Below are 57,133 nucleotides of genomic sequence, written 5' to 3'. Positions count from 1 at the left end.
CCCGCCGTCCCCGCCCGTCGCCCGCGCGTGCGTCAGCAGGGAGTCCAGCGCATCCAGCCTGGGCGCCTCGTACGAGCCCTGGTCCTCCTCCCGGAGCAGGCCGATCATCCGGCGCATCTCGGCCAGGCCCTGGACGCTGTTCTCCCGGATCACCGCCATCGCCGCGAGCAACGGGTCGTCCGACGGACGCTGCTGGCGACGCGCCAACGACTGGGCGCCGGTGGCGTGGATCGCGATCGCGGACAGGTGGTTGGCCACCACGTCGTGCAACTCGCGTGCCATCCGCGAGCGTTCCGCGACGACCGCCTCGCGCCGGTCCAACTCGGCGAGCAGCGCGGTCTGTTCGGCCCGCAGGCGCTCGGTGTCGGCGCGGTCCCGGTGCTCGCGCAGGATGTCGGCGGTCCACACCGGGGCGATGAAGACCAGCCCGGCGAATCCCGCCACCAGCAGCGCCTGCCCCACCGAGCCGTACCAGAGCACCAGGCTGGACAGCACCACCGTCACCCCGGCACCGCTCAGGTGCAGCACGGTGGCCATCCGGCGGCTGCCGTAGAGCGTGGCCGCGTAGAGCAGATCGGTGTACATGACCACCGTGGCCATGTTCGACCCGGCGAGGACGTTCGCGGTGAAGAGCAGTGCGCCGAGGCCCACCGTCCACCACGGGCGGGTGCGCCGCAGCAGTTCGAGACCGGACATCGCCGCCAGCGGCACCAGGTTCACCCCGGGCGGGACGCCGGTGTGGTCGTACGCGTCGAACGCCGTCAGCACCACGCCGGCCAGCAGCCCGGCGGCGGCGATGAGCGAGTCCTCCTGACGCGGCTCCAGCGTGATCTTTCGCACCCCACCATCACACCATCCGCCGCCGCACCCGCCGAGGGCCGGACGGCGGAGAGGACGTACATCGAAGGATGCAGCCGCGGATCGGCAGGCGCGACGATGCGCGCCCACCGCCCGTTCCCGGACGATCGAGGGCATGGTTTCCCTGATCGTCGCCGGCGAGATCGGTTTCTGGATGGTCCTCGCGGCCGCGCTGGCCGCACGCTACCTGCTCAGGTGGCGGCGGGTGAGCGCGGCCCTGCTGGTGGCCCTGCCGCTGATCGACCTGCTGCTGCTCGCCGCCACCGTGCAGGACCTGCGGCACGGCACGGTGGCCGACTGGACGCACGGCCTGGCCGCGTCGTACGTAGGCTTCTCCGTCGGCTACGGGCACTACCTGGTGACCCGGGCGGACGGCCACTTCGCCCACCGCTTCGCGGGCGGTCCGCCCCCGGCGAAACCGCCGCGGTACGGAAGCGCCCGCGCCGTCCACGAGTGGAGGATCTTCGCCCGCACCCTGCTCTCCGCCGTCGTCACGGTCGCCCTGATCGCCGGGATGACCGCCCTGGTCGGCGATGCCGCCAGGACCGCCGCCCTCACCCGGTGGTACCGCACCATGGCATGGGTCACCGGCATCAACCTGGTCATCGCCGCCAGCTACACGGTCTTCCCCAAGCGCCCCCGCTAGCGGTTCTCCCCCGGCACCCACAGCACGTCCCCGCGCTCCTTGTTCGCCGCCCGCGCCAGGATGAACAGCAGGTCCGACAGCCGGTTCAGGTACTTCGCCGTGAGCGGGTTCACCGACTCACCGTGCACCTCGATCGCCGCCCAGGTAGCCCGCTCGGCCCGCCGGACCACCGTGCACGCCAGGTGCAGGTAGGCCGCGCCCGGTGTCCCCCCGGGCAGGATGAAGCTGCGCAGCTTCTCCAACTGCTCCAGATAGTGGTCGCAGTCGGCCTCCAGCCGGTCGATGTAGCTCTGCTGCACGCGCAGCGGCGGGTACTTGGGGTTCTCGATGACCGGCGTGGCGAGGTCCGCCCCCACGTCGAAGAGGTCGTTCTGCACCCGGGTCAGCACGGCGACCACGTCCTCGGGCAGCGCGCCGGCCGCGATGGCGACACCGAGCGCCGCATTGGCCTCGTTCGCGTCGGCGTACGCGATCAGCCGCGGGTCCGTCTTGGTGGTGCGGCTCATGTCCCCGAGCGCGGTGGTCCCGTCGTCGCCGGTACGGGTGTAGATACGCGTGAGATTGACCATGTCCGCAGCCTAGTCACGCCTCGCACGGCCCACCCGTGATTGCGGTACCGATCACAGAATCCTTGGCCGACCCCTCGGGCAGGACCACGGCTCCAGGGCCACAGCAGTCATCGAAACCCGGACGAACCGCCCGAGCTGGCGATCAAAAGTCACGCGACGTTGACCCGCCCCCGACCCTCCGGGCGGGTGGTGCCCCCGACCCGAGGGTCCGCCGCTACGCGACGTTGACCCGCCCCCACCCTCCGGGCGGGTGGTGCCCCCGACCCGAGGGTCCGCCGCTACGCGACGTTGACCCTCTGCCCGGGCGGGGCGGCTTCCAGCCAGGCGAGGAAGCCGGTGAGGGCGTCCTCGCTCATGGCGAGTTCGAGGGGGGCGCCGCTGTGGAGGCAGCGGAGCACCACCGAGCCGGAGAGCAGGGCGAGTTCCTCCTGGCCCTCGGGGTAGCGGCGGCCGAGCACCTCGATCTCGGTACGGGGGAGGATCTTGCGCGGACGGGGCGCGTAGGAGAAGACCCGGAACCACTCGATGCAGTCGCCGCTGTACCGCCCGATACCAAAAACCCACCCCTTGCCGTCTGCCCCGGACTTCGGGGTGGAGGCTGGGATGGGCTTGCCGGTCTCGTCGAGGTCTGGCTGCGTGGAGGCGTCTGCCGGCATTTTGAGGCGGTAGCTGCAGTCGAACGTCCCGCCCACGCGCTGGATCACGCGGCGGCGCACCGCGAAGGCCACCAGCCCCAGGATCCCAAGGCCCACGACCGCCGCACACACCACAAGGGCGAGGACCATGCTCACCGACCTCCTCGCTGACCTGCGTTCCCCGTATCGGTCGTATCAAGCGACCGCACTGACCTACCAACTGATACGACAGTCCCGGGGTCACGCTCTCGCGTCCCCGGGACCGTCGGTCAAACTACGCTCAGGCGGCCTTCAGGCCGCGAGCCGCGAAGAGGCGGACCTCGGCGCGGCGCTCGGCGTGCTCGTCCAGCTCGAGCTTCGCCTGCTCGAGCGCCCGCTCGGCACGGGCGACGTCGATCTCGTCCGCCAGCTCGGCGATCTCCGCGAGCAGCGACAGCTTGTTGTTGGCGAACGAGATGAAACCGCCGTGCACCGCGGCGATGACGGTGCCGCCATCGGTGGTGCGGATGGTGACCGGGCCGGTCTCCAGCACGCTCAGCACCGGGGTGTGTCCCGGCATGATGCCGGTGTCACCGGAGGCCGTACGGGCGACAACGATGGTGGCCGCACCGGACCACACCTTGCGGTCGGCTGCGACCAGCTCGACGTGCAGCTCAGCCAACGTGGGCTCCTAGGCTCTCGCCGAGAAGTCGGAGCAGGCCCCGATTACTCGGCAGTTTCGGTAAGAATAACGGGCCCGCGCCCCCGGGATGAAACCAAGGACACGGAGATGACCGGGATCACAGCCGCTTGCGCCGTGAGGGGTGGCCCCCAGGAGACGGGGACCACCCCTCACGGTCACTCAGCCATCATCCGGCCGGGCGATTACTTCTTCGCCAGCTCGGCAGCGTTGCGCTCGAGGTCCTCGATGCCACCGCACATGAAGAAGGCCTGCTCCGGAACGGAGTCGTACTTGCCGTCCGCGATCGCGTTGAAGGCCTCGATGGTCTCCGACAGCGGGACGGTCGAACCCTCGACACCGGTGAACTGCTTCGCCACGTAGGTGTTCTGCGAGAGGAAGCGCTCGATGCGGCGGGCACGCTGCACCGTGATCTTGTCTTCCTCGGACAGCTCGTCGATACCGAGGATCGCGATGATGTCCTGGAGGTCCTTGTACTTCTGCAGGATCCCCTTGACGCGGACGGCCGTGTCGTAGTGGTTCTGCGCGATGTACCGCGGGTCCAGGATGCGGGACGTCGAGTCCAGCGGGTCGACGGCCGGGTAGATGCCCTTCTCCGAGATCGGGCGCGACAGAACGGTGGTCGCGTCCAGGTGGGCGAAGGTGGTGGCCGGGGCCGGGTCGGTCAGGTCGTCCGCGGGGACGTAGATCGCCTGCATCGAGGTGATCGAGTGACCGCGGGTCGAGGTGATGCGCTCCTGCAGGAGGCCCATCTCGTCGGCCAGGTTCGGCTGGTAACCCACCGCGGAGGGCATACGGCCGAGCAGGGTCGACACCTCGGAACCGGCCTGGGTGAACCGGAAGATGTTGTCGATGAAGAGCAGCACGTCCTGCTTCTGCACATCGCGGAAGTACTCCGCCATGGTCAGCGCGGACAGCGCCACGCGCAGACGGGTGCCCGGCGGCTCGTCCATCTGGCCGAAGACCAGGGCGGTCTTGTCCAGAACGCCGGAGCCGACCATCTCGTCGATCAGGTCGTTGCCCTCACGGGTACGCTCACCGACACCGGCGAAGACCGACACACCACCGAAGTTCTCGGCGACGCGGTAGATCATCTCCTGGATCAGAACGGTCTTGCCGACACCGGCACCACCGAACAGACCGATCTTGCCACCCTGGACGTACGGGGTCAGCAGGTCGATGACCTTGATACCGGTCTCGAACATCTCCGTCTTGGACTCGAGCTCGGAGAAGTTCGGGGCCTTGCGGTGGATCGGCCAGCGGGTGGTGACCTGGGCGTTGAACTCGTCCGCGTCGACGTTCAGCACGTCGCCGAGGGCGTTGAACACCTTGCCCTTGGTGACGTCACCGACCGGGACGGAGATCGCCGCACCGGTGTCGACGACCTGGGCGCCACGGACCAGACCGTCGGTCGGCTGCATCGAGATGCCGCGGACCACGCCGTCGCCGAGGTGCTGGGCGACCTCGAGGGTCAGCTTCTTCTTGCCCGTGCCGTCGGGGTTGTCCACCTCGACGTGCAGGGCGTTGAACATCTCCGGAATCGCGTCGACGGGGAACTCCACGTCGACGACCGGGCCGATGACCCGGGCGACGCGGCCCGTGGCCAGTCCGGCGCCCGTCGGCTCAACAGTGGTGGTCATACTCATTCGCTCCCGCGGCTCGCGTCAGCGAGCGCGTTGGCGCCACCGACGATCTCGCTGATTTCCTGGGTGATCTCGGCCTGGCGGGCCGAGTTGGCAAGCCGCGTCAGCGACTTGATGAGCTCGCCGGCATTGTCGGTCGCGCTCTTCATCGCGCGCCGGCGAGCGGCGTGCTCCGAAGCGGCCGACTGCAGCAGAGCGTTGTAGATCCGGCTCTCGACGTAGCGCGGCAGCAGGGCGTCCAGGACGCCCTCGGCCGACGGCTCGAAGTCGTACAGCGGGAAGATCTGGTGCTTGGCCTCCGACTCGTCGCTGAGCTGGACCTCGTCCAGCTTCAGCGGCAGCAGCCGGGCGTCCACCGCGTTCTGCGTCAGCATGGACACGAACTTGGTGGAGACCAGGTGCAGCTCGTCCACGCCGCCGGTCTCGGCCGTGAAGGCCTCGATCAGCTCGCTCGCCACGGTCTTGGCGTCCGCGTACGTCGGCTTGTCGGAGAAGCCCGTCCACGAGTTCGCGACCTCGAGGTTGCGGAACGCGTAGTACGAGACACCCTTGCGGCCGACGATGTACGTCACCACGTCCTTGCCCTCGGCCTTCAGCCGCTCGGTCAGAGCGGCCGCCTGCTTGATGGCGTTGGTCGAGTAACCGCCCGCCAGACCACGGTCGGCCGTGACCAGCAGGACCGCGGCGCGCGAGGCGCCCGGCTTCTCGGTGGTGAGCGGGTGCTTGGCGTTGGACCGGGTGGCCACCGCCGTCACCGCCCGGGTGAGCTCATCGGCGTACGGAGTGGAGGCGGCCACCGCGCGCTGCGCCTTGACGATGCGCGCTGCGGAGATCATCTCCATCGCCTTGGTGATCTTCTTCGTCGCGGTGACAGAGCGGATCCGGCGCTTGTAGACCCGAAGCTGTGCTCCCATGGGTCGCTTAAGTCCTTTCCCTCGCTACCGGACTCAGGCCTGCTCGGAGAGCAGCTTGCCGTCAGCCGTGGTGAAGCCCAGCTTGAAGGCGTTGATCGCCTCGGTCAGGGCGTCGATGGTGCCGTCCTCGAGCTTCTGGGTCTCGACGATCGCGGCCAGCAGGTCCTTCTTCTCGATGCGCAGGTGGTCCAGGAACTCGCGCTCGAAACGACGGATGTCGGCGACCGGGACGTCGTCCAGCTTGCCGGTGGTGCCGGCCCAGATGGAGACGACCTGCTCCTCGACCGGGAACGGCTGGTACTGGCCCTGCTTCAGCAGCTCGACCATGCGCGCACCGCGCTCCAGCTGGGCCTTGGAGGCCGCGTCCAGGTCGGAACCGAAGGCGGCGAACGCCTCGAGCTCGCGGTACTGGGCCAGGTCCAGGCGCAGACGGCCGGCGACCGACTTCATGGCCTTGATCTGGGCGGAGCCACCGACGCGGGAGACCGAGATGCCGACGTTCACGGCCGGACGGATGTCCGCGTTGAACAGGTCGGACTCCAGGAAGCACTGGCCGTCGGTGATGGAGATGACGTTGGTCGGGATGTACGCCGAGACGTCGTTGGCCTTGGTCTCGATGATCGGCAGACCGGTCATCGAGCCGGCGCCCAGCTCGTCGGAGAGCTTGGCGCAGCGCTCCAGGAGGCGGGAGTGCAGGTAGAAGACGTCACCCGGGTAGGCCTCACGGCCCGGCGGACGACGCAGCAGCAGGGAGACGGAGCGGTAGGCCTCGGCCTGCTTCGACAGGTCGTCGAAGATGATCAGGACGTGCTTGCCGTCGTACATCCAGTGCTGGCCGATGGCCGAACCGGTGTACGGGGCGAGGTACTTGAAGCCGGCCGGGTCGGAGGCGGGAGCAGCCACGATGGTGGTGTACTCCAGCGCGCCGGCCTCCTCCAGGGCGCCGCGGACGGACGCGATGGTGGAGCCCTTCTGGCCGATGGCGACGTAGATGCAGCGGACCTGCTTCTTCGGGTCGCCGGAGCGCCAGTTGTCCTTCTGGTTGATGATCGTGTCGATCGCCACCGCGGTCTTGCCGGTCTGGCGGTCGCCGATGATCAGCTGACGCTGGCCGCGGCCGATCGGGGTCATCGCGTCGATGGCCTTGATACCGGTCTGCATCGGCTCGTGGACCGACTTGCGGACCATGACGCCGGGGGCCTGCAGCTCCAGGGCGCGGCGGCCCTCGGAGGCGATCTCGCCCAGGCCGTCGATCGGGTTGCCCAGCGGGTCGACGACGCGGCCGAGGTAGCCCTCGCCGACCGGGACGGAGAGGACCTCGCCGGTGCGGCGGACCGTCTGGCCCTCCTCGATGCCGCCGAACTCGCCGAGGATGACGACACCGATCTCACGGCTGTCGAGGTTCAGCGCGAGACCGAGGGTGCCGTCCTCGAACTTCAGCAGCTCGTTGGCCATGACCGAGGGCAGACCCTCGACATGGGCGATACCGTCTGCCGCGTCAGTGACCGTGCCGACCTCTTCACGCGAGGCGGCGTCCGGCTGGTACGACTGGACAAAGTCGGCCAGCGCGTCCCGGATCTCCTCCGGACGGATCGTAAGCTCCGCCATCAGGCTTCCCTGCTCTCCTAGTTTGCGATCCTCGGCCCGCCATTGAGGGCCGCAAGTACTCGACTCTCGGCCGGGTCGTATGAACCGGCCGTACGATTTACCGGCTCTTGTTGAGCCGGCGCCCGACCGAGGGTCGGATGGTGCTGGTGCTCAGCCCTCGAGGGCCTGGCGAGCGCCTTCGAGGCGGCTCGACACGGTGCCGTCGATGATCTCGTCACCGATCTGCACCCGGACACCGCCGACGACCTCGGGGTCGATGTCGATGTTCAGGTGCACCTGGCGGCCGTACAGCCCGCCCAGCGCAGCGGCGAGCCGCTCCTTCTGGCGGTCCGACAGCGGGACGGCCGCGGTGACCAGGGCCACCACACGGTCGCGCCGGGCGGCGGCGAGCTTGGAGTAGGACTCCAGGCCCTGTTCCAGGCTACGGCCACGCGGGTTGGTGACCAGGGACGTGACCAGGCGGACGGTGCCCGGGTTGGCACGGCCGCCCAGCAGCTTCTTGATCAGTGCCGTCTTCTCGGCGACACCGGCCTTGGGCTCGGTGAGCGCGGACCGCAGCTCGTGCGAACCGGCGACCACGCGGCCGAAGCGGAACAGCTCGTCCTCGACGTCGTCCAGCGAGCCGGCCTTCTCCGCCGCGATGATCTCGGCGTAGGCGGCGAGTTCCTCGGCGGCGTCGACCAGGTCACGGGAACCGGACCAACGGGACCGGACCAGTCCGGAGACCAGGTCCACCGTCTCGCCGGAGACCTGGCCGGACAGCAGCGAGGAGACCAGCTGGGCCTTGTCCTGGCCCGACCGCGAAGGGTCGGTCAGCACGCGGCGCAGCGAGACCTCGCGGTCCAGCAGAGCGGTCACAGCGGCGAGCTCCTCGGCGAGCTTGGCCGAGTCCACCGAGGTGTTGTCGGTCAGGCTCTCCAGGTTCTCGCGACCGGCCGCCAGGGCCTCGCGGCTGGCGCCGATCACTTGGCCGCGCCCTGGGCAACGGCGGCCTTGGCCTCCAGCTCGTCCAGGAAGCGGTCGATCACGCCGCTCTGGCGGGCGTGGTCCTCCAGGGACTCGCCCACGATGCGGGTCGCCAGCTGGGTGGCGAGCGAACCGACGTCCTGGCGCAGGGCGGCAGTCGCCTGCTTCTTGTCAGCCTCGATCTGGGCGTGGCCGGCGGTGACGATCGCGTCGCGCTGGCGCTGGCCCTCCTCGCGCATCTCGGCGATCAGGACGGCGCCCTGCTCGCGAGCGTGCTCGGTGATGCGGGCGGCCTCGTGACGCGCCTCGGCGAGCTCAGCGCGGTACTGCTCAAGCAGGGCCTGAGCCTCGGCCTGGGCGGTCTGCGCACGCTCCATGCCGCCCTCGATGGCGTCCCGACGCTCCGACAGCACCTTCTCAATGCTGGGGAGGAGCTTCTTGCCGAGGATGCCGAAGACGATGAAGAAGCAGAGCAGGCCGATGATGATCTCGACCGTGTCCGGAAGAAGCGGGTTCATCTGCGCCTCTTCCGCGAGCTGAGTCGCGATGCTCATATCTGGACCTTCCCTCTGAAGGGTCTAAGCGGGCTTACTGCGGGCCCTTGCCGAAGACGAACGGCATGACGATGCCGATCAGGGCGAGCGCCTCGGTGAGGGCGAAGCCGATGAACATGTTGGAGCGGATCAGACCGGCAGCCTCGGGCTGGCGGGCCATGGCCTGCACACCGTTGCCGAAGATCAGACCAACGCCGATGCCGGGGCCGATCGCGGCGAGGCCGTAACCGATGGAGGCAACGGAACCGTAGACGCCAAAGGAGGCGGCGAGAGCGCTCATTTTCAGCTGTCCCTTTCAGGGGGGTGGAACCCGGTGGTGATTGGCCACCGGACGACTAGGGGTGGAGCGGGTGGTTCAGCGGGCTCAGTGCGCTTCCTCAAGCGCACCGGCGATGTAGCTGCTGGCCAGCATCACGAAGATGTAGGCCTGCAGGAACTGGACCAGGAGCTCGAAGGCGGTGAGGCCGACGGCGACCACGAAGGAGACGCTGCCGTACAGCGCACCGATGCTCGGGCTGAGCAGGTACCAGGAGGCGACGGAGAACATCACGATCAGCAGGTGGCCGGCGAACATGTTCGCGAAGGCTCGGACCGCGAGCGTGAAGGGGCGCACGAAGATGTTGGAGAAGAACTCGATCGGCACCAGGATGAACATGACCCAGCCGGGGATGCCCGATGGCCAGCAGAGGTTCTTCAGACCGCCGACGAAGCCGTGCTTCTTGAAGGTCAGGGTCATGTAGGTGATCCAGACGATGGCCGCCAGGCCCGCCGGGAACGCGATCGCCGCCGTCACAGGGAACTGTGCGAACGGGATGATCGACATGATGTTCATGAACCAGACGAAGAAGAACATCGAGACCAGCATCGGGACGTACTTCTCGCCCTTCTTGCCGATCGTCTCCAGCACGATGCTGCGCTTGACGAAGTCGTAGGCGATCTCACCGACGAGCTGCATCTTGCCGGGAACGAGCTTCGGCTTGGCGAAGGCGGTCCAGAAGAAGCCGACCACCAGCAGGGCGGCGACCATCGAGAGCAGCATCGGCTTGTTGAAGTCGACGCCGCCGATCGAGAAGATCGGCTTGAACTGAAACTCGTTCAGGCCAGGGGCGGGGAAGCCGCAACCGGAGAACAGGTGGCATCCGGCCTCAGAGGCGAGCTGTACGTCAGCACCCACCACAGACTCCTTCGTCATGACGCATGGTTACGGCAACCTCGGTGTGTCGGCGTGGCCTCGGGCCACGGAGCGGCACTGGAACTAGTTGGGTTTCTCGCCGGCCCGGCGCTGCGGTTGACGCTGCGGGGCCTTCGAAGACTTCACGAGTCCGGGGGGCGATCCGTCCGACTACCGGAGGGACCTGGCCGCATCCCGCACTCCGCTGCTGCGACGGACGATAGCAGTCCGTCAGTACCGCATAAACACCGCCCCCCTCGCTCGGGGGACAGTCTGGTCCTGTCACGGTTGACGCCCCGACGGCGCATCCTGCTTCTCGTCGGAGTCGGTCTGCACGTAGTAGATCTTGGCCTTCATCGCGGCGCGCACCTGGAAGCCCGTCCAGGTCAGGGCGCAGCCGAGCAGGCTGAGGCCGAAGGCCTTCGTGTCGAAGAGGGTGGTGTCCTTGAACACCGCCAGCACGATGCCCACCAGCAGGATCTGCGTCATGTAGACGAGCAGCCCACCGGCCTGCAGCATCTGCGGATTGTTCCTGGTCAGCCGATCCAGGGCGATCTGTCCCGAGGCGAAGAAGGCCAGTACCAGGACGGTTGCGAAGAGTGCACCGATCAGCCCCTTGGACCCCACCAGTGCGGTGGAGATCGCAAGGGCGACAACTCCGGCGACCGCAGTGGGGATTGCGGCGCCACGGAGAGGAATCCGGGCGTCGTGGGACGGCATGTCGGCAGCTCCGGCGGCATGTCGGCGAAATGGGGACGGGCACAGAGTACGCGGTGATGACACCGCACCGAGAACGTCCGCCGGAGTCCGGCCACTCGACAGCGGGACCGTCGAGGCAGACCGACCAGGGACAGGAGTCCTGCAGCTGTCAGATCTTTCGGCGTGTTCTCGGTACTCGTGAACGGTATCACAAACTATTTGATTAGAGCTTTACCATGAAGGTGTGGCCCCTGTCACACCGACGGCTCAACGATACCGTCCATCGAGTGAACGGAAGTTGACGGCCAATCAGCTGTTCCGGTCACCTCGACCACCGGCCGCGGTGGCCCCGGTGCCGATCCGGCCGAGCAGCTCCTTGTCCTCGGCGGACAGCTCCGCCATCGCCGGCAGCTCGGCCGCGGCCTCGGCCCCGCGGCCGACGGCCTTGCGGTACCGCGGCGGCACGAACGCCTGTACGGCGCGCGGGGCGTGCGGCCGGAAGCGCGGCATCAGCAGCACCACGATGCCGACCAGGCAGAGCCCGGCGATGCTCAGCACCAGCGCCCGGCCGGCGCCCGGCATCGAGGAGAAGGCCACGGTGCCGAAGGCGATCAGCGCGGCCCAGAAATACATGATCAGCACGGCCCGGCTGTGCGAGTGGCCGACCTCCAGCAGGCGGTGGTGCAGGTGCTGCTTGTCGGCCGCGAACGGCGACTTGCCGGCCCAGGTGCGGCGCACCACGGCGAGCAGCAGGTCGGCCAGCGGCAGCGCGATCACGGTCAGCGGCAGCAGCAGCGGAATGTAGATCGGCACCAGTTCGTGCACGGTGGTGGTCTGCGAACCGGTCTGGTCGGTGATCAGATCGGGGTCGACACGACCGGTGATCGAAATAGCCGCCACGGCGAGCATCAGTCCGAGCATCATCGAGCCCGAGTCGCCCATGAAGATCCGCGCCGGGTGCAGGTTGTGCGGCAGGAAGCCCAGGCACATCCCGATCAGCACCGCGCTGAAGAGCACGGCGGGGGCGGCGTCGTTGATGCCGTACCCGTACCAGAGCCGGTAGGAGTACAGGAAGAACGCGGTCGCGGCGATGCAGACCATGCCGGCCGCCAGGCCGTCCAGGCCGTCGATGAAGTTCACCGCGTTCACCATGACGACGACCAGGGTCACCGAAATGATCATCCCCATGGTCGGGGTGACCGATACCGTGCCGAAGCCGGGGACCGGAATCGAGATCACGGTCACGCCCTGCCAGACCATGACACCGCCGGCGATCATCTGACCGCCGAGCTTCACCAGGGCGTCCACGCCCCACTTGTCGTCCAGCACGCCCAGGATCCACATGATCCCGGCACCGGAGAGCAGCGCCCGCACGTCGGCGGTCTGGATGAACAGGTGGCCCAGGTTGGTCAGCTGCGAGGCCACCAGCAGCCCGGCGCACAGACCGCCGAACATCGCGATCCCGCCGAGCCGGGGCGTCGGTTCCCGGTGTACGTCGCGTTCGCGGACCGCCGGCATCGCACCCGCGACGATGGCGAACTTCCGTACCGGACCGGTCAGCAGGTAGGTGACGGCCGCGGTGACGAACAGCACCAGCAGATACTCACGCACCACTGGCCTCCAGCGCGACGGTCCGACGGTCGAGTACCGAAGGTACTCCCGTGCTTGTCAGGGGTTCGAGGTGCGACGCCACGGTGCACACCTTATTGAGTCGGACGAGCAGGTGCGCACCGCGGTTCGCCTCACCCCCGTTTTCTCCGCCGCCGACGCGACCCCGGCCCCGCTCAGCGCACCCCGAAGGCCGCCGCCAGCTCCCGCACCCGGGCGCCGATCACGGGGTCGGGGCCGTCGGTCAGCAGCCGCCCGATCAGTGCCCCGACCTCGGCGAACTCGCTCCGCCCCAGGCCCTGGGCGGCCAGCGCGCCGGTACCGAGCCTGATGCCCGACCCCTCGGCCGCGGGTGCCGGGTCGTACGGCAGCGCGCACTTGCCGAGCATCAGCCCGGCCGCCGCGCAGCGCTGCTCGGCCTCCCGGCCGCTCAGCCCGAGCGGGCTGACGTCGGCGGTCACCAGGTGGGTGTCGGTGCCGCCGGTCTGCGGCCGGGCCCCCGCGGCCGCCAGCACCTCGCCCAGGGCGCGGGCACCGTCCACCGCCCGGTGCAGGTACTCGGCGAACGCCGCCGTTGCGGCCTCGGCGAAGGCCACCGCCTTGCCCGCCACCTCGTTCATCGCCGCCCCGCCCTGACTGAACGGGAACACCGCCCGGTCCACCCGCTCGGCCAACTCGGCCGAGCAGAGCAGCAGCCCACCGCGCGGGCCGCGCAGCAGCTTGTGCGTGGCGGCCACGGTCACATCCGCGTACGGCACCGGCGAGGGGGCCACTCCCCCGGCGATCAGTCCGGTGATCTGGGCGACGGAGGCGATCAGATAGGCGTCCACTTCGTCTGCGATCTTCCGGAATCCGGCCCAGTCCAGATGTCGGGGATAGGAAATTCCGCCCGCGACGATGGCTTTCGGCCGGTGCAGTCTCGCCAGTTCGCGCACCTGGTCGAGATCGATCAACTGGTCGTCCTCGCGCACCCCGTAACCGATGAAGTCGAACCAGCGGCCGGAGAAGTTCGCCCGCGAGCCGCAGCTGAGATGCCCGCCGTGCTGCAGGGACATCGCCAGCACCACGTCACCGGGCCGCAGCAGTGCCGCGTAGGCCGCGAGCATCGCCGAAGTGGCCGACCGGGGCTGGACGTTGGCGTGCTCGGCGGCGAACAGCTGCCTGGCCCGGTCGATCGCCAGCAGCTCGGCGGCGTCCGCCAGCGCACAGCCCGCGTGGTGCCGCCGCCCCGGGTAGCCCTCGGCGTACTTGTCGATCAGCGGTCCGCCCAGCGCCGCCAGCACCGCCGGGCTGGTGACGTTCTCCCCCGCCAGCAGCTGCAGGCTCTCGGCCCGGCGGACCGCCTCGGCGGCCAGCAGATCGGCCAGCTGGGGGTCGGCCTGCCGCAGGGCCGCTGCGGCCTCCCAGTGCACCTGTGCGGCATCGGTGACGGTCATGGCGGCACTCCCGGGCAGCGGCGGGCGGATCCCCTCCAGCGTAGGACCGGGCCCCGCTTCCGGCCCGCCGACGCGAGCCAGCAGACACCTTTCGGGCCTGTCCGGCGGATTCCCGCGCCGGCCCCGCGCCCCGAAGGCGTCAGCGCGCCGCCTGGTCGACCTGGCTGTCCAGGGCGGCGCGCAGCCAGTCGTCGGTGGCACCGAGGGTCGGCTCCGCCGACGTGGACAGTTCGGCGCCGAGCTGCCAGTAGCCGTCCATGACGGAGTCCGCCGACTGGGCCAGCAGGCCGCTGAGCCGGCTGCGGAAGGCCGGGGTGTCCCGCGTCCGGTGGAAGCGGGCGTGGGCGGCGACGAAGCAGTCGAGCGCCGCGCCCTCGTACGGCCGCGCCCGCGCCCGCAGGTCCGGAGCGGCCAGCCCGTACGCCTCGGCCAGGCCGTCGTAGAGCACGGCCGGGTCCTTGCCCTGGCAGTGGGATTCCGGTCGGCAGTGGCCCAGGCGGGCTTCGGAGGTGAGGGCGTGCAGCCGGGCGAAGGCCAGCACCTGGGCCGGGGTCGGATCCGCGGGCGGTTGCGGAACCGCCGCTTCGACGATCGAGGAGAACAACCGGGCCGGCAGCCGCGCGGGCAGCACCTGGCGCCAGAACCGCACCATCGGGGCCGTGCTGGGCGGGGTGGCCACGGCACCGATCAGGCGCAGCCGGTCGACGCGCTCCTCGGCGGTGCAGTCCCGGAGCAGCTGGAGGGCGGCCTCCCGCCAGCGCAGGGCGGCCAGCTGCGAGCCGAGCTCCTTCAGCTGCCCCGCGATGACGTCCTCCAGCGCGCCCTCCCGGTCCAGGACCCGGCCCACCTCCGGGACCGGCAGGTCGAGGGTGCGCAGCGAGCGGATCAGGCGGAGCCTCCCGAGCGCCTCGGGGGCGTACCGGCGGTGCCCCCCGGTGCTGCGGCCGGCCTCGGGCAGCAGTCCGCGGTCCGAGTAGAAGCGGACGGTCTTCACGGTGACGCCCGCGCGCTCGGCCAGTTCTCCGATGCTCAACGTGCTTTCAGGACTCAAGGCTTGAACCTCCCTCAGGGGGAGTTCCTACCGTACCGGGGAGCGCGGGCGGCCTCCGGGGCTGACCGTGCGGACCGAGACGTGCAAGGAGACGATCATGACTGCGTTCGTGCTGGTGCCGGGCAGCTACACCGGCGGCTGGATCTGGCAGGAGGTGGCCGCCCGGCTGCGGGAGTCGGGGGCCGAGGTGCACCCGGTGACACTCACCGGCATGGGCGAGGGCCGCGATCTCGCGGGTCCCGACACGGATCTGGACACCCACATCGAGGACCTGGTGCGACTGATCGACCAGGTGGACGCTCCGGAACTGGTCATCGTCGGCCACGACTACGGCATCCACCCCGTGCTGGGCGCCGCCGACCGGCGCCCCGAGCGGATCTCCCGGATCGTCTACCTGGACGCGGGCCTGGTCCTGGACGGTGAGTCGGTCCTCGACCTGCTGCCCGACCCGGCGGTCCGGGACCGGCTGCTGCGGCAGGCCGAGGACAGCGGACTGATCTCCCCGCCGTCGCTCGACGACTGGCCGTCCCTGGGCAGCACCGCCGGCGTCCCGGCGGACTCACTGGCCCGGCTGGTCGAGCTTGCCGCACCGCAGCCGCTGGGCACGTTCAGCCGGCCGCTGCGGCTGTCGGGGGCGGCCTCCGGGATTCCGACGTCCGGCATCCTGTGCACCGCCAACGGGCTGAGCATCGCCATGGTCGAGACCGTGGCACGCATGGGAGAGCCGCGCTTCAAGCCGCTCCTCGACCCCGGGGTGGGCATCTTCGAACTCGCGACCGGGCACTGGCCGATGCTGTCCTGCCCCGACGAGCTGGCCGAGGTACTGCTCCGGGCCGCCGCGGGCGAAGGGCACCGGCTGTCCGCACCGGAGCAGCCCGCACTCCACCGGCCCTTCGTGCTGGACGTACCGGAGCGTGGGCGCGAGCGGGTGGGGCACGTCGACCTGTACCTGCCCGACGCCGACGGCCCCAGGCCGGCCGTGGTGTTCGTCCACGGCGGCCCCGTTCCCCCCGGCATGCGGCCCAGGCCGCGGGAGTGGCCGGCCTTCGTGGGCTACGGCCGGTACGCGGCGAGTCTGGGAGCGGTCGGCGTGACGATGGAGCACCGGTTGCACGACACCCGCTCCTACGAGCAGTCCGCCGAGGACGTCGCGGCGGCGGTCGAACTCGTCCGAGCCGATCCGCGCGTCGACGGGGAACGGGTCGCCCTGTGGTTCTTCTCCGGCGGCGCACTGCTGTCCGCGGACTGGCTCGCGACGCCGCCGCCGTGGCTGCGGTGCGTGGCGGCGACCTACGCCATGCTCGCGCCGATGCCGGCCTGGGGGCTCGGGGAGTCCCGGTTCCGTCCGGCGGCCGCGCTGCGTTCCGCGGGCCGGCTGCCGATCGTGCTGACCCGGGTGGAGCTGGACATCCCGGAGATCGCGGCGTCGGGCGAGGAGTTCCTGGCCGCCGCCGAGGACTGCGGGGCCGATGTCGAGGTGATCGACGTGCCGCTCGGCCACCACGGGTTCGAGACGCTCGACCACACCGACGAGGCACGCGCCGCCGTGGAGCACGCGATGCGGTCGGTGCTGGGGCACCTGCGGGGATGAGTCCTGCCGCTCCCGAGCCGGTCGGGGGACTGCTCGGGGGCGGGAGTACCGCCCTTCGCCGGGGCACTGCTTCGGGGGGCGGGACGTGGTTTCGTCGAAGCGCCGGTACGGGCCACGGGGCGGTGGCGCCCCCGGCCCGGGGGGTGATCGGCCGGGCCGGGGGCGCCTCGCCGTCGCCGAGCGCCCCCGCGATTCAGGCCGCGTGGCCGGGAACGCCGGTGAGGGCGGTGACCACGGGTTCGACGGCGTCGAATATCTCCTCGCCGCAGTTGCGGAACATCCCGATCGGTGCGCCGTAGGGATCGTGCACCTCGTCCGCCTCCGGCGAGGCGGCGAGCAGCCACCCCCGCAGCGCGGCCGCCGAGCGGACCAGCGCCCGGGCCCGCTGGGTGACGTCCGCGCCCTGCCGCGGGTCCGGCAGCGTGCTCGGGTCGATCCGCCGCACCAGCCGGGTGAACTCCTTCAGCGTGAAGGTCCGCAGCCCGGCGGTGTGGCCCATCGAGATGACCTGCGCCCGGTGGTCCAGGGTTGCGGTGAGCACCAGGTCGGCCTCGACCACGTGCTCGTCCAGTAGTTCACGGCCGACGAAACCCGCGCTGTCCGCGCCGTACTCGTCCAGCACCGTCGCCGCGTGGGCCTCCATCGGCGCGCCCTCGTGCCCCCAGGTGCCGGCGCTCTCGACCAGGATCCGGTCGGCGGCGGACCCGCGCAGCCGGACGTCCAGCTCGTGCCGGGTCAGCCGCTCGGCGATCGGCGACCGGCAGATGTTGCCGGTGCAGACGAACAGGATCCGGAAGGTCTCCAGCGGCCGGGGCGAGACGGTGAGGTACCCGGGGTACTCGGGTATGCCGGAGGCCGGACCGGCGCCGTGCAGCGAGGCCGCTGTCAACTGCCGGCCTCCAGGTCCGGGACGACCTCCCTCAGCTGCTCGACGCTGACCGCGCCCGCCCGCAGCAGGACCGGGACCTTGCCCGTGACGTCCACGATGGTGGAGGGGGTGGCGTGCTCGGCCGTACCGCCGTCCAGGTAGACCGCGACCGACTCGCCGAGCTGGGCGAAGGCGTCGTCGCAGGTCGCGGGCGCCGGGCTGCCGCTCTTGTTGGCGCTGGAGACGGCCAGCGGACCGGTGTTGTTGAGCAGCTCGATGGCGACCGGGTGCAGCGGCATCCGGACCGCGACGGTGCCCCGGGTCTCGCCGAGGTCCCAGCGCAGCGAGGGCTGGTGCTTGGCGACCAGGGTCAGACCGCCCGGCCAGAACGCGTCGACCAGCTCCCAGGCCTGCTCGGAGAAGTCGGTGACCAGGCCGTGCAGGGTGGTCGGCGAGCCGACCAGCACCGGCGAGGGCATGTTGCGGCCTCGCCCCTTGGCGGCCAGCAGCCCGCCGACGGCCTCCGGGCTGAAGGCGTCGGCACCGATGCCGTACAGGGTGTCCGTGGGCAGCACCACCAGCTCGCCGCGGCGGATCGCCGAGGCGGCCTCGCGCAGGCCCGTGGCCCGGTCACCGGCATCGGCACAGTCGTATCGGCGGCTCATCGGTACGGTCCCCTTCCAGGATGGCTCAGGTCGGTCCGGACGGCGTGTATCACGGCGACGCCCTCCGGGCCGTCGTGCTCTGCTCGGTCGTTCACCACGACGCGCCCGGGCGGTCGTGCTCTGCTCGGTCGTTCACCACGACGCGCCCGGGCGGTCGTGCTCTGCTCGACGGCTCACAACGACGCCCTCCGGGCGGTTGTGAAGCGCGGCCGGTTGTTCAGGTCCCGGTGGTCGGCGGCGTCCGTCCAGCCGGCATCCTCGTTGAAGATCCACGGCACCTGGCCGCCCTGGGTGTCGGCGTGCTCGATGACGACCGCGCCGCCCGGCCGCAGCAGGCGGGCCGCGACCCGCTCGATGCCACGGATGGTGTCCAGCCCGTCCTCACCGGAGAACAGGGCCAGCTCCGGGTCGTGGTCGCGGGCCTCGGGGGCGACGTACTCCCACTCGGTGAGCGGGATGTACGGCGGGTTGCTGATCACCAGGTCGAAGCGGCCGTCCCAGGAGCGGTCGTCCTCGAAGGCGCGGGTCGCGTCCCCGGCGTGCAGGGTGACGCGGGCCCGGTCGGAACTGGCGGCGATGTTCCGGCGGGTGTACTCCAGCGCCTTCTCGTCCATCTCGAAGGCGTGCACGATGGAGCGCGGCAGCTCCTGCGCGAGCGCCAGCGCGATGGCGCCGGAGCCGGTGCACAGGTCGACCACCAGGGGCTCGGCAACGTCCATGTCGCGCACGGCGTTTATGGCCCACTCGACGACCGTCTCGGTCTCCGGCCGGGGTACGAACACCCCGGGGCCCACCTCCAGCTCCAGGTAGCGGAAGAACGCCCGCCCCGTGATGTGCTGCAGCGGCTCGCGCGCCTCCCGGCGCGCGATCGCCTCCCAGTACCGGGCGTCGAAGTCGGCGTCCTTGACCGTGTGCAGCTGGCTGCGCTTGACGTTGTGGATGTACGCCGCGAGCTCCTCCGCGTCGAAGCGCGGCGACGGCACGCCGGCCGCGGCCAACCGCTGGGTGGCCTGGGCCACCTCGGCGAGCAGCAGGTTCATCCGACCGACCCCTTAGGTACTCAGTTCTCCTGGGCGGCGGCCAGCTTGGCTGCCGCGTCGGCGTCCACGCAGGACTGGATCACCGCATTGAGGTCGCCGTCCAGGACCTGGTCCAGGTTGTACGACTTGAAGCCCGTGCGGTGGTCGGAGATGCGGTTCTCCGGGAAGTTGTACGTACGGATCCGCTCCGAGCGGTCCACCGTGCGGACCTGGCTGCGGCGGGCGTCGGAGGCCTCCCGCTCGGCCTCCTCCTGCGCGGCGGCCAGCAGGCGCGACCGCAGGATGCGCATCGCCTGCTCCTTGTTCTGCAGCTGGCTCTTCTCGTTCTGGCAGGAGGCCACGATACCGGTCGGCAGGTGGGTGATCCGGACCGCCGAGTCGGTGGTGTTGACGGACTGGCCGCCAGGACCGGAGGAGCGGTAGACGTCGATCCGCAGGTCGTTGGCGTGGATCTCGACCTCGACCTCCTCGGCCTCGGGGGTGACCAGCACGCCCGCCGCCGAGGTGTGGATCCGGCCCTGCGACTCGGTGGCCGGCACCCGCTGCACCCGGTGCACGCCGCCCTCGTACTTCAGCCGGGCCCAGACGCCGTTGCCGGGCTCGGTGCCGCCCTTCGTCTTCACCGCGACCGAGACGTCCTTGTAGCCGCCGAGGTCCGACTCGTTGGCGTCGATGATCTCGGTCTTCCAGCCGACCCGCTCGGCGTACCGCAGGTACATCCGCAGCAGGTCGCCGGCGAACAGCGCGGACTCCTCGCCGCCCTCGCCCGCCTTGACCTCCAGGATGACGTCCTTGTCGTCGTTGGGGTCGCGGGGGACGAGCAGCAGCCGCAGTTCCTCGGTCAGCTCCTCGCGGCGGGCCTCGGAGTCCTTCACCTCGGCGAAGAAGTCCGGGTCCTCCGCCGCGAATTCGCGGGCGGCCTCGATGTCGTCGCCGGCCTGCTTCCAGGACAGGTAGGTCCGGGTGATCGGGGTCAGCTCGGCGTAGCGCTTGGCCAGCTTGCGGGCGTTCGCCTGGTCGGCGTGGACGGACGGGTCGGCCAGCCTCTTCTCGAGGTCGGCGTGCTCGACGAGGAGCTCTTCGACTGCCTCGAACATGGGATGGGCCTACTTCCGTGAGAGACGCGCCGCCGGGGGGTGACGCGCGGGTGACGGCTGCGGGGGAGAGACACGAACGGCGCCGGTCCCGGTGCCCCCGCCGAGTACGGGGGCACCGGAGACCGGCGCCGAGTGAGCGCTAGGCCTTCGCGCTGTGCTGCTTGCCGAAGCGGGCCTCGAAGCGGGCCACGCGGCCACCGGTGTCGAGGATCTTCTGCTTGCCGGTGTAGAACGGGTGGCACTGCGAGCAGACCTCGGCGCGGATCTCGCCACTGGTCTCGGTGGACCGGGTGGTGAACTCGTTGCCACAGGTGCAGGTCACCTTGGTGACCACGTACTCGGGGTGAACGTTGGGCTTCAAGGGGTTCTCCTAGTGTTCGGGAGGGCACCGGGTCGGCAGCAGGGAGCTGCTCGTGAACCGGGACCGACGGACCAGTCTGCCAGGACCGACCGCTTCTTCCCAAACCGGGTTGCGCTTCCGGTTATTCCGGGCCTCGGCCCGCCTTCGCACTGGGGCTCGCATCGGCCGGGTTGGCGGGCTGGGTGGTCACTATCGAGTGTGGCACCGACTGGTCCGCCCTGAGCGCCGTCCAGAGCCGGTCTGCCTGCGGCTGCTGCGGTACCACCCGGTTCGGGTCACTGGGAGCGGTGCCCACGGGCAGGGTGACCATGGTCAGCTCGTTCGGGCCGATCTTCTTGAGCGTGCCGGCCATGCCCACCAGCGCGTTGACCGAGGCCAGGTCGGAATCGGTGGTGAGGCTCCTGGTGAGGCCGTCGGCCACCGACCAGAGCCGGGTCGGGTCGGAGGTCAGCCCGATGCCGCCGATCTGCTTCATGATCGACTTCACCATCTGCTTCTGCAGCTCGATCCGGCCGAGGTCGCTGCCGTCGCCGACGCCGTGCCGGGTGCGGACGAAGGCGAGCGCCTGGGTCCCGCCCAGGTGGTGGTCGCCGGCCGGCAGGTCGAGGCCGCTGTCCTTGTCCTTGATGCTCACCGTGGTGGTCACGTCCACCCCGCCGATCGCGTCTATGAAATTCGCGAAACCCGAGAAGTCGATCTCCACGAAATGGTCCATCCGCATCCCGGTGAGCTGCTCGGTGGTCTTCACCGCACACGCCGGACCACCGGTCTCGAACGCGGAGTTGTACATCACGCTCCGCGCGGCGGGAACGGTTTTCCCGCCGGCGGTGAGGCATTCGGGACGGGGCACCAGCGTGTCGCGGGGAATGCTCACCACACTGGCCGCGGTGTGGTCCTGGTTGACGTGCACCACCATCGCGGTGTCCGAGCGCGCGGTGCCGTCGGCGTTCCCGCCGGCCAGGTTGCCGTTGCTGCCGCTGCGCGAGTCCGAGCCCAGGACCAGCACGTTGAACGAGCCGTCGGTGGCCGCGGGCGGCCGGGCGGTGCCGAGCTGGGCGTTGATGTCCACGCCCTTGATGTTGCGGTTCAGCTTCCAGTACGCGTATCCGGCGGCCGCGCCGCCGAGGACGAGCAGACCGGCCAGGGTGAACACGGCGATCCGCAGCCATCGGCCGCTATTCCTGCGATGGTCGACCATATTGCCCCCGCTCCTCCACCTGCACGTCATTTCGACCTGCGCACCTTTTCGAGCATAAGCGAAGCAGAGGATTGTAAGGCAATTTCTTAAATTTCCCTTGGAAACGCGTAAGCCCCGGACCGCGCGAAGCGGTCCGGGGCTTACGGTCGGACGGATCGTCAGTCGCCGGAGCCCGGCGTGGTCTTGGCGATCTGCATCAGGAATTCGGCGTTGCTCTTGGTCTGCTTCATCTTGTCCAGCAGCAGCTCGATCGCCTGCTGCGAGTCCAGCGCGTGCAGCACCCGGCGGAGCTTCCAGGTGATGGCCAGCTCCTCGTTGCCCAGCAGGATCTCCTCCTTGCGGGTGGAGGACGCGTCGACGTCGACGGCCGGGAAGATGCGCTTGTCCGAGAGCTTGCGGTCGAGCTTGAGCTCCATGTTGCCGGTGCCCTTGAACTCCTCGAAGACCACCTCGTCGGCCCGGGAGCCGGTCTCCACCAGGGCGGTGGCGAGGATGGTCAGCGAGCCGCCGTTCTCGATGTTGCGCGCGGCACCGAAGAACTTCTTCGGCGGGTACAGCGCGGTCGAGTCGACACCACCGGACAGGATGCGGCCGGAGGCCGGAGCCGCCAGGTTGTAGGCGCGGCCCAGGCGGGTGATCGAGTCCAGCAGGATCACCACGTCGTGGCCCAGCTCCACCAGGCGCTTGGCACGCTCGATGGCGAGCTCGGCGACGGTGGTGTGGTCCTCGGCCGGGCGGTCGAAGGTCGAGGAGATGACCTCGCCCTTCACCGACCGCTGCATGTCGGTGACCTCCTCCGGACGCTCGTCGACCAGGACGACCATCAGGTGGCACTCGGGGTTGTTGTGGGTGATCGCGTTGGCGATCGCCTGCATGATCATCGTCTTGCCGGTCTTCGGCGGGGCGACGATCAGACCGCGCTGGCCCTTACCGATCGGCGACACCAGGTCGATGATGCGGGTGGTCAGGACGCCCGGGTCGGTCTCCAGCCGCAGGCGCTCCTGCGGGTACAGCGGGGTCAGCTTGCCGAACTCGGGGCGGTTGCGGCCGCTGTCCGGGTCCATGCCGTTGACGGAGTCCAGCCGCACCATGGCGTTGAACTTCTCCCGGCGCTCGCCGTCACGCGGCTGGCGCACGGCGCCGGTGATGGCGTCACCCTTGCGCAGACCGTGCTTGCGGACCTGGGCCAGCGAGACGTAGACGTCGTTCTGGCCCGGCAGGTAGCCGGAGGTCCGGACGAAGGCGTAGTTGTCGAGGATGTCCAGGATGCCCGCGACCGGGATCAGGACGTCGTCGTCGCCGATCTGCGGTTCGACGGCGCCGCCCTCGAAGCCCTCGCGGCGGCCGCGGCCACGGCGGTCGCGGTAGCGGCCCCGGCGGCCGCGGCGGCCGTCGCCGTACTCGTCCTCCTCGAAGCCGCCGACGGCCGGCTGGGCGGCCGGCTGACGGCCCTGGCCGCCTTCCTGCACGGCCTGCTGCTGGCCCTGCTGGCCGCCCTCGCGGCGGTCCCGGCGGCTGCGGCGCTCGCGGCGCGACTCCCGCCCGTCGCCGTCCTGCGCGGCCTGGGCCTCGCCGCCCTCCACGCGCTCGCCCTCGCGCCGCTCGCGGCGGTCGCGGCGCTCGCGGCGGCCCTCGGAGCGACCCTCGCCCTCGAAGCCGCGCCCCTCGGCGGGCTTGCCCTCGGCGCGGGTCTCGGTGCGGGTCTCGGCCTTGGCCTCGGCGACCACGGCGGTGGTCGGCTCGGCGGCGGCCTCGGCGACCGGGGCGCCGGCGGCCGCGGTGGCCCGGCGACGGGGGCGCTCGGCGCGTGCGGGCGCGGCGGTGGTCTCGGCGGCGGCCTGGACCGGGATCTCGATCTGCGCGACCGGCTCGGCGGTCGCGGCAGCGGCGGCCCTGGTACGGCGCGCGGGCTTAGCCTCCTCGGCGGCCGGAGCAGCGGCGGCGGGCGCCGCCTTGGCGGTCCGCTTGGCCGGCGCGGCCGCGGCACCGGCGAGCAGCGGGTCCCCGCCGCTCTTCTCCTTGATGGCCTCGATCAGCTGGCTCTTGCGCATGCGTCCGGTACCGCTGATTCCGAGGGTCGAGGCGAGCTTCTGCAGCTCGGCCAGGACCAGGCCGTCCAGGCCCGCGGCGGCGGTACGGCGGCGTCGCGCCGGGGCCGCGGGGGCGGCGGCGGCCGCGTCCGACGCGTCAGCGTCCGGGCGCGCGCCCATCAGATCGGTGGTGTCGCTCACTAAGGGTCCTTCCCTGGAGCGGACGTCGGCCTGTCTGGCTCGGCGACCGGTTGTGCTGTCCTGACCAACGCTCGACTGCGTCGGTCCGAGGCGGTGATCCCCCGAATGGCGGAGCCAGTCCGGGGAGCTGCGATGTGCGGTGCACTGTGGTGCGAAGTGGGCTGCGGATCGGTCTCCCGCCGACCTCGCTGCCTGCGATACCCGGGCCCCCGTCGCGCGGCGGTACCACGGGCCCCGCTCGGCCGTGCCACTAGGGACGAGGCCGAAAAAGCGGGTCAGGTGCCGTCACGGCTTCGGGATGCGGCCGCAATCGCGCAGGCAGGCTGCGTACGCGCTTTGGCGGGCTCCCGGAGAATCGTGGTCCCGTACTTCCGGTTCCTGCTACTGCGGACTGCTCCACAGTGCCGGGGCGGGCTCGGGACGCGGCGCACCGCGCCCCGGAGGGCATCTGGTGCAGCAATGAGGTTAACACTACCGACCCCCTGACACATTCCCCAGCCCTGATCTCGTCAATCGTGTCTGTCCCACGAATCGTGTCCCTCTCACGAATCGCGCCCCATGTCCATTGAATTGCCGCATTCACGCTGTTCAACGTGCCACCCGTGGGAAACGCGTCACAGGTCCAGCGGCAGTACCGCGGCACCGACGCGGTCCAGCTTGAGCCGGTGGACGGCGAACGCCGTGCCCCCGAACTCCGCCAGCCTGTCGGCGCCGGCCTCGTCGGAGAGGGCGAGTACGGTCGGCCCGGCGCCGGAGATGACGGCCGGGACGCCCTCGGCGCGCAGGGCGGCGACCAGGGCGGCGCTGTCCGGCATCGCAGAGGCGCGGTAGTCCTGGTGCAGCCGGTCCTCGGTGGCGGCGAGCAGCAGTTCGGGCTGCCGGGTGAGGGCCTCGACCAGTAGCGCGGAGCGCCCGGCGTTGGCCGCCGCGTCGGCGAGCGGGACGGTCTTGGGCAGCAGGCCGCGGGCCGTCTCGGTGAGCACCTCGGTGGACGGCACGAAGACGACCGGGACGACCTGCTCGGACGGGTCGAGGCGGATCGCGCTGGCCCGCTCCTCGTCCGTCCAGGCGATGGTGAACCCGCCGCGCAGACAGGCCGCGACGTTGTCGGGATGCCCCTCCAGCTCGGTGGCGAGGGCCAGCAGTGCCGCGTCGTCCAGGGCGGACGGGCCGCCGATGGTGACGGCGCGGGCCGCGACGATGCCGGCGCAGATCGCGGCGGAGGAGGAGCCCAGGCCGCGGCCGTGCGGTATCCGGTTGGCGCAGACCACTTCGAGGCCGCGCGGCTGGCCGCCGAGCCGGTCGAAGGCCGCCCGCATCGAGCGGACCAGCAGGTGGTTCTCGTCCCGGGGCAGCGTCTCGGCGCCCTCACCGGCGATGTCCACGCTCAGACCGGATTCGGCGACCCGGACCACGACGTCGTCATAGAGCCCCAGGGCGAGTCCGAAGGCGTCGAATCCGGGGCCGAGATTGGCACTGGAGGCCGGGACTCGGACCCGGACGGCGGCAGCACGGAACGCAGGACCAGCCATGTGTTCGGACTCTCCTGGGGGAAACTCGGGCGTTGCCACGCGGGGCGCGAGGCGCCTCATGCGGCGGACGGTGGGCGGCCCGGTCGCGTCGGGCCGACTTGGTGGGGGGTACCCGGGCGGGGCCCGTGCGGCGAGCCCCGGCGAGGCGGGCGGTCACGTCAGGGCGCGACCCGCCGGGTCCAGACTATCGAAGAGAGGTTCCACAGCGGTACACCCAACAGGCCCCGATCTGCCGTGTTGCCTGTTCTGGCCGGAAAGTGCACGGAAAAGGGGACGAAAAGGGTCGGCCAATTGACACAAAAGGCGCCAGGGCGAGACGTCGAGTGGGCCGGTCCCACAAGGGCCGGCCCACTGCTGACATAATGTCAACCCCGCTGCGGGGTCAAGCCGGTCAGTCCAGCAGTCCGAGGCGGCGGGCCGCCGCCTCCGGGTCGACCGGGACGACCTGCGGCTGCGGCGCACCGGCCACAGCCCAGTCGGGGTCCTTCAGGCCGTTGCCGGTGACGGTGCAGACGATCCGCTGCCCCCGGTCCACCAGCCCGGCCTCCGCCTTGGCCAGCAGGCCGGCCACGCCGGCGGCCGAGGCGGGCTCCACGAAGACACCCTCCTGGGAGGCCAACAACCGGTACGCCGAGAGGATCTGACGATCCGTCACCTTGTCGATGAGGCCGCCGGACTCGTCCCGGGCGGCCAGCGCGTAGTCCCAGGATGCCGGGTTGCCGATCCGGATCGCGGTGGCGATGGTCTGCGGGTGCAGCACCGGGGCGCCGTCCACGATCGGGGCCGAACCGGCGGCCTGGAAGCCCCACATCCGCGGCTTGCGGGAGGCCATCCCGTCCTCGGCGTACTCCCGGTAGCCCTTCCAGTACGCGGTGATGTTGCCCGCGTTGCCGACCGGCAGGACGTGGATGTCGGGGGCGTCGCCCAGCATGTCCACGATCTCGAAGGCGGCGGTCTTCTGACCCTCGATCCGGACCGGGTTGACCGAGTTGACCAGCGCCACCGGGTACTTCTCGGACAGTTCGCGCGCCAGCGTCAGGCAGTCGTCGAAGTTGCCGTCGACCTGGAGGATCCTGGCGCCGTGCACCAGGGCTTGGCCCATCTTGCCGAACGCGATCTTGCCCTGCGGCACCAGCACCGCCGAGACCATCTTCGCCCGCACCGCGTACGCCGCGGCGGAGGCCGAGGTGTTGCCGGTGGAGGCGCAGATGACGGCCTGTGCGCCGTCCTCCTTGGCCTTGGAGATGGCCATGGTCATACCGCGGTCCTTGAAGGACCCGGTCGGGTTGGCGCCCTCGACCTTGAGGTAGACCTCGCAGCCGGTGCGCTCGGAGAGCACCTGGGCGGGGACCAGCGGCGTGCCGCCCTCCAGCAGGGTGACCACGGGGGTGGTGTCGCTCACCGGCAGGCGGTCGCGGTACTCCTCGATCAGGCCGCGCCACTGGTGGGTGTGGGATGCGGTCCGCCCGCTCGGGCGGTCGGCGGTCGCTGCGTTCATCTCTGCCTTACTCCCCTTCGACCCGCATGATGCTGGCCACGTCACGCACGCTGTCCAGCGCGCGCAGCTTGTCGACCGTCGCCGACAGCGCGGCGTCGGTGGCGCGGTGGGTCACCACGACGAGCGAGGCGTCGCCGTCGCGGCCCTGCTGGCGCACGGTGTCGATGGAGACGCCGTGCTCGGCGAAGACCGAAGCCACCTGGGCGAGCACACCCGCGCGGTCGTCGACGTCCAGGCTGACGTGGTAGCGGGTGACGACCTCGCCCATCGGCTTGGCCGGCAGCCTGGTGTAGACCGAGTCGCCCGGGCCGGTGGCGCCGTTCAGCTTGTTGCGGCAGACCGCCACCAGGTCGCCGAGCACCGCCGAGGCGGTCGGCGAGCCGCCGGCGCCGGGGCCGTAGAACATCAGCCGGCCGGCCGCCTCCGCCTCGACGAACACCGCGTTGTACGCCTCGCGCACCGAGGCCAGCGGGTGGCTCAGCGGGATCATCGCCGGGTGGACCCGGGCGGTGACGGAGGCGCCGTCGGCGGCGCGCTCGCAGATCGCCAGGAGCTTGACCACGCAGCCCATCGCCTTGGCCGAGGCGATGTCGGCGGCGGTGACCTCGGTGATCCCCTCGCGGTAGACCTCGGCGGCGGTCACCCGGGTGTGGAAGGCGATCCCGGCCAGGATGGCGGCCTTGGCGGCGGCGTCGAAGCCCTCCACGTCGGCGGTGGGGTCGGCCTCGGCGTAACCGAGCGCGGTGGCCTCCTCCAGCGCCTCGGAGTACCCGGCACCGGTGGAGTCCATCTTGTCGAGGATGAAGTTGGTGGTGCCGTTCACGATGCCCAGCACCCGGTCGACCTTGTCGCCGGCCAGTGACTCGCGCAGCGGGCGGATCAGCGGGATCGCGCCGGCCACGGCGGCCTCGTAGTACAGGTCCACACCGGCCTCGGCGGCGGCCCGGTGCAGTTCGGCACCGTCCTTGGCGAGCAGCGCCTTGTTGGCGCTGACCACCGAGGCGCCCTGCTCGAAGGCCGACAGGATCAGGTGCTTGGAGGGCTCGATGCCGCCGACCACCTCGATGACGACGTCGATGTCGCCCCGGCCCACCAGGGCCTCGGCATCGGTGGTGATCAGGTGCTCAGGCACTCCGGGCCGGACCCGACCGGCGCGGCGGACGGCGATACCGGCGAGCTCGACCGGTGCGCCGATCCGCGCGGCGAGGTCGTCGGCCGTCGTCGTCATGATGCGCGCCACCTCGGAGCCCACCACACCACAGCCCAGCAACGCCACCTTCAGCGGGCGCGTACGCATCATCCGACTCCGCTCTGCATTCTCGGTCTCCGCCGGGCCTTTCCCGATGGCCCGACGGTATTCGTCCATACCAGTCTCGGGGACTTTCCGCACCGATCTACGGCGAGTCCATGATCTGAGACAAGAATTTCGTCAGCCGATATCGAGACGCAGGAGATCCTCCTCCGTCTCCCGGCGGACGATCACCCGGGCCGAACCGTCCGCGACGGCCACCACGGGAGGCTTGAGTGCGTGGTTGTAGTTGCTGGCCATCGAGCGGCAGTACGCCCCGGTGGCCGGCACCGCGAGCAGGTCGCCGGGCGCCAGGTCGGCGGGCAGGAAGGCGTCCCGCACCACGATGTCACCCGACTCGCAGTGCTTGCCCACCACCCTGACCAGCATCGGCTCGGCCTCGCTGGCACGCGAGACCAGCGCGACCGAGTACTCGGCGTCGTACAGCGCGGTGCGGATGTTGTCCGACATCCCGCCGTCCACGCTGACGTAGGTGCGCAGGCCCTCCAGCGGCTTGACCGTGCCCACCTCGTACAGCGTGAACGCGGTCGGGCCGGCGATCGCGCGGCCCGGCTCCACGCTCAGCCGGGGCACCTCCAGTCCGACCGCCCGGCACTCCCGGCGGACGATGGCGGCCAGCGCGGCGGCGATCTCGGCCGGCTCGCGCGGGTCGTCCTCGCTGGTGTACGCGATGCCCAGGCCGCCGCCGAGGTCGATCTCCGGCAGCTCGATCCCGTGCTCGTCGCGGACCTCGGCCAGCAGGCCGACCACCCGGCGGGCGGCCACCTCGAAGCCGGCCGTGTCGAAGATCTGCGAGCCGATGTGCGAGTGGATGCCGCGCAGCTCCAGGCTCGGCTGCGCCAGCACCCGGCGAACGCCCTCGGCCGCCGCGCCCCCGGCGAGCGAGAGGCCGAACTTCTGGTCCTCGTGCGCGGTGGCGATGAACTCGTGGGTGTGCGCCTCCACGCCTACGGTGACCCGGATCAGCACCGGCTGCCTGGTCCCGTGGCGCTCGGCGACGGCGGCCAGTCGCTCGACCTCCTGGTACGAGTCGAGCACCACGTGCCCGACCCCCGCCTTGACGGCCTGCTCCAGCTCGCCCACCGACTTGTTGTTGCCGTGCAGCGCGATCCGCTCCCCCGGCATCCCGCCGGCCAGCGCCACGGCCAGCTCGCCGCCGCTGCACACGTCGAGGTTCAGCCCCTCCTCGTACAGCCAGCGGACCACCGCCTTGGAGAGGAACGCCTTGCCCGCGTAGTACACGTCCGCGCCGTCCCCGAACGCCTCCCGCCAGGCGCGGGCGCGGGCGCGGAAGTCCGCCTCGTCCATGACGTACGCCGGGGTGCCGAACTCGGCCGCCAGCGAACGGACGTCGAGCCCGCCGACGGTGACCACGCCCCGGCCGTCGCGGGCGACGGTACGGGACCAGACCTTGGGATCGAGGGCGTTCAGGTCACTCGGCGGTGCCTGGTAGTGGCCCTCGGGCAGCACGTCGCCGTGGCGCGGCCCGGCGGGGTGGGCGGAGCGGCTCATCTGGCTTCTCTCCCTGGCACTTGCGGCTGGTACTTGCAGAAGGGGGCGGTGGCGGCCCGGCCGGACCGCCACCGCCCCCCGGCAGCGCGGGGACCTCGGCTACATCCGCTCGGGCGCGGAAACGCCCAGCAGGGCCAGGCCGTTGGCCACCACCGTGCGCGTGGCGTCGGCCAGCCAGAGGCGGGCGCGCGTGAGGTCGGTGACCTCCTCGTCGCCCTTGGGCAGGATCTGGCAGTGGTCGTAGAACCGGTGGTACTTCCGGGCCACGTCCTCCTCCAGGTAGCGCGCGACGTGGTGCGGCTCGCGCAGCTCGCCGGCCTTGGCCAGGACGCGCGGGAAGTCGGCGAGGGCGCCCAGCAGTTCGGACTCCCACTCGGTGCTCAGAAGCTCCGGCTTGAAGTCCTCGGCCGAGCCCTTGGTGATGCCCATGCTCTCGGCCTTGCGCCGCACGCCGCACATCCGGGTGTGCGCGTACTGGATGTAGAAGACCGGGTTCTCGCTGGTCTGGCTGGTCAGCAGGTTGATGTCGAGGGTGATGGTGGAGTCGGTGGAGGAGCGCGCCAGCGTGTAGCGGGCGGCGTCCACGCCGATCCAGTCGACCACGTCGTCGATCGTGATGATGTTGCCGGCCCGCTTGGACATCCGGACTTCTTCGCCGTCGCGAAGCATCTTCACGAACTGGCCGATCTTCACCTCGATGTTGCGGTTCATGTCGTCGCCCGCGCAGGCCGCGATGGCCTTGAGGCGGTTGACGTAACCGTGGTGGTCGGCACCGAGCATGTAGACCGAGACCTCGCTGCCCCGGTCCCGCTTGCTCAGGTAGTAGGCGGCGTCGGCGGCGAAGTAGGTGGTGTCGCCGTCGGCCTTGATCAGGACGCGGTCCTTGTCGTCGCCGAAGTCCGTGGTGCGCAGCCAGATCGCGTCGTCCTGGTCGAAGACGTGGCCCTGCTCGCGCAGCCGCTCGATCGACTTGCCGACCGCGCCGGAGTCGTGCAGCGACTTCTCCGAGAACCAGACGTCGAAGTGGGTGCCGAACTCCTCCATCGAACGCTTGATCTCGGCGACCATGAGCGCCAGACCCTGCTCGCGGAAGACTGATCGCTGCTCGTCCTCGGGCAGGTCGAGCAGGCCGGGCACGCTGTCGGTGATCGCCTTGGCGATGTCGCCGATGTACTCGCCGACGTAGCCGTCGGCCGGGACGGGCCGGCCGTTGGCGGCGGCGTGCAGCGAGGCGGCGAACTTGGAGATCTGCACGCCCGCGTCGTTGAGGTAGTACTCGGTGGTGACGTCGGCGCCGGTGGCCCGGAGGATGCGCGCGAGGGAGTCGCCGACGGCCGCCCAGCGGACGCCGCCGATGTGGATCGGGCCGGTCGGGTTGGCGGAGACGAACTCCAGGTTGATCTTCAGGCCCTTGAGCGCCTCGTTGCGGCCGTAGGCCTCGCCCGCCGCGACGATGGTGCGGGCCAGCTCGCCGGCGGAGGCGGCGTCCAGGGTGATGTTCAGGAAGCCCGGGCCGGCGATGTCGACCTTCGCGATGCCGGTGACCTCTCGCAGTCGGGCGGCCACCAGTTCGGCCACGGCTCGCGGCGGCTTGCCGGCCGGCTTCGCGAGCTGGAGGGCCACGTTGGTGGCGTAGTCGCCGTGGTCCCTGTTCTTGGGCCGCTCGACCGTCACGTGCTCGGGCACGGTGACGGTCAGCTCGCCGGCCTCGACGGCGGCGCTCACTGCGGCCTGGACTGCCTGGGAAAGCTCTGCGGGGGTCACGACGCCAAGCCTAGGCGAGAGGGGCGGCGCGCCCGCACCCGGTTTGCCGGTTGGGACACCCGTGCCGCGCCCGTCGGGCGCCCGTCCTTCGCTCAGGGGAGGTCTGTTCGCTGAGGGCAGAATCCGGCGGAGCCCTCGCCGAAGCCGTACGCGAAGCGGCGCCGGCCGCCCGACCCGCCGGTGTCACGCAGCGCCATCAGCCGTCGCACCAGCGCCACCAGGTCCGCCGGGTCGAACGGCTTGCCGAGGTAGCCGTCCACCCCCACCGACTCCCCCCTGGCCAGATCGGCCGGGGTGCAGGCGCTGACGATCGCGATCGGCAACCGGCTGGTCGCGGTGGACGCCCGCAGCCTGGCCGCCGTACGCAGGCCGTCCAGCCGGGGCATGACCACATCCAGCGTCACCACGTCCGGCCGCACCCGGCGGACCACCTCCAGGCATTCGGCCCCGTCGGCGGCGGTCACCACCTGAAAGCCCTCGAGCTCCAGATTGACTCTGATCAGCTGGCGGATCGCCTCGCTGTCATCCACCACGAGGACCCGCCCGGACGTCCCGGACACCACCTCACCGAGGGTATCCGCGCCCGCACCCGCCCGTCCGCGCTTTCCCCGACTTGCACCACCCCTCCGTCGCCCGCACGCCACCCGCCCACGGGCCGTTCGCCACCCCCCTCGCCACCTCGAACCGAAACCCGTGCACGGAGCACTCCTTGAGCCTGGTAATGTTCTCCACGTCGCAGCGTGCAGGACGCGACACCGAGCAGGCCCCCGTAGCTCAGGGGATAGAGCACCGCCCTCCGGAGGCGGGTGCGTAGGTTCGAATCCTACCGGGGGCACTTCGCGAGAAGTGCGGCAAGGCCCAGGTGGCGGAGTTACTCCGCAGACCTGGGCCTTCGTCTTTTTCCCCGTCCGAACCGCCGGGCGCCGAAGGCGAGTTGGAGCCGCTCCGGGGGGTTTCCCGTTGACCGTGCGGACGGGAAACGGTCAACCCGTGTGAGCGCGCAGCGCCGCGGCCAGACCTGGAGCACCGGGCATCGGCGAGATCCGCCGCCGGGAACCAGGAAGGAAGCTCCCATGCGCTCTCCCGTCCGCAGGACCGTCACCGCACTCGCCGTCACCGCCGCCCTGGCCGGCCTCGGGCTCACCGACGCCGTCGCGGCGCCCGCCCACCCGGCCGTCCCGGCCGCCGTGCGGGCCCCCGCCGGGCCGGCCGACACCGAGCCCGCACCGAGCTGCAACGACAACAACAACACCGTCCCGTGCTGGGAGTACGAGACCTGGTACTGGACGTACGAGAACTGCAACAACGCCGGCCCCGGCCGGGTGAACTCCAGTGGCGGCCGCTACGACCACTGGGTCTGCGTGCTGACCCGCAACGGCGTCGGGGTCGGGCTCTGGCTGCACAAGGTCCGCGACTGAGCGCGGCGACAGGGCGGCGGCTCCACCGGGAAGTCCACCCCGGAGTGGAGCCGCTCCACCCGGCCCCGGTGAGACCTTCGAGGCAACCCGCGCACGCAGGTGCGGGCAGCTCCTGGAAGGGGTTCGGCCATGGTGGACTGGGTGCGCACGGCCTTCGACAGCACGATGTGGGTCTGGCTGGCCGCGGAGGGGGTGCTGCAGATCCGGCAGCTGCTGCGGAGCGGGCGGACCAGGCAGCACGAGTGGCGGAGCCTGCTGGTGTTCGCCGGGCTGTCCGTCGCGGGTTTCGGACTCGCCGTACCGATCGGACGGGCGCTGCCCGCACTGTCGTACCCGGTGGGCCCGGCCACCTCGGCGGTGCTACTGGTCCTCACCTGGGCCGGGATGGGGCTGCGGCTGTGGTCGATCCACACGCTCGGCCGGTACTTCCGGGGCACCGTGCACATCCAGGAGGGCCACCGGGTGGTCGACCGGGGGCCGTACCGCCGGCTGCGGCACCCCGCCTACACCGGCGCCCTGCTGGCCGCGGCGGCGCTCGCGGTCTCCTTCGGGAACGTGGCGTCCTGGCTGCTGGTGACGGTCTGCCTCGGCCTGGCCGTCGGGTACCGGATCCGGGTGGAGGAGCGGGTGCTGACCACCGCGCTGGGCGAGGCCTACGCCTCGTACGCGGCCCGGACGAAGCGGCTGATCCCCGGCGTCTGGTGACACCGGGGACCGGCGGGGCCGGGGGCCGTCAGGTGCTGTCGGCGGCGGCCTGGTTGTAGAGGTCTCCCACGGCCTTCTCGAAGGTGGCGCTGTAGGAGGTGTCGTCGGTGTCGCCGCCCTGCTGGTAGCCCCCGATGACGCCGATCACCTTGTCGGTGTCGGTGTCGATCCACGGGCCGCCGCTGGTGCCGCCCGGGAACGACGGGCAGTCGATCCGGCGCTGGTGGTCGCTCTGCTTGGTGGTGTCGTTGGTGCAGAGGATGGGCTCCTCGGTGTTGGCGGGGTAGCCGTAGAGGCGGACCCGGGCGCCGAAGTCCACGTTGAGGGCGAGGTTGTTCGCCCCGACCACGTCCTCGATGGAGCGGCCGTTGTTCTGGGCGACCTGGAGGATGGCGAAGTCCTCGTCCTGGTTGCCGTTCTGGGTCCAGCCGGTGGTCTGGTAGAGCTTGGTGACCTGCCAGGTGCCGAACGGGCTCTGGCCGTTGCGGTAGCCCGGGGCGAAGTAGAGGTTGTCGGTGTTGGACGCGCAGTGCGCGGCGGTGAGCAGCAGGTTCTTGCTGCCGCTGTGCACCACGCTGGCGGTGCAGAAGTGGTTGCCGCTGGGCGCCGAGCCGCTGTAGAGCGCCCCCACCCGGGAGGACTCGTCGCTGACCGGGGCGACGCCGGTCGTCCCCGGGGCGGGGCGCAGGGACGGCAGGTCGGACGGGTCCCTGCTGGGCGACGGCCCCGCGGCGGCGGACTCGCCGGGTGCGACCTGCACGCTCGGCGTACCGGCCGCGGAGGCGGGGGCGGAGGGTGCGGTGTGACCGGCGGCGACGTGGCTCGAGGCGGCCGCGAGGTGGTGGCCGAAAGCGGTGGTCTCGGTGGTGATGGTGGTGGCACCCGCTATGGCAGCGGCCGTACCGAGAATGAGGAGGGTGGTCAGCGCCCAGGGGCGACGATTCATGCGCCGGCCTGTCCTTCGATGACGGCTCATCAGGTTGGTCACTCCTGCCCAGCATACGGTTCGCCACACGCTCGGATCTAAGTGCGTACCTTCGACTATGCGGTGATCAACTGGAAATCGCGTGATCCTATGCTGGGAAAGCCGTGAGAATCGGGGGCCCGGCGCCGCTCGCCACGAAGGCCCGGCGGCCTGACCGGGCTCCGTTCGAAAAGATTTTTGACGTTACATCAGACGGGTGCCGGGGCGGCCGGTCGCATCGCGCCCCGGCGGTCCTCCTCCGGGGCGCGGGAGCCGCGCGAGCGCCCCCGCGAAGGTGTCGGGGCCGGTCGCGCGGGTCCTCACGCCCGTGGGTCAGAGCGCGCTGAGCTCGGCGACCAGGTCGTCCAGGCCGAGCGAGCCCTGGGAGAGCGCCGCCATGTGCCACGCCTTGAGGTCGAACTCCTCGCCCCGCGCCTCGGCCCTGGCCTTCGCCTCGGCGCGGCCCCGCAGCCAGGCGCGCTCGCCGAGCTTGTAGCCGATCGCCTGCCCGGGCATGCCGAGGTAGCGGACCAGCTCGCTGTCCAGGAAGTCGGTGGAGAGCCCGCAGTAGCGGCCGAAGAACTCCCGGGCGTCGTCCGGCAGCATCCGCTCGCCCGGCTTGTACGGCGAGTCGGCCGGGAAGTCCAGGTCCGCGTGCATGCCGATGTCCACGATCACCCGCAGCGCGCGCATCATCTGCGCGTTCAGGTAACCGAGGCGGTGGCCGGGGTCGGTGAGGTAGCCGAGCTCGTCCATCAGGCGCTCGGCGTACAGCGCCCAGCCCTCCAGGTTGGCGCTGACGCCGCCCAGGGTGACCTGGTAGGTGGAGAGCCGGTCGGCGACGTACGTCCACTGCGCGAGTTGGAGGTGGTGGCCGGGGACGCCCTCGTGGTACCAGGTGGAGACCAGGTCCCAGACCGGGAAGCTGTCCTTGCCCAGGGTGGGCAGCCAGGTGCGGCCCGGGCGGGAGAAGTCCAACGAGGGCGCGGTGTAGTACGGCGCGGCGGCGCTGCCGGGCGGGGCGATCTTCGACTCGACCTTGAGCAGCGGGTCGGCCAGGTCGAAGTGCTTGCCCTGCAGGTCGTTGATCGCCTGGTCCATCAGGCCCTGGAGGTAGGCGCGGGCCTCCTCCTCGCCCTTGATCGCCGGGCCGTCGGTCTCCAGCCACTTCATGGCCTGCATCGGGGTGGCGCCCGGCAGCACCTTCTCGGCCTCCGCGCGCATCTGCGCGTCCAGGTCGTGGAACTGGCCCCAGGCCCAGGTGTACGCCTCGTCCAGGTCGAGGTCGGCGCCCGTCCAGAACCGCACCCACCGGCGGTAGCGCTCACGGCCGACGGTGTCCGGGGTCTCGGCGGCGGCCGGACCGTAGACGTCGCGCAGCCAGTCGCGGAGCTCGGCGATGGCCTCGGTCGCCGCCACGGCGGTGGCGCTCAGGGCCTCGCGCTGCGCTTCGGGGGCGCCCTGGACGAAGGAGCCGAACCAACCGCCGGCCACGTCGCCCTCCGCCCACTCGGCGATCTGCCCGATCACCGTGGTGACCTGGCGCGGGCCGGACAGCAGACCGCGCTCGATGCCCTCGGCGAGCAGTTCGCGGTACTGCCGGACGGCCAGCGGCACCCGGGCCAACCGGCGGCCGATGATCTCCCACTGCTCGTCGGTGTCGGTGGCCATCAGGGTGAAGGCCTCGCGCACGTTGTGCAGCGGCGAGCCGAGGTTGCGCACCGCGCGGAAGTTCTCGCCCGCGTCGTGGACGGCGAGCTCGGCGGTGAGCCGCTCGCGCAGCAGCCGGGCGCAGCGCCGCTCGGCCTCGTCCAGCTCGGCGGCGGCGCCCTCGGCCTCGTCCAGCTGCGCGAGGGTGCGGCGGGCGAGGTCCGCCAGTTCCTCCTGGCCGGCCGGGGAGAGGTCGGGCAGCCGGTCGTCCTCGGGGTTGAGCCCGAGGTACACCGCGGTCACCGGATCGAGGTCGGCGAGCGCGTGCACATAGGCGTCGGCGATACGGCGAGGGGTGGTGCCGTCCGCGGGAGAGTTGATCAGTTCTTCAACCATTCAGCCATCTTTTCGCAGCTGGGCCGGTTTTCAAGAGTCTTTCGGAGGATGATTGACCGCTGGGGTGGAGGATGTCCGACCGCTGAAGCCTTGGGGGCAGCATCGCCTGTCGGATGGTCAGACCGGCGGCCGCGCGGAGGAAGGCGACCGCGCACCCGAGCCGAACGGCGGGTGGGCCACTACGCTGGCGCGCATGGCAACCAGCTCAGCGATCACCCCCGACCCCGCGCCCGAGGCCGCCTCCCCGGCCTTCGGCACCGCGACGTCCGCGGCGGGCGAGCCCAGGGCGCGGCGCTCCGGCTACCGGAGGCTGCCGGTGCAACAGCGGCGCGAGCAACTGATCGCGGTGGCCCTGGAGTTGTTCGGCAACCGGCCGCCGGAGGAGGTCAGCCTGGACGACGTGGCGGAGGCCGCAGGGGCGTCCAGGCCGCTGGTCTACCGCTACTTCGCGGGCGGCAAGCAGCAGTTGTACGAGGCCGCGCTGCGCACCGCGGCCGAGGAGCTGACCAGCAGGCTCTCGGTGCCCGCCGAGGGCACCCCCACCGAACGGCTGGCCGCCGTGCTGAACCGGTACTTCGGCTTCGTCGCCGAGCACCACACCGGCTATGCCGCACTACTGCGCGGCGGTTCGGTGGTGGAGACGGCGCGCACCTCGGCGACCGTGGACGAGGTACGACGCGCAGCGCTCCGGCAGACGCTGCGCTACCTCGGCGTCCGGGAGGCCGGCCCCCGGCTGACGCTGCTGGTGCGGGCGTGGATCTCGGTGGTGGAGGCGTCCGCGCTGAGCTGGCTCGACGAGGGGCGGCAGATCCCCCAGGAGTCGCTCTGCGCCTGGCTGGTGGACGAGTTCGTGGCGATGGCCGTGGCGGCGGCGGGACACGACGGGCAGACCGCCCGGGCACTGGCGGCCCTGCTGGCACTGGAGCCGGCGGACGGCTCCGCGGCGGCCCTGGTGGCGCAGCTGGCGCCGTTGGCGCAGTCGGCGCGGCCGGCCGGAGCGGGCCCTCGGGCGGAGGGGTAGCCGAGGCGGTCGGTTGCGGCTCCCGACCCCCGTGTCGCGCAAAGGTCGGCGTCCAGCGGGCCCACACGGATCGGCCGATTCCTATCGATCCATCCAGTCGGCCGGGTCACCGAATCGGCTGCCTTGACGCTGGACAGGGCGCATCCAGGCCGCGCACGGCCCCGTCGCAAGGGCGTCCCGCAGCCCTGGCCCCTGCCTCAGTCGCGTTCGAAGCGGGCGAGGTCGCGGGCGGCCGCCTCGGCGAGCGGGCCGCCGGGGCCGGCGGCGGTGAGGACGTCGCGGAGCAGGCCGACGGCCTCATCCGGCCGGCCGGCGGCGGCCAGCCAGAGGGCCAGGTCGTGCCGGGTGCGCAGGGTGCGGGGGTCCTCCGGACCGCACTCGCGGGCGAACTCCTCGACCAGCGGGCGCAGTTCGCGGACGGCGGCCGCAGGATCGCCGTCCGCGCCGAGCGCCCAGGCGGCATCGGCCCGCGCCTTGAGCTCCCGCCACCGGCCGGGCCGGATCGCGTCCAGCCTGCGCCGGACCTCGGCGGCGTCCGCCGGACGGCGGTCGGGGTCCTTGGCGAGCAGGTCGAGGATCAGGCGGTCCAACTCCGCCGGCAGCAGGGGCACCTGACCGCGCGGGGAGTCCGGCTCGCGTTCGAGGTGGCAGTACATCAGCCCGTAGGTGTCCTCGGCCTGGAACGTCTTCCTGCCGGTGCAGAGTTCGTACATCACGCAGCCGACGGCGTACAGGTCCGAGCGACCACCGCTGTCCTCGCCGCGCCAGCGTTCGGGGGCCAGGTAGTGCGGGCTGCCGACGACCGAGCCGGTACTGGTGAGACCGGTGGTGCGGCTCTCCAGGCGGGCAATGCCGAAGTCCAGTACCCGCACCTCCCCGGCGGCGGTGATCATGATGTTCTCCGGCTTCACGTCCCGGTGGACGACCCCGGCCCGGTGGGCGGCGTCCAGGGCGTCGCAGAGCTGGCCGACCCAGCCGAGCGCGGTCTCCAGCTCGGTCGGGCCCGCCCCGATGACGCCCGCGAGCGAGCGGCCGGTGATCAGCTCCATCACCATGTAGGGCTCGGGCCGCGCCTTGGGGAAGTCGTACAGGGCCACGATGTTGCGGTGGTTGAGCCTGGCCGCCGCGATCGCCTCGGCCCTGAAGCGTGCCAGATCGTGCGGCGAAGCCGTGTACCGGTCCGTGAGGAGCTTGACCGCGACCTCGCGCTCCAGCTGCTGGTCGTACGCCCGGAAGACCACCCCGAAGCCGCCCCGGCCGAGTTCGCCGATCAGCTGGTACCGGCCGTCCAGCACGTCCCCGGCCTTCATCGCGCCCCCACCCCGACACCCAAGTGTCGCCGAATCGAACGAAGTTCAGATCAGAGTTCGGATCGACGTTCAGACTAACGGCGACACCCGGGCCGCAAGGCGGGCGCGATCGAATCGTTCGACCCCGGTCCTCCCAGGAGTCCGGCGGAGAGCCGCCCAGGGCTACTTCCGGCTCTCCAGCAGGTCCTTGAACTTCTCCAGGTCGGTCCGGACCGCCTCCTCGATCGCATGGACCTGGGCGAACCCCTTCGGGCCGCCGAAGGCCGTCCGCACGGCCTCCGCGTCGTACTCCAGCCGGACCTGGAGCTGGGTGTGCTCCTCGTCCAGCGGGTTCACGGCGAAGGCGCACTTCAGCTCCGGCTTGTCCACCGTCCAGTCCATGACCTTCTGGCCGCCGCGGTCGGCCAGCCTGGTCTCGAATGCCTGCTCGCCGTCACCGATCCGGATGTCGAGATGGGCTCGGCTACTGCCGTGCGCGGCGGCGCTCTTCACACCCTCCACGAACTTCGGGTACTCGTCGATGCGGTGCAGTTGCGCCCAGACCTCCTGCGCCGGGACATCGATGTTGATCTGCTCTTCCAGCCTGCTCATCGGAAGCCTCGCTTCCCGGCCCGGCCACCCGGGCCATCGGTACCTTCCAGCCTGCGCTGCCGCCCGCCGCCCGGCAACCACCAGCCGTCGGACACCGGCCGCGCCCCGTCCGGGCGGGCCCGGACGGGCCCGGGCGGGTCGGTCCCGGAGCGCCTCACGGCCTCGCCGTCCGGTGTCTCACGGGATCCGGCCCTTCCGCGCCGGCCGGACGGGTACGTCGTCGATCGCTCAGGGTGGTTCGACCGGGTGTTCCGCGGGTGCGCGGCGTCATGCCTGGAACGCGATCAGCTGCCGCCGGTGGTTCTCCCGGGCCGCCTCCCCTGGCGGCGCGCTCGGCGTCCCGCCCTGCGACCTCCGCACGGACGATCGGGATCACGCACCGGCCGAAGTCGATCGCGTCGTCGACCACGCACAGCCGCCTCCCGCCCCCGACGGGCCTCGTGCCCGTCTCCGGGCCCATCCCCTCTCCCCGGCGGGGTGCCGCAGGTGAAAGGATTGCCGCCGGCCCCCTGCAAGGATGCGGGGGACCTGGTGAGTCAGGAGGTGGGCAGTAATGGCCAAGCAGGCCCCGCAGAGCGACCCGGCACAGGACGCGCCCCGGGTGTCGCCACCCCACCGCGCCGCCGCCGGCCTGCCCGCCATCGCCCACACCCTCCGCATGGCCGGTGCCCAGATGAGCCCGGCCCGCACCCTCGCCACCCTCACCAAGGTGAACCAGCCGAAGGGCTTCGACTGCCCGGGCTGCGCCTGGCCCGAGCCTGGCAAGACCCACACCGCCGAGTTCTGTGAGAACGGCGCCAAGGCCGTGGCCGAGGAGGCCACCGAACGCCGGATCACCGCCGACTTCTTCGCCACCCACCCGGTCGCCGACCTGGCCACTCGCTCCGGCTACTGGCTCGGCCAGCAGGGTCGTCTGACCCAGCCGATGCTGCTGGACGAGGGCGCCACCCACTACGTCCCGGTGTCCTGGGACCGCGCCTTCGCCATCGTCGCCGAGGAGCTCGGGCAGCTCGACACCCCGGACGGCGCCGCCTTCTACACCTCCGGCCGGACCAGCAACGAGGCCGCCTTCGCGTACCAGCTGTTCGCCCGGCAGCTGGGCACCAACAACCTGCCCGACTGCTCCAACATGTGCCACGAGTCGTCCGGTTCGGCCCTCACCGAGACCCTCGGCGTGGGCAAGGGCAGCGTCCACCTCAAGGACCTCTACCAGGCCGACCTGATCATCGTGGCCGGCCAGAACCCGGGTACCAACCACCCCCGGATGCTCTCCGCCCTGGAGCGCGCCAAGCGCGCCGGCGCGAAGGTCGTCAGCGTCAACCCGCTCCCCGAGGCCGGCCTGGAGCGGTTCAAGAACCCGCAGAACGCCCGCGGCCTGATCGGCGGGGGCACCAAGCTGACCGACCTCTTCCTGCAGATCCGCCTCGGCGGCGACCTGGCGCTCTTCCGCGCCCTCAACCGGATCCTGCTCACCACCGAGGGCGCCGTCGACCACGGCTTCATCGCCGAACACACCCTGGGATTCGAGGAGTTCGCGGCCGAGGCGAAGACCACCGACCGCGCCGAGGTGGAGGCCGCCACCGGTCTGCCGTACGAGCAGATCGAGGAGCTGTCCCGGCTGGTCCTGGCCTCGGAGAAGATCATCGTCTGCTGGGCGATGGGCCTGACCCAGCACAAGCACGCGGTGCCGACCATCCGCGAGGTGGTCAACTTCCTGCTGCTGCGCGGCAACGTCGGCCGCCCGGGTGCCGGGGTCTGCCCGGTGCGCGGGCACAGCAACGTGCAGGGCGACCGCACCATGGGCATCTTCGAACGGCCCACCCAGGCCTTCCTGGACGCCCTCGGCAAGGAGTTCGACTTCGAGCCGCCGCGCCACCACGGCCTGGACTCGGTGGACACCATCAGGGCGATGCGCGACGGCCGGGTGAAGGTCTTCTTCGCGATGGGCGGCAACTTCGTCGCCGCCACGCCCGACACCGAGGTGACCGAGGCGGCGATGCGCCGCTGCCGGCTGACCGTGCACGTCTCCACCAAACTCAACCGCTCGCACGTGGTCACCGGCGCCCGCGCGCTGATCCTGCCCACCCTCGGCCGCACCGACAAGGACCGCACCGCCGGGGGCGACCAGTTCGTCAGCGTCGAGGACTCGATGGGCATGGTGCACTCCTCGCGCGGCGGGCTGCGCCCGCCGAGCCCCGAGCTGCTCTCCGAGGTGGCGATCGTCTGCCGGCTGGCCCGCGCCGCCCTCGGACCGCAGAACCCGGTCCCCTGGGAGGAGTTCGCCGCCGACTACGACACCGTCCGGGAGCGGATCGCCCGGGTCGTGCCGGGCTTCGAGGACTTCAACACCAGGGTGCGCCGCCCCGGCGGCTTCGCCCTCCCGCACGGCCCGCGGGACAGCCGCACCTTCCCGACCGCCACCGGCAAGGCCAACTTCACCGTCAACCCGATGACCGCCCCCGAGGTCCCGGCGGGCCGGCTGCTGCTGCAGACCCTGCGCTCGCACGACCAGTACAACACCACCGTCTACGGTCTGGATGACCGCTACCGGGGCATCACGGGCGGCCGCCGGGTGGTCCTGGTGAACCCCGCCGACGCCGCCGAGCTGGGGCTGACCGAGGGCGGCTACGTCGACCTGGTGAGCGAGTGGCAGGACGGCGTGGAGCGCCGGGCCCCGCACTTCAAGGTGGTGCACTACCCGGTGGCCCGGGGCGGAGCGGCGGCGTACTACCCGGAGACCAACGTGCTGGTCCCGCTGGACTCGACGGCGGACATCAGCAACACGCCCACCTCGAAGGCCGTGGTGATCCGCTTCGAGGCCGACACCGCCCCCGACGGGGCGGCGCTGCGCGTCTGACGGCCGGGCCCGGCCGGGGCCTCGCCGGCGGCGAGGTCCCGGCCGCCGTCCTCAGCTCCGGTTCGAGGGTGACGGGGAGGGCGAGGCGGACCCGGACGCCGAGGGCGAGGCGGACCCGGACGCCGTGGCCGACGGCGTACCCGAAGTACCGGCCGACGCCGTGGCCGACGGGCTGCCGGACGGCGTACCGCCGGGCTTCGGGGTGTCGCTCGGGGCCGGCTTCGGCAGCGTGGACGGCTTCGCGGGCTTGATCGGCGTGACCTGGTCCGCCGATGCCGCGACGTCCGGCACCTTCCAGGCCCCGCCCTGATCGTCCGCCGCCGCCCCCGGGTCGGGCCGGACCGCACCGAGGATCGGCATCATCGCGACCGGCGAGATCTTCACCACCGAACCGGTGTGCGGAGCCTGCACCACCAGACCGCCGCCGATGTACATCGCGACATGGGTCGCCTCGGCGTGGTAGATCACCAGGTCACCGGGGCGCAGCTGGTTCAGCGGCACATGCTGCAGCTCCGCCCACTGCTCCTGGCTGGTCCGCGGGATCGGACGGCCCGCGTGCAGCCACGCCTGCGAGGTCAGCCCGGAGCAGTCGAAGACCTCCGGCCCCTCCCCGCCCCACTTGTAGTCCTTGCCGAGCTGCGCCAGCGCGAACGCCACCGCCTTGCGCCCGGCGGCCGACGGGGTGCGCTCGCCCTTGCCGAGCACACCGGAGGCGAGGAGGGCCAGCTGCGCCTCGTCGGCCTGCTCCTTCTCCAGCTGCGCCAGCTCGTCGCGCTGCGCGCCGGTGAGCGAGCCGACCATGGCCTCGACGTCCTGCAGCCGCTTGGCCGCCTCGTTCTTGGCCTTCTCCTGCTGGGCGGCGAGCGCCTGCGCCTGCGCCTGGGCGGCCTGGGCCTGCTGCTGAAGCACGGTCAGCTCGGCCCGGTCGGCCTTCAGCTTGTCCAGGAACACCGCCTGCGAACGCCCGGCCGCCTGGAGCAGTTCGGCGATCACGACCGCCTCGTACGGGTCCTTGGCCAGCAGCAGGTCGGCGAACTGGGAGACGTTGCCGTTGCGGTACTGCGCGCCCGCCAGCTGGGCGGCGAGGTCGGTGCCGGCGTCCACGGCGGCCTGCTGCCTGGTCAGCCGGACACCCAGGTCCGCGACCGCGGCCTGCTGCTTCCTGAGCCGGTCGACGCCGGTGTTGTAGGTCTCGGTGGCGGCCTCGGCCTCGGTGTACAGCTGGTGCAGCCGCTGCAGCAGCGGCAGCAGGGTGGCCTTGGCGTTCGCCAGCGGATCGGCGCCGGGCGCGACGGTGGCCGTGGGCCCGGGATCCGGGGCCGCGTAGGCCGTCCCGGCCATCGGCAGTGCGAGCGCGGCCGCCACCAGGGCCGCCCCGCAGCGCAGCGCGGCGCGCACCCACGGATTGGTGCCGGTCGTCCCGCTGCCGGTTGCCTCGACCCGTTGCGCAGCACCCATCGGCCGGCCCTCCCCTGCCCGGCGGCGCCGGACCTCTGTTACCCACGAGTTACCGGCTGATCCTGCCATGCCCCGACCACGACAGACAGGGGCCGTGCGCACGGTGCTGATGAATTTTCAGATTCAGTGTGAGCCCCGTCTCACCGAGACACCGTCAAATCGTCTGATCATCGACAAATGCCCACGTCAACGGCCTATCCGTCACGCCGCGTCCGCCTTCACGCAACCCTCACGCCACTGTCGGAACCACGATTCCCGGCCCAGTTCACCTTCCGTTCACCAACCGTCCCTACGGTCGCCGGTGACAGCTCTGTCAGGTCGACTCCTACGACGATTGTTTGGGTATGGAACACATCACGTTCCTGGTGGCCGTTGTGATCATCACGGCGCTCGCCTTCGACTTCACCAACGGCTTCCACGACACTGCCAACGCGATGGCAACGTCCATCGCCACGGGAGCACTCAAGCCCAAGGTCGCCGTCGCCATCGCGGCCGTCCTCAACTTCGCGGGTGCGTTCCTCTCCGTGAAGGTCGCCACCACCATCTCCGGCGGCATCGTCAACGAGAAGGCGGGCCTCCAGCCGTCGATCATCTTCGCGGCGCTGGTGGGCGCAATCCTCTGGAACCTGCTGACCTGGCTGAAGGGCCTGCCCTCCAGCTCCTCCCACGCGCTGTACGGCGGTCTGATCGGTGCCACCGTGGTCGGCGCCGGCATCAACGGCGTGAACTTCGCGACCGTACTGTCCAAGATCGTCATTCCGGCCGTCGCCTCCCCGATCGTGGCCGGCCTGGCCGCCTGGGGCGCCACCAAGCTGGCGTACCTGCTGACCCGGGGCACCGACGAGAAGACCAGCGACAAGGGCTTCCGCAAGGGCCAGATGTTCTCGGCCTCGCTGATCTCCCTCGCCCACGGCACCAACGACGCCCAGAAGACCATGGGCATCATCACCCTGACCCTGGTCTCCGCCGGCGCCCTGCACAAGGGTGCGACGCCGCCTGTCTGGGTGATCGCCGGCGCCGGTGCGGCCATCGCGCTCGGTACCTACATGGGTGGCTGGCGGATCATCCGCAGCATGGGCTCGGGCCTGGCCGACATCCGTCCGCCGCAGGGCCTGTCCTCCGAGAGCGCCGCCGCCACGGTCATCCTGACCTCCTCCGCCATGGGCTACGGCCTGTCCACCACCCAGGTCTGCTCCGGCGGCATCATGGGCGCCGGTCTCGGCGGCCGTAACCCCCGGCTGAACTGGGCGATGGCCCGCCGCATGGTCTATACCTGGGGCCTGACCCTGCCCGCCGCCGCCGTCGTCTCCGGTCTCGCCGCCGTGGTCGTGGACCAGGGCACCTGGGGCATCGTCCTGATCGGCGCGGCCCTGGTGCTCGGCTCCGGCTCGATGTACCTCATCTCCCGCCGCCAGCCGGTGCACGCGGGCAACGTCAACGACGTGACCCCGGTCACCGCCACCGAGACCGTCGAGGTCACCCCCGCCGGCCCCGTCACCACCCCGACCGCCGCCTCGACCACCGTCGCGGCCTGAGACCGGAAGGCAGTCACTCATGAGCGTCAGCATCAAGTGGGCCGCCCTGGCCCAGACCGCGGGCGTCAGCTTCGCCGTCACCATCGCCGTGGTCGCGGTCTTCTCGGTCGGCGTCCTCGCCCTCTGCCGCCGCGAGGCGGCCCTGGAGACCGCCGGCACCGGCGGCGCCACCGCGGGCAAGGGCAGCCTGGCACTCGCGTCGGTCTGCTTCACCGCCTGCGCGGGCGCCGTCCTCTACGGCCTCAGCCTCATCGCCGGCTGAGCCGCGACAGCCGCGACAGCCGCGCCGAGGCGGACGGGACGGCAGCCACGCCGCACTGAGCCGGAAGCGCAAGCCGCACCTTCAGGGGCGCGGGGAACACGCGCGCACGACCATGCACCTCCGTCGAGGGCTGGCCGCGCGCGTTCCCCGCGCCCCTGAGTGCTGTCGGGCCGCCCTGGCGCCTACCTCCCACAGAAGGGGGGCCCACACGACCCCGAGCGCCGCACAGGACCGGTCCCCGGCGAGCCAGTCCCGCCGAAGCCCTCAGAGGGGCGCTCACGCAGCCCCCACGCCCGGGCGTGCACCGGCACTACCCGCCCCTGTCTCAGCGGCGAAGGCCCGCTCACACGCCCCCGAAGCCTGGCGACTTCTCCCGGGTATGGGGACGGCCCGGGGCACCGTCCGTGGCGCCCCGGGCCGTCCCAGCACCCGGCTCCGGTTCTCAGTCCTTGACGAGGTTCTCAGTCCTTGACGAGCTGCAGGTCCGCCCGGCGCACGGGTGCCTCCTCCTGACGGGTCCGCAGCGGCACCTCGCGGATCAGCAGCACCACCGAGAAGGCCACCAGCGCGAACGGCGCGGCCACCAGGAAGACCTCCGCCACCCCGTGCCCGAAGGCGTCGGTGACCAGCGGCACCACCGGCTTGGGCAGCTTGTGCAGATCGGGGATCTCCCCGCCGCCGGCCGCGGCCGCGGGGTTGATGTGCGCGGCGATCAGATTCTCGGTCAGGTGGTGGGTGACCCGGTTGGAGAGCAGGGCGCCGAGCGCTGTGACACCCATCGCACCGCCCATGGTCCGGAAGAAGGTGACCGCCGAGCTGGCCGCGCCGAGCTCCTGGCGCGGGACGGTGTTCTGCACCGCCAGGACCAGGTTCTGCATGGTCAGACCGAGACCGATCCCGGTCAGCGCCATGAAGAGGGCGAGCATCGGGTAGGCGGTGTTGTCCCGGATGGTGCCCAGCAGCCCGAAGCCGGCCGCGAGCAGGAAGGTCCCGGAGACCAGGTACGCCTTCCACTTGCCGTACCTGGTGATCAGCCGCCCGGCCACGGTGGAGGAGACGGCCAAGCCGAGGATCATCGGCAGGGTCATGATCCCGGCCATGGTCGGCGACTTCTCCCGGGCCAGCTGGAAGTACTGGCTCAGGAAGGTGGTGGCGCCGTACATCCCGATTCCGACCAGGGCGCTGGCGATCGCGGCCAGCGAGACGGTCCGGTAGCGGAACAGACCGAGCGGGATGATCGGCTCGGCAGCCCGGCTCTCGACCAGGACGAAGAGCGCGGCCAGCGCCAGGCCGCCCGGCACCATGACGGCGGTCTGCCAGGAGATCCAGGCGTAGTTCTGGCCGGCCAGGCTGATCCAGATCATCAGCAGGCTGACGGCGCCGGCGATCAGCAGCGAGCCCAGGTAGTCGATCTTCACCTTGCGCTTGGCGACCGGCAGCTTCAGCGTCCGCCGCAGCACCAGGATGGCGATCAACGAGAACGGGATGCCGACGTAGAAGCACCAGCGCCAGCCGAGCCAGCTGGTGTCCACGATGACGCCGCCGATCAGCGGGCCACCGATGGTGGCCAGCGCGAAGACGGCGCCGAAGTAGCCGCTGTAGCGGCCGCGCTCACGCGGCGGGACCATCGCAGCCAGGCAGATCTGGCCGAGTGCCGTGACACCGCCCGCTCCGATGCCCTGCAGGACCCGGCAGGCGACGAGCTCGCCGGTGTTCTGGGACAGGCCGGCCAGGGCGGACGACACGATGTAGATCACCAGCGCGACCTGGACCAGCAGCTTCTTGCTGACCAGGTCGGAGAGCTTGCCCCAGATCGGGGTGGAGGCGGTGAGCGAGAGCAGCGCGGCGGTGATCACCCAGGTGTACGCCGTCTGGCCGCCGTGCAGGTCGTTGAGGATCCGGGGCAGGGCGTTCGACACCACGGTCGAGGAGAGGACCGCGACGAACAGACCGAGGAGCAGACCCGACAGGGCTTCCAGGACTTGGCGATGGTTCATGGATTCGGTCGGGGAAGCGCTCATCGGGATCCTCCACTGAGATTCGTTGCCTTAGGCAACCATAATTCGAGATGGTTGAATTTGGCAACCTTCTTTGGGGCAAAGCAAAGCCCGCCGGTCACGGCGGGCTGGATGCGAACGGAGCCGGAGCCTCAGGCTTCGAGCGACTCGGCGGTCAGGGCGTTGAAGCGCTGCAACAGCTCGCCGAACTGCCGCACGTCGACCGTCTCCCAGGTCCCCAGCATCGCCCGGAACTCGGCCATCCGCCGCCCCTTGGCCCGCAAGAAGCGCTCGGAACCGTCCTCGGTGAGCGAGACCAGCGAGGAGCGCCGGTCCAGCGGATCGACCTCGCGCGCGACCAGACCAAGCGCCTCGAGCACCTTGACCTGACGACTGATGGTGGCCTTGCCCACCCCGAAGTGCACGCCGATGTCGGTCATCCGCACCCGCCCGGCAGCCTCGATGAAGGCCATCATGCTGTAGGCGACGCCCTCCAGCTGCGGATGCACCAGCCGGGACATGTCCGCCGCGCGAGCCCGGCCGCGCCGGAACAGCAGCGCGACCTCGCGCTCGACCGCCTGGAACGCCTCTTCGGCAGCCGCCTCGTCACTCATGGCGACAAGTATCCCGCAGACCGCGCGAGATCCCCCCAGCCCGAGAACTGCTTCACGACATGAAGTATCATCCTCATGAAGTATCCGTTTTGACCGCGTTCTCGATCAGTAAGGGGAGAGAGTCGATGGCCGGCCCGGACCAAGGGTTCCTCGCAGAACTGAAGGACGCGGTGAAGCCCCGCGCCGCGCTCATGGTGATCGCCGTACTGCTGCTCCAGCTCGGCTTCATCACCTCGTACGTCGGTGCCCTGCACCACCCGACCCCGCACCAGCTGTCGATCTCCGTCGTCGCGCCGCCGCAGGTCAGCCCGAAGCTGGTCGCGGGCCTCGAGTCGGTACCGAACGACGCGGTCAAGGCGGGCGCGGTGGAGAGTCCGCAGGCGGCGACCGACCTGCTCAAGGACCAGAAGATCTACGCGGCCCTGGTGTTCAACCCGAAGGGCACCGAGGACACCCTGCTGGTCGCCAGTGCCCGCAGCGCGTCCGTCGCCACCGCTGCCGAGCAGATCGTCACCGGCCTGGAGAAGACCCAGAACCGCACCGTGAAGATCCAGGACGTGGCCCCGCTGGCGGCGGGCGACGGCCGGGGGCTCTCCTCCTTCTACCTGGTCGTCGGCTGGTGCGTCGGCGGCTACCTGGTCGCCTCGATCCTCGGCATCAGCGCGGGCGCCCGGCCCGCCAACCGCCACCGGGCGCTGATCCGCCTCGGCGCCCTCGCGCTCTACTCGGTCGCGGCCGGGATCGGCGGCACGATCCTCGTCGGCTCGGTCCTGGGCGCCCTGCCGGGCTCCAGCGCGGAGCTGATCGGCCTCGGCAGCCTGGTGGTCTTCGCGACCGGGGCGATCACCATGGCCCTGCAGTCGCTGTTCGACGTCATCGGCATCGGCCTGGCGGTACTGATCTTCGTGGTGCTCGGCAACCCGAGTGCGGGCGGCGTCTACGCTCCGCCACTGCTGCCCCCGTTCTGGCGGGCCATCGGCTCCTGGATCCCCAACGGTGCGGGCACGGACGCGACCCGTTCGATCGCCTACTTCGACAGCACCAACATCGCCGCTCCGCTGCTGGTGCTCGGCGCCTGGGCCGTGCTCGGCATCGCCGTCACGATGCTCGCGGTGCTCCGCGGTCCCCGTGGCGGCCGCGAACTGGCCAACTGACGGACCGTAGGTCCAACAGGTCTGAGGCCCCCTGCCCCTGCACACCGCGCCGGGGCAGGGGGCCTCAGACGCGTTCGTGCTTCTGCTGCGGCCTGCGCCGTTCCCCGGCGGCCGGCGGCGACTCGGGCAGGAACACCCAGCGCTTCATCGCCCAGTACCTGAAGGCCATCGCCAGCAGCGTGCCGAGGATCATTCCACTGACGAAGTCGGCCACCTCCTGGGTGAAGGCGCTGACGTCCGGTTCGCGCAGGTCCAGCACATAGCGGGAGACGGCCAGCGGGGCGTCGTTCACCAGGATCGCCACCCCGCTGACCACGAAGAAGAGCAGGGCCTCGCGCTGCCGGCCGTTGGTCCGGAAGGACCACTGCCGGTTGAGGACGTAGGAGACGACGGTCGCGATCACGGTCGCGACGGTGAGCGCGGCCACCGGCTTGGCATGCAGCACCGTGAGCTTCAGCGCGAAGTTGACGGCCATGGTGAGCAGGAAGCAGGTGCCGCCCACCACCAGGAACTTCACCAGCTTGCGGTGCCGTACCAGGAAGGGGCGCAGCCGGGCCGGAACCAGGGCCAGGGCCCGCTGAGTAGGTGACGGCATTTCGGCAGTGTCGCACGCTGGGGTTTCGTGCCGGTACCCCGCAGACCCGCCCGGGGCATTACCGCCTGGTTGCCCTTGCGCCCGCCGGACGGGCCCGCTATCCGGCGGCCCGCCGCGTTCCGCAGCACCCCGGTCTCCTGGTCCGTCCCGGCGCAGTAATTAGGGGTACGGGGTCGACTCACCCTGCGGGCGCCCGGAGCTGGCAGGCGGTCAGCATGCTTCGCCGTCAGGGGCGCGGGGAACCGCGCGACCGGCCCACCATGAAGGTGTGCGGCCGACCGAACAGGTCCCCGCGTCCCTGACGGACCCCCTCACGCCGCGGCGACCAGGACCTCCGCCGGCTCCAGGGCCAGCTTGAGCACCTCGCGGACGTCGCCCACCGGGTGGACGGTGAGGCGGTCCAGTACCTCGGCCGGGACGTCGTCCAGGTCGGGCTCGTTGCGCCTGGGGATGATCACCGTGGTGATCCCGGCCCGGTCGGCGGCGAGCAGCTTCTGCTTCACCCCGCCGATCGGCAGCACACGGCCGGTCAGCGAGACCTCGCCCGTCATCGCGACGTCCGTCCGGACCTTGCGGCCGGAGAGCAGCGAGGCCAGTGCGGTGGTCATGGTGATCCCCGCACTGGGCCCGTCCTTGGGGATGGCTCCGGCCGGGATGTGCAGGTGGACGCCCCGGTCGCGCAGGTCGGTGACCGGCAGCTCCAGCTCGGCGCCGCGCGAGCGCAGGAAGGAGAGCGCGATGTGCGCGGACTCCTTCATCACGTCGCCCAGCTGACCGGTCAGGGTGAGGCCGGTGCCGCCCGTCTCGGCGTCGGCCAGTGACGCCTCGATGTAGAGGACGTCGCCTCCGGCGCCCGTCACCGCGAGGCCGGTGGCCACGCCGGGGACGGCGGTGCGCCGCTCGGTGGGCTCCTGGGCGGACTCGGGGATGTGGTGCGGCCGCCCGATCAGCGCCCGCAGGTCGTCGGCACCGATGGCGGCGGGCAGCTCGCGCTCGCCCAACTCGCTCTGCGCGGCGACCTTCCGCAGGATGCGGGCGATCGAGCGCTCCAAGTTCCTTACGCCGGCCTCCCGGGTGTACTCGCCGGCCAGCCGGCGCAGGGCGGCCTCGTCCACCGAGACCTCCTCACCGGTCAGCCCGGCCTTCTCCAGCTGCCGGGGCAGCAGGTGGTCGCGGGCGATGACGACCTTCTCGTCCTCGGTGTAGCCGTCCAGGCGGACCAGCTCCATCCGGTCCAGTAGCGGCTCGGGGATGGCCTCCAGCACATTGGCGGTGGCCAGGAAGACCACGTCGGAGAGGTCCAGCTCGACCTCCAGGTAGTGGTCGCGGAAGGTGTGGTTCTGAGCCGGGTCGAGGACTTCGAGCAGCGCGGCCGCCGGGTCGCCCCGGTAGTCCGAGCCGACCTTGTCGATCTCGTCCAGCAGGACCACCGGGTTCATCGCCCCGGCCTCCTTGATGGCGCGCACGATACGGCCGGGGAGTGCGCCGACGTAGGTGCGCCGGTGGCCACGGATCTCCGCCTCGTCCCGGACGCCGCCGAGTGCCACCCGGACGAACTTCCGACCCATCGCACGGGCGACCGACTCACCGAGCGAGGTCTTTCCCACCCCGGGCGGGCCGACCAGGGCCAGCACCGCACCCCCACGGCGGCCGCCGACCAGGCCGAGCCCGTGGTCGGCCCGGCGCTTGCGCACGGCCAGGTACTCGACGATCCGGTCCTTCACGTCGGCCAGGCCCGCGTGGTCGGCGTCCAGCACCGCACGGGCACCGGCGATGTCGTAGGAGTCCTCGCTGCGCTCGTTCCAGGGGAGTTCGAGGACGGTGTCCAGCCAGGTGCGGATCCAGGAGCCCTCGGGTGACTGGTCGCTGGCGCGCTCCAGCTTGTCCACCTCCTTGAGGGCGGCCTCTCGGACCTTCTCGGGAAGGTCGGCGGCCTCCACCCGGGCCCGGTAGTCGCCCTCCTCGTCGACCGCCTCGCCGTTCAGCTCGGCCAGCTCCTTGCGGACCGCCTCCAGCTGCCGACGGAGCAGGAACTCCTTCTGTTGCTTGGCCACGCCCTCCTCGACGTCCTTGCGGATGGTGTCGTTGACCTCCTCCTCGGCGAGGTGGTCGCGCAGCAGCGTCAGCGCGTACTCCAGCCGGGCCAGCTGGTCCGCCTCCAGCAGCACCTTGAGCTTCTGCTCGGCGGTGGCGAAGGGCGCGTACCCGATGTTGTCGGCGAGCTCGCCCACGTCCTCCGTCTGGGCCACCCGGTCGACGATCTGCCAGGCCCCTCGCTTGCGCAGCCACTTCGTGGAGAGCGACTTGTACTCCTTGACCAGCTCGGCGGCCCGGCCGGCCACCGGCAGCCCCGGGTCGGACTCGCGGAACGGGCTGGTCTCCACCCAGAGCGCGGCACCCGGCCCAGTCGTACCGGCACCGATCCGTACCCGGCGGACGGCGCGGACCAGGGCTGCCGGGTCGCCGTCGGCGAGCCGGCCGACCTGCTCGACGGTGGCCAGGGTGCCGACCGCCGCGTACGAGCCGTCCAGCCTGGGCACCAGCAGGACCTGCGGCTTCACACCGCCCGCCGCACCCGCCCTGGCCGCCTCCACGGCGGCGCGCACCTCGGTGGCGGACAGGTCCAGCGGGACCACCATGCCCGGCAGCACCACTTCGTCGTCGAGTGGCAGCACGGGCAGGGTGAGCGAAGCGGACGTCGATGCCATGATCTCTCCCCAGTCAGCGAACTTGAGTTGACCTGACTAAGGATTGGAGGCATCGGGATGTTCCCAGCGCCGCGTTCGCCCTGAGCGAACGACTCGACCGCGGGAAGCCCGAGCAGCGGGACGCACCGAGCCGCACCGCTCAGAACACGGAGGAAACGGCCACCCCGCGACGGCGCACGACCCCGCTCGCGGCTCGCCGCACCGCCACGGCGCCGCCCGACCGGGGCCTACGCTCGCGCCACCGCGGGTTGCTCGCACAACTCCTCGCGCCCCTGGAACGCTTCGCTGCGCGGCCCGCCGCGCCGCAGCCATCGCCAGAGCGAGATACCGACCAGCAGGGCCGCCGGATGGCCGACACCGGTGACCAGGTCCCGGTCGGCGAGGATGCCGTGCCCGATCACGGCGGCCGCCCCGGCCAGCGCCACGAGCCGCCAGGGCGCCCGGAGCAGTCCGGCGAGCGCGCCGAGACTGGCCAGCACGCCGTAGCTGACGCCGATGTCGAGACTGTCCAGGGCGTCGGAGCCGAGCCGGCCCGAGGCCACGGCGACCGCGACGACCAGTTGCGAAAGCAGGGTGGCCAGGATGTGCCCGGCGGCGAAGACGCCCACCGCCCGCCACCCGCCGACCCGCCGTTCCAGCGGCGCCACGGTGACGGCGAAGGCCCACAGGTACGGCATCCAGACCGGTCCGGCGACCCACAGTCCGCTGAGCAGTAGGGGCAGCACCGTCCGGTGCAGCAGGTTGTGCCCGTCAGTGCTGGAGAACGCCTGGAGCCGGTACACCAGGGCCGGATCGGCGACATGGGAGAAGAGGGCGATGCCGAGCAGCACCAGCAGATAGCCGAACGCGAAGGGATTGCGCCGGGGGGTGGGCACCAGCCGCCGCACCAGGGCCGGCAGGTCGCTCACCGCCGGCCGTCCGACCCACCGCTCACCTGCCACGCCAGCTCCCCGCCCACACCCGACAGCACGCCCGCGACCGCGCGCGGGCCAACGACCCACCGGCCCCCCAGGCCGCCTGCGGCACCGCCCAGCGGCTCCGCATCCCGCCTCCACTCCAGGTCGTGCGGGCCGAGTGGCATTGTCGTGCCCACGTTACGTCGAGCTCCTGAGAGCCTGCTGGGAGGGACCTGTGAAGATCACGCCACACCGGGCCGGACACCCTCCCCACCTTGGTCCGTACCAGCCCTTTGTTTACGGACAAGTAGTCACTTCGCAATGAAGTGTGCCATCCGTTCGAGGGCATACGCACCGTTACGGTCGATATTTTTGCCGGGTAAGGTATCGCCCCGTACCCAATCCCGGGCAGGTCTCCGGCCCCGGCCAACAGGCCGGTTGTATCCGGTTCACCTGCCGGGATGCTCGCAGTGTCCGTACGCTGCGATGAGAGCGGAGGGCTCGCAGACCCACACCTGCGGGCCTTTCCTTCCGGTGCCGACGGCGGACGGCATTTCGGGTGGACCGCGGGCCCGAACACGGCCCATGACGGAACAAGACGACTACGAGCGGAGCCCGCTGTCCCCACAGGCAGTCGGCCCGCAGCCCTGGGGGCGGTGGCGTGACCGTGACAGAAATTCAGCAGGAGAGCACCGGCACTGGCAGTCCGGTGACCACACAGCGACGGGTGCTCGTCGTCGAGGACGAGCCGACGATCGCCGAGTCGATCGCGGCCCGGCTCGGCGCCGAGGGCTTCAAGGTCGCCGTGGCCCACGACGGCCCCGGCGCGGTGGACGGCTTCCACACCTGGCAGCCGGACCTGGTGGTCCTCGACGTGATGCTGCCCGGCTTCGACGGCCTTGAGGTGTGCCGCCGGATCCAGGCCCAGCGCCCGGTGCCGGTCCTGATGCTGACCGCACGGGATGACGAGACGGACCTGCTGGTCGGCCTCGGCGTCGGCGCGGACGACTACATGACCAAGCCGTTCTCGATGCGGGAACTGGCGGCCCGGGTCAACGTGCTGCTGCGCCGCGTGGAGCGGGCCCAGCAGGCGGCCAGGACGCCCGCGCTCGGCTCCCTGCGCTTCGGCGAGCTGGAGATCGACCACGTCCAGCGCCGGGTGCGACTGGGCAGCGGCGACGTCCACCTGACGCCGACCGAGTTCGACCTGCTCGCCTGCCTGGCCGCCCAGCCGCGCGCCGTGCTCACCCGCGAGCAGCTGCTGGCCGAGGTCTGGGACTGGACCGACGCCTCCGGCACCCGCACCGTCGACAGCCATGTCAAGGCACTGCGCCGCAAGATCGGCGCCAGCTGGATCCGCACGGTGCACGGGGTCGGGTACGCCCTGGAGGCACCGCTCTCCTAGCCGAACCGGCGCTTGGGCCACCGGGGGGCCCAGGTCCGGCAGGTCGGGGGACGACGCAGGGACGACATGACCTTTCCACAGCAACGCAACGGGGCGACCCAGGCGCGGCACCACGAGGCGGACACCGCCGCACAGCCGCGCCGTGGTCTGGTGGCGCGCGCCGCCAGCCGCATCTGGACGGACATCCGCCCGCTCGACCCGGTCCGCTCCATCAAGGGCAAGCTGGCCCTGCTGGTGAGCGTGTCGGTCTTCCTGGCCACCGGTATGGCGGTGGTCGCGATCCGGTCGGAGACCCAGATCCGGATCATCATGATCTTCTCGATGATCGCCTCGCTGCTCTTCATGCAGTTCCTGGCGCACGGGCTGACCGCGCCGCTGCGCGCCATGACCGCCGCCGCCCGGGCCATGGCGAGCGGCGACTACAGCGCCCGGGTGGAGGTCTCCTCCCGGGACGAGGTCGGTGAGCTGGCCGCCACCTTCAACCGGATGGCCGCCGACCTGGAGGCCGCCGACCGGCACCGCCGCGAGCTGGTCGCCAACGTCTCGCACGAGCTGCGCACACCGATCGCCGCGCTGCGCGCCGTGCTGGAGAACGTGGTGGACGGCGTCGTCCAGCCCAATCCGAAGACCCTGGGCGCCGCCCTGGAGCAGACCGAACGCCTCGGTCGACTGGTCACCCACCTGCTGGACCTCTCCAAGCTGGACGACGGCGTGGTGCCGCTGGACGCCCGCCCCTTCGAGGTGCGGCCCTTCCTGGACGGCGTGCTGCGCGGCGTCACCGTGGACGGGGCCACGGCCGGCGGCGCGTACGCCAGGCGCGACGACGTGACCCTGCGCCTGGACGTCAGCCCGGCCGACCTGACCGGTGTCGCCGACACCGAGCGGCTGCACCAGGTGGTCGCCAACCTGGTGGACAACGCCTGCAAGCACTCCCCCACCGGTGGCGCCGTGACGGTCCGGGCCAGGGCCGGGGAGCAGCCGGGCGCCCTGCTGCTGGAGGTCGAGGACCAGGGCCCGGGCATCCCGGTGCAGGACCGCAGCCATGTCTTCGAGCGGTTCGGCCGCAGCGGCACGGCAACCGCCCAGGGGCCGGGCAGCGACGGCGGAACCGGCCTGGGGCTGGCAATCGCCCGCTGGGCGGTGGACCTGCACGGTGGCCGGATCCAGGTGGCCGAGACGGCCGAGGGCTGCCGGATCGAGGTCGCCCTGCCCGGCACCGGAACGGCCGAGGAGCCGGACGAACCCGCTGTGAGCTGATCGCCGCGATCTGTCACAGAACTGGGACACTAGGCGTCCGGCCCTGCCCTGCCCCGCGTGTCATCGGGCAGCGACCTGCGGTATTGTCCGATTTTGTGGGGGTTTCAGCCCAGCGAGAGGACGTCCGCCTACCCGCTGGCCGAGAGTTCTAACGCAGGTTTTCAGCCAAATTGCAGGTTGGTACTGTGATCTGGACGACGCCTCCCGGCTGGGGACTGCGCGATCACTGTTCGGAGGCGTAGCCTTAATCCCCGCTGTCCACCATCCCAAAAGGAAGCGGAAGAGGGCGGTTGCCCCGTGTCGCCACACCCTGAAACCCCTGTCAGCTCGGCAAGCTCCACTGGCTTCGGCCCCAACGAGTGGCTCGTCGACGAGATCTACCAGCAGTACCTCCAGGATCCCAACTCGGTCGACCGAGCCTGGTGGGACTTTTTCGCCGACTACAAGCCCGGTACCGAGGTGACTCCAGTGACCCAGGCCGCAACCCCGGCCGGCCCCGCGCCGACCACCGTTGCTGCTCCCGCCGCCCCCGCTGCCGCTGCCGTGGCGCCCGCCCCCGCTGCACCGGCCGCGCCGGTGCAGCCGGCGCCCGCGCCGCTCGCCGCAGCCCCCGCCGCGCCGCCCGCGCCCAAGGCCG

50 protein-coding genes and 1 tRNA gene (1 of these 51 cut by a window edge) are annotated in these 57,133 nt (G+C 71.2%); 13 read left to right on the top strand and 38 right to left on the bottom strand.

Going from position 1 to position 57,133, the window contains the following annotated elements:
* A protein-coding gene (locus ABD369_RS28730) for a sensor histidine kinase (protein ID WP_344639470.1) crosses the window boundary here: on the bottom strand, nt 1-840 show its 5' portion. Its footprint begins 360 nt before the window's first position; the window shows 840 of its 1,200 coding nt (coding positions 1-840); the start codon lies at nt 838-840; its stop codon lies beyond the left edge, outside the window.
* 133 nt (nt 841-973) lie between these two features.
* On the opposite strand from ABD369_RS28730, the gene ABD369_RS28725 reads away from it, so the two are divergent.
* Nucleotides 974-1,504 (top strand): hypothetical protein, encoded by a 531-nt coding sequence (locus ABD369_RS28725; protein WP_344639469.1) that lies wholly within the window; start codon nt 974-976, stop codon nt 1,502-1,504.
* Here ABD369_RS28725 and ABD369_RS28720 read toward each other — a convergent pair.
* The 14 genes from ABD369_RS28720 to ABD369_RS28655 form a co-directional block, all read right to left on the bottom strand.
* Nucleotides 1,501-2,073, bottom strand: coding sequence for a cob(I)yrinic acid a,c-diamide adenosyltransferase (locus tag ABD369_RS28720; protein ID WP_344639468.1), 573 nt, complete (start codon nt 2,071-2,073; stop codon nt 1,501-1,503). The two genes, ABD369_RS28725 and ABD369_RS28720, sit on opposite strands and share 4 nt — an antisense overlap.
* A gap of 278 nt (nt 2,074-2,351) precedes the next feature.
* Nucleotides 2,352-2,858 carry a DUF2550 domain-containing protein gene (locus tag ABD369_RS28715; protein ID WP_344639467.1) on the bottom strand — a complete coding sequence of 169 codons (507 nt, stop codon included), beginning with the start codon at nt 2,856-2,858 and terminating at the stop codon, nt 2,352-2,354.
* A gap of 130 nt (nt 2,859-2,988) precedes the next feature.
* Nucleotides 2,989-3,369, bottom strand: coding sequence for a F0F1 ATP synthase subunit epsilon (locus tag ABD369_RS28710; protein ID WP_344639466.1), 381 nt, complete (start codon nt 3,367-3,369; stop codon nt 2,989-2,991).
* A gap of 203 nt (nt 3,370-3,572) precedes the next feature.
* Nucleotides 3,573-5,027 (bottom strand): F0F1 ATP synthase subunit beta, encoded by a 1,455-nt coding sequence (atpD, locus tag ABD369_RS28705; RefSeq protein WP_344639465.1) that lies wholly within the window; start codon nt 5,025-5,027, stop codon nt 3,573-3,575.
* A 2-nt stretch (nt 5,028-5,029) separates the two neighbouring features.
* Entirely contained in the window at nt 5,030-5,944 is a 915-nt protein-coding gene (locus ABD369_RS28700) for a F0F1 ATP synthase subunit gamma (protein ID WP_344639464.1), read from the bottom strand.
* 33 nt (nt 5,945-5,977) lie between these two features.
* Nucleotides 5,978-7,552: a F0F1 ATP synthase subunit alpha gene (gene atpA, locus ABD369_RS28695; protein ID WP_344639463.1), complete on the bottom strand. Its 1,575-nt coding sequence runs from the start codon at nt 7,550-7,552 to the stop codon at nt 5,978-5,980.
* Between the two features lie 150 nt (nt 7,553-7,702).
* A complete protein-coding gene (locus ABD369_RS28690) occupies nt 7,703-8,518 on the bottom strand; it encodes a F0F1 ATP synthase subunit delta (RefSeq protein ID WP_344639462.1) in 816 nt (271 codons plus the stop codon).
* Nucleotides 8,515-9,072, bottom strand: a complete 558-nt coding sequence (locus ABD369_RS28685) for a F0F1 ATP synthase subunit B (RefSeq protein ID WP_344639461.1) — start codon at nt 9,070-9,072, stop codon at nt 8,515-8,517. Before ABD369_RS28685 ends, ABD369_RS28690 begins: the two co-directional genes overlap by 4 nt.
* A gap of 34 nt (nt 9,073-9,106) precedes the next feature.
* Nucleotides 9,107-9,352 carry an ATP synthase F0 subunit C gene (gene atpE / locus ABD369_RS28680; RefSeq protein ID WP_344639460.1) on the bottom strand — a complete coding sequence of 82 codons (246 nt, stop codon included), beginning with the start codon at nt 9,350-9,352 and terminating at the stop codon, nt 9,107-9,109.
* An 84-nt stretch (nt 9,353-9,436) separates the two neighbouring features.
* Complete coding sequence (gene atpB, locus ABD369_RS28675; RefSeq protein ID WP_344639459.1) at nt 9,437-10,264, bottom strand: F0F1 ATP synthase subunit A; 828 nt, start codon at nt 10,262-10,264, stop codon at nt 9,437-9,439.
* 261 nt (nt 10,265-10,525) lie between these two features.
* Nucleotides 10,526-10,963: a Cg1360 family ATP-synthase-associated protein gene (locus ABD369_RS28670; protein ID WP_344639458.1), complete on the bottom strand. Its 438-nt coding sequence runs from the start codon at nt 10,961-10,963 to the stop codon at nt 10,526-10,528.
* A gap of 288 nt (nt 10,964-11,251) precedes the next feature.
* Entirely contained in the window at nt 11,252-12,553 is a 1,302-nt protein-coding gene (locus tag ABD369_RS28665; protein WP_344639457.1) for an MraY family glycosyltransferase, read from the bottom strand.
* Between the two features lie 173 nt (nt 12,554-12,726).
* Nucleotides 12,727-13,986, bottom strand: coding sequence for a serine hydroxymethyltransferase (locus ABD369_RS28660; RefSeq protein ID WP_344639456.1), 1,260 nt, complete (start codon nt 13,984-13,986; stop codon nt 12,727-12,729).
* A 139-nt stretch (nt 13,987-14,125) separates the two neighbouring features.
* Nucleotides 14,126-15,037, bottom strand: coding sequence for a helix-turn-helix domain-containing protein (locus tag ABD369_RS28655; RefSeq protein ID WP_344639455.1), 912 nt, complete (start codon nt 15,035-15,037; stop codon nt 14,126-14,128).
* A gap of 97 nt (nt 15,038-15,134) precedes the next feature.
* Here ABD369_RS28655 and ABD369_RS28650 point away from each other — a divergent pair, with 97 nt between their 5' ends.
* On the top strand, nt 15,135-16,628 hold the full coding sequence (locus tag ABD369_RS28650) for an alpha/beta fold hydrolase (RefSeq protein WP_344639454.1): 1,494 nt from the start codon (nt 15,135-15,137) through the stop codon (nt 16,626-16,628).
* Between the two features lie 193 nt (nt 16,629-16,821).
* On the opposite strand, the gene ABD369_RS28645 is transcribed toward ABD369_RS28650, so the two are convergent.
* The 13 genes from ABD369_RS28645 to ABD369_RS28585 all read right to left on the bottom strand — a co-directional run bounded on the left by ABD369_RS28645 (nt 16,822) and on the right by ABD369_RS28585 (nt 32,263).
* On the bottom strand, nt 16,822-17,475 hold the full coding sequence (locus ABD369_RS28645) for an arsenate reductase/protein-tyrosine-phosphatase family protein (RefSeq protein WP_344639508.1): 654 nt from the start codon (nt 17,473-17,475) through the stop codon (nt 16,822-16,824).
* 38 nt (nt 17,476-17,513) lie between these two features.
* Nucleotides 17,514-18,161: an L-threonylcarbamoyladenylate synthase gene (locus tag ABD369_RS28640; protein ID WP_344639453.1), complete on the bottom strand. Its 648-nt coding sequence runs from the start codon at nt 18,159-18,161 to the stop codon at nt 17,514-17,516.
* 173 nt (nt 18,162-18,334) lie between these two features.
* Complete coding sequence (gene prmC / locus ABD369_RS28635) at nt 18,335-19,201, bottom strand: peptide chain release factor N(5)-glutamine methyltransferase (RefSeq protein ID WP_344639452.1); 867 nt, start codon at nt 19,199-19,201, stop codon at nt 18,335-18,337.
* A gap of 20 nt (nt 19,202-19,221) precedes the next feature.
* Nucleotides 19,222-20,298: a peptide chain release factor 1 gene (gene prfA, locus ABD369_RS28630; RefSeq protein WP_344639451.1), complete on the bottom strand. Its 1,077-nt coding sequence runs from the start codon at nt 20,296-20,298 to the stop codon at nt 19,222-19,224.
* 139 nt (nt 20,299-20,437) lie between these two features.
* A complete protein-coding gene (gene rpmE / locus ABD369_RS28625; protein WP_344639450.1) occupies nt 20,438-20,659 on the bottom strand; it encodes a 50S ribosomal protein L31 in 222 nt (73 codons plus the stop codon).
* 121 nt (nt 20,660-20,780) lie between these two features.
* Entirely contained in the window at nt 20,781-21,857 is a 1,077-nt protein-coding gene (locus ABD369_RS28620; protein ID WP_344639449.1) for an LCP family protein, read from the bottom strand.
* Between the two features lie 158 nt (nt 21,858-22,015).
* Nucleotides 22,016-24,088 (bottom strand): transcription termination factor Rho, encoded by a 2,073-nt coding sequence (gene rho / locus ABD369_RS28615; protein ID WP_344639448.1) that lies wholly within the window; start codon nt 24,086-24,088, stop codon nt 22,016-22,018.
* Between the two features lie 614 nt (nt 24,089-24,702).
* Nucleotides 24,703-25,620 carry a homoserine kinase gene (thrB, locus tag ABD369_RS28610; protein WP_344639447.1) on the bottom strand — a complete coding sequence of 306 codons (918 nt, stop codon included), beginning with the start codon at nt 25,618-25,620 and terminating at the stop codon, nt 24,703-24,705.
* A gap of 391 nt (nt 25,621-26,011) precedes the next feature.
* Nucleotides 26,012-27,118: a threonine synthase gene (gene thrC / locus ABD369_RS28605; RefSeq protein WP_344639446.1), complete on the bottom strand. Its 1,107-nt coding sequence runs from the start codon at nt 27,116-27,118 to the stop codon at nt 26,012-26,014.
* Nucleotides 27,119-27,125: 7 nt separating this feature from the next.
* Entirely contained in the window at nt 27,126-28,418 is a 1,293-nt protein-coding gene (locus ABD369_RS28600; protein WP_344639445.1) for a homoserine dehydrogenase, read from the bottom strand.
* 129 nt (nt 28,419-28,547) lie between these two features.
* Nucleotides 28,548-29,939 carry a diaminopimelate decarboxylase gene (lysA, locus tag ABD369_RS28595; RefSeq protein ID WP_344639444.1) on the bottom strand — a complete coding sequence of 464 codons (1,392 nt, stop codon included), beginning with the start codon at nt 29,937-29,939 and terminating at the stop codon, nt 28,548-28,550.
* A 99-nt stretch (nt 29,940-30,038) separates the two neighbouring features.
* Nucleotides 30,039-31,703, bottom strand: coding sequence for an arginine--tRNA ligase (gene argS / locus ABD369_RS28590; protein ID WP_344639443.1), 1,665 nt, complete (start codon nt 31,701-31,703; stop codon nt 30,039-30,041).
* Between the two features lie 92 nt (nt 31,704-31,795).
* Nucleotides 31,796-32,263 (bottom strand): response regulator, encoded by a 468-nt coding sequence (locus ABD369_RS28585; protein WP_344639507.1) that lies wholly within the window; start codon nt 32,261-32,263, stop codon nt 31,796-31,798.
* A gap of 203 nt (nt 32,264-32,466) precedes the next feature.
* Between ABD369_RS28585 and ABD369_RS28580 the strand changes: the two genes are divergently transcribed.
* The 3 genes from ABD369_RS28580 to ABD369_RS28570 all read left to right on the top strand — a co-directional run bounded on the left by ABD369_RS28580 (nt 32,467) and on the right by ABD369_RS28570 (nt 33,826).
* Nucleotides 32,467-32,538: transfer RNA gene (locus tag ABD369_RS28580), tRNA-Arg, on the top strand.
* A gap of 238 nt (nt 32,539-32,776) precedes the next feature.
* Nucleotides 32,777-33,121: a hypothetical protein gene (locus ABD369_RS28575; RefSeq protein ID WP_344639442.1), complete on the top strand. Its 345-nt coding sequence runs from the start codon at nt 32,777-32,779 to the stop codon at nt 33,119-33,121.
* 129 nt (nt 33,122-33,250) lie between these two features.
* Complete coding sequence (locus ABD369_RS28570; RefSeq protein WP_344639441.1) at nt 33,251-33,826, top strand: methyltransferase family protein; 576 nt, start codon at nt 33,251-33,253, stop codon at nt 33,824-33,826.
* A 28-nt stretch (nt 33,827-33,854) separates the two neighbouring features.
* Here ABD369_RS28570 and ABD369_RS28565 read toward each other — a convergent pair whose 3' ends face one another.
* Nucleotides 33,855-34,772 (bottom strand): trypsin-like serine peptidase, encoded by a 918-nt coding sequence (locus ABD369_RS28565; RefSeq protein WP_344639440.1) that lies wholly within the window; start codon nt 34,770-34,772, stop codon nt 33,855-33,857.
* 351 nt (nt 34,773-35,123) lie between these two features.
* On the bottom strand, nt 35,124-36,836 hold the full coding sequence (locus tag ABD369_RS28560; RefSeq protein ID WP_344639439.1) for a DUF885 domain-containing protein: 1,713 nt from the start codon (nt 36,834-36,836) through the stop codon (nt 35,124-35,126).
* Nucleotides 36,837-37,029: 193 nt separating this feature from the next.
* On the opposite strand from ABD369_RS28560, the gene ABD369_RS28555 reads away from it, so the two are divergent.
* Entirely contained in the window at nt 37,030-37,857 is an 828-nt protein-coding gene (locus ABD369_RS28555; protein WP_344639438.1) for a TetR/AcrR family transcriptional regulator, read from the top strand.
* 197 nt (nt 37,858-38,054) lie between these two features.
* Here the strand turns inward: ABD369_RS28555 and ABD369_RS28550 are convergent, their stop codons facing one another.
* Together ABD369_RS28550 and ABD369_RS28545 are read right to left on the bottom strand one after the other, a co-directional pair.
* Complete coding sequence (locus tag ABD369_RS28550) at nt 38,055-39,167, bottom strand: serine/threonine-protein kinase (RefSeq protein ID WP_344639437.1); 1,113 nt, start codon at nt 39,165-39,167, stop codon at nt 38,055-38,057.
* 162 nt (nt 39,168-39,329) lie between these two features.
* A complete protein-coding gene (locus ABD369_RS28545; protein WP_344639436.1) occupies nt 39,330-39,758 on the bottom strand; it encodes an SRPBCC family protein in 429 nt (142 codons plus the stop codon).
* A 553-nt stretch (nt 39,759-40,311) separates the two neighbouring features.
* Here ABD369_RS28545 and ABD369_RS28540 point away from each other — a divergent pair.
* Nucleotides 40,312-42,615, top strand: coding sequence for an FdhF/YdeP family oxidoreductase (locus ABD369_RS28540; protein WP_344639435.1), 2,304 nt, complete (start codon nt 40,312-40,314; stop codon nt 42,613-42,615).
* A gap of 51 nt (nt 42,616-42,666) precedes the next feature.
* Here the strand turns inward: ABD369_RS28540 and ABD369_RS28535 are convergent, their stop codons facing one another.
* On the bottom strand, nt 42,667-44,073 hold the full coding sequence (locus tag ABD369_RS28535; RefSeq protein WP_344639434.1) for a C40 family peptidase: 1,407 nt from the start codon (nt 44,071-44,073) through the stop codon (nt 42,667-42,669).
* Nucleotides 44,074-44,417: 344 nt separating this feature from the next.
* On the opposite strand from ABD369_RS28535, the gene ABD369_RS28530 reads away from it, so the two are divergent.
* Both ABD369_RS28530 and ABD369_RS28525 read left to right on the top strand, forming a co-directional pair.
* Nucleotides 44,418-45,608 carry an inorganic phosphate transporter gene (locus ABD369_RS28530; protein ID WP_344639433.1) on the top strand — a complete coding sequence of 397 codons (1,191 nt, stop codon included), beginning with the start codon at nt 44,418-44,420 and terminating at the stop codon, nt 45,606-45,608.
* Nucleotides 45,609-45,627: 19 nt separating this feature from the next.
* On the top strand, nt 45,628-45,870 hold the full coding sequence (locus ABD369_RS28525) for a hypothetical protein (RefSeq protein WP_344639432.1): 243 nt from the start codon (nt 45,628-45,630) through the stop codon (nt 45,868-45,870).
* A 461-nt stretch (nt 45,871-46,331) separates the two neighbouring features.
* On the opposite strand, the gene ABD369_RS28520 is transcribed toward ABD369_RS28525, so the two are convergent.
* Together ABD369_RS28520 and ABD369_RS28515 are read right to left on the bottom strand one after the other, a co-directional pair.
* Nucleotides 46,332-47,891, bottom strand: coding sequence for an MDR family MFS transporter (locus ABD369_RS28520; protein ID WP_344639431.1), 1,560 nt, complete (start codon nt 47,889-47,891; stop codon nt 46,332-46,334).
* Nucleotides 47,892-48,019: 128 nt separating this feature from the next.
* Complete coding sequence (locus ABD369_RS28515) at nt 48,020-48,481, bottom strand: MarR family winged helix-turn-helix transcriptional regulator (RefSeq protein ID WP_344639430.1); 462 nt, start codon at nt 48,479-48,481, stop codon at nt 48,020-48,022.
* Between the two features lie 125 nt (nt 48,482-48,606).
* On the opposite strand from ABD369_RS28515, the gene ABD369_RS28510 reads away from it, so the two are divergent.
* Nucleotides 48,607-49,635 (top strand): ABC transporter permease, encoded by a 1,029-nt coding sequence (locus tag ABD369_RS28510; RefSeq protein ID WP_344639429.1) that lies wholly within the window; start codon nt 48,607-48,609, stop codon nt 49,633-49,635.
* 64 nt (nt 49,636-49,699) lie between these two features.
* On the opposite strand, the gene ABD369_RS28505 is transcribed toward ABD369_RS28510, so the two are convergent.
* The 3 genes from ABD369_RS28505 to ABD369_RS28495 all read right to left on the bottom strand — a co-directional run bounded on the left by ABD369_RS28505 (nt 49,700) and on the right by ABD369_RS28495 (nt 53,879).
* On the bottom strand, nt 49,700-50,230 hold the full coding sequence (locus tag ABD369_RS28505) for a GtrA family protein (RefSeq protein ID WP_344639428.1): 531 nt from the start codon (nt 50,228-50,230) through the stop codon (nt 49,700-49,702).
* Nucleotides 50,231-50,541: 311 nt separating this feature from the next.
* Entirely contained in the window at nt 50,542-52,938 is a 2,397-nt protein-coding gene (gene lon, locus ABD369_RS28500; RefSeq protein ID WP_344639427.1) for an endopeptidase La, read from the bottom strand.
* A gap of 227 nt (nt 52,939-53,165) precedes the next feature.
* A complete protein-coding gene (locus ABD369_RS28495) occupies nt 53,166-53,879 on the bottom strand; it encodes a rhomboid-like protein (protein WP_344639426.1) in 714 nt (237 codons plus the stop codon).
* 622 nt (nt 53,880-54,501) lie between these two features.
* Here ABD369_RS28495 and ABD369_RS28490 point away from each other — a divergent pair.
* From ABD369_RS28490 to ABD369_RS28480, 3 genes are all read left to right on the top strand, one after another.
* Nucleotides 54,502-55,239 (top strand): response regulator transcription factor, encoded by a 738-nt coding sequence (locus ABD369_RS28490; protein ID WP_280695361.1) that lies wholly within the window; start codon nt 54,502-54,504, stop codon nt 55,237-55,239.
* Nucleotides 55,240-55,305: 66 nt separating this feature from the next.
* Entirely contained in the window at nt 55,306-56,496 is a 1,191-nt protein-coding gene (locus ABD369_RS28485; RefSeq protein ID WP_344639425.1) for a sensor histidine kinase, read from the top strand.
* A 297-nt stretch (nt 56,497-56,793) separates the two neighbouring features.
* On the top strand, nt 56,794-57,133 hold a 340-nt coding region (locus tag ABD369_RS28480; protein WP_344639424.1), incomplete at its 3' end, for a 2-oxoglutarate dehydrogenase E1 subunit family protein.

The sequence above is a fragment of the Kitasatospora cystarginea genome, from assembly GCF_039533515.1.
In the GTDB taxonomy this organism is placed as follows: domain Bacteria; phylum Actinomycetota; class Actinomycetes; order Streptomycetales; family Streptomycetaceae; genus Kitasatospora; species Kitasatospora cystarginea.
The sequence above is the reverse complement of the archived record's forward strand: the minus strand, read 5'-3'. Positions and strand labels throughout refer to the sequence as shown.

Bases quoted from the DNA above. Each gene is read 5' to 3' on its own strand.
- ABD369_RS28725 (WP_344639469.1), top strand. From the start codon at position 974: ATGGTTTCCCTGATCGTCGCCGGCGAGATCGGTTTCTGGATGGTCCTC.
- ABD369_RS28720 (WP_344639468.1), bottom strand. From the start codon at position 2,073: ATGGTCAATCTCACGCGTATCTACACCCGTACCGGCGACGACGGGACC.
- ABD369_RS28715 (WP_344639467.1), bottom strand. From the start codon at position 2,858: ATGGTCCTCGCCCTTGTGGTGTGTGCGGCGGTCGTGGGCCTTGGGATC.
- atpD (WP_344639465.1), bottom strand. From the start codon at position 5,027: ATGACCACCACTGTTGAGCCGACGGGCGCCGGACTGGCCACGGGCCGC.
- ABD369_RS28700 (WP_344639464.1), bottom strand. From the start codon at position 5,944: ATGGGAGCACAGCTTCGGGTCTACAAGCGCCGGATCCGCTCTGTCACC.
- atpA (WP_344639463.1), bottom strand. From the start codon at position 7,552: ATGGCGGAGCTTACGATCCGTCCGGAGGAGATCCGGGACGCGCTGGCC.
- ABD369_RS28685 (WP_344639461.1), bottom strand. From the start codon at position 9,072: ATGAGCATCGCGACTCAGCTCGCGGAAGAGGCGCAGATGAACCCGCTT.
- atpE (WP_344639460.1), bottom strand. From the start codon at position 9,352: ATGAGCGCTCTCGCCGCCTCCTTTGGCGTCTACGGTTCCGTTGCCTCC.
- atpB (WP_344639459.1), bottom strand. From the start codon at position 10,264: ATGACGAAGGAGTCTGTGGTGGGTGCTGACGTACAGCTCGCCTCTGAG.
- ABD369_RS28670 (WP_344639458.1), bottom strand. From the start codon at position 10,963: ATGCCGTCCCACGACGCCCGGATTCCTCTCCGTGGCGCCGCAATCCCC.
- ABD369_RS28660 (WP_344639456.1), bottom strand. From the start codon at position 13,986: ATGACCGTCACCGATGCCGCACAGGTGCACTGGGAGGCCGCAGCGGCC.
- ABD369_RS28650 (WP_344639454.1), top strand. From the start codon at position 15,135: ATGACTGCGTTCGTGCTGGTGCCGGGCAGCTACACCGGCGGCTGGATC.
- ABD369_RS28640 (WP_344639453.1), bottom strand. From the start codon at position 18,161: ATGAGCCGCCGATACGACTGTGCCGATGCCGGTGACCGGGCCACGGGC.
- prmC (WP_344639452.1), bottom strand. From the start codon at position 19,201: ATGAACCTGCTGCTCGCCGAGGTGGCCCAGGCCACCCAGCGGTTGGCC.
- prfA (WP_344639451.1), bottom strand. From the start codon at position 20,298: ATGTTCGAGGCAGTCGAAGAGCTCCTCGTCGAGCACGCCGACCTCGAG.
- ABD369_RS28620 (WP_344639449.1), bottom strand. From the start codon at position 21,857: ATGGTCGACCATCGCAGGAATAGCGGCCGATGGCTGCGGATCGCCGTG.
- thrB (WP_344639447.1), bottom strand. From the start codon at position 25,620: ATGGCTGGTCCTGCGTTCCGTGCTGCCGCCGTCCGGGTCCGAGTCCCG.
- thrC (WP_344639446.1), bottom strand. From the start codon at position 27,118: ATGAACGCAGCGACCGCCGACCGCCCGAGCGGGCGGACCGCATCCCAC.
- ABD369_RS28600 (WP_344639445.1), bottom strand. From the start codon at position 28,418: ATGATGCGTACGCGCCCGCTGAAGGTGGCGTTGCTGGGCTGTGGTGTG.
- lysA (WP_344639444.1), bottom strand. From the start codon at position 29,939: ATGAGCCGCTCCGCCCACCCCGCCGGGCCGCGCCACGGCGACGTGCTG.
- ABD369_RS28575 (WP_344639442.1), top strand. From the start codon at position 32,777: ATGCGCTCTCCCGTCCGCAGGACCGTCACCGCACTCGCCGTCACCGCC.
- ABD369_RS28570 (WP_344639441.1), top strand. From the start codon at position 33,251: ATGGTGGACTGGGTGCGCACGGCCTTCGACAGCACGATGTGGGTCTGG.
- ABD369_RS28565 (WP_344639440.1), bottom strand. From the start codon at position 34,772: ATGAATCGTCGCCCCTGGGCGCTGACCACCCTCCTCATTCTCGGTACG.
- ABD369_RS28560 (WP_344639439.1), bottom strand. From the start codon at position 36,836: ATGGTTGAAGAACTGATCAACTCTCCCGCGGACGGCACCACCCCTCGC.
- ABD369_RS28555 (WP_344639438.1), top strand. From the start codon at position 37,030: ATGGCAACCAGCTCAGCGATCACCCCCGACCCCGCGCCCGAGGCCGCC.
- ABD369_RS28550 (WP_344639437.1), bottom strand. From the start codon at position 39,167: ATGAAGGCCGGGGACGTGCTGGACGGCCGGTACCAGCTGATCGGCGAA.
- ABD369_RS28545 (WP_344639436.1), bottom strand. From the start codon at position 39,758: ATGAGCAGGCTGGAAGAGCAGATCAACATCGATGTCCCGGCGCAGGAG.
- ABD369_RS28540 (WP_344639435.1), top strand. From the start codon at position 40,312: ATGGCCAAGCAGGCCCCGCAGAGCGACCCGGCACAGGACGCGCCCCGG.
- ABD369_RS28535 (WP_344639434.1), bottom strand. From the start codon at position 44,073: ATGGGTGCTGCGCAACGGGTCGAGGCAACCGGCAGCGGGACGACCGGC.
- ABD369_RS28530 (WP_344639433.1), top strand. From the start codon at position 44,418: ATGGAACACATCACGTTCCTGGTGGCCGTTGTGATCATCACGGCGCTC.
- ABD369_RS28525 (WP_344639432.1), top strand. From the start codon at position 45,628: ATGAGCGTCAGCATCAAGTGGGCCGCCCTGGCCCAGACCGCGGGCGTC.
- ABD369_RS28520 (WP_344639431.1), bottom strand. From the start codon at position 47,891: ATGAGCGCTTCCCCGACCGAATCCATGAACCATCGCCAAGTCCTGGAA.
- ABD369_RS28515 (WP_344639430.1), bottom strand. From the start codon at position 48,481: ATGAGTGACGAGGCGGCTGCCGAAGAGGCGTTCCAGGCGGTCGAGCGC.
- ABD369_RS28510 (WP_344639429.1), top strand. From the start codon at position 48,607: ATGGCCGGCCCGGACCAAGGGTTCCTCGCAGAACTGAAGGACGCGGTG.
- ABD369_RS28505 (WP_344639428.1), bottom strand. From the start codon at position 50,230: ATGCCGTCACCTACTCAGCGGGCCCTGGCCCTGGTTCCGGCCCGGCTG.
- lon (WP_344639427.1), bottom strand. From the start codon at position 52,938: ATGGCATCGACGTCCGCTTCGCTCACCCTGCCCGTGCTGCCACTCGAC.
- ABD369_RS28485 (WP_344639425.1), top strand. From the start codon at position 55,306: ATGACCTTTCCACAGCAACGCAACGGGGCGACCCAGGCGCGGCACCAC.